This window comes from Mesocryomonas fontinalis, assembly GCF_055730125.2.
The window spans coordinates 1-54,870 of record NZ_JBUZWG020000004.1 but is presented as its reverse complement, the minus strand read 5'-3'; the positions used below and the strand labels follow the sequence as shown (position 1 = coordinate 54,870).

The 54,870-nt window shown below is 66.8% G+C and carries 54 protein-coding genes (1 of these 54 only partly in view); 35 read left to right on the top strand and 19 right to left on the bottom strand.

The features are described 5' to 3' along the window. Positions 1–436, top strand: partial view of a queuosine precursor transporter gene (locus tag ACZL02_RS11100; RefSeq protein WP_472939673.1) — the 3' portion only. 248 nt of this gene lie to the left of the window's left edge; 436 of the gene's 684 nt are visible here — the last part of the coding sequence; its start codon lies beyond the left edge, outside the window; the stop codon is at positions 434–436. A 307-nt stretch (positions 437–743) separates the two neighbouring features. On the opposite strand, the gene ACZL02_RS11095 is transcribed toward ACZL02_RS11100, so the two are convergent. The 4 genes from ACZL02_RS11095 to ACZL02_RS11080 form a co-directional block, all read right to left on the bottom strand. Then, on the bottom strand, positions 744–1,775 hold the full coding sequence (locus tag ACZL02_RS11095; protein ID WP_472939672.1) for an esterase-like activity of phytase family protein: 1,032 nt from the start codon (positions 1,773–1,775) through the stop codon (positions 744–746). After that, positions 1,772–3,682 carry a cobaltochelatase subunit CobT gene (cobT, locus tag ACZL02_RS11090; protein ID WP_472939671.1) on the bottom strand — a complete coding sequence of 637 codons (1,911 nt, stop codon included), beginning with the start codon at positions 3,680–3,682 and terminating at the stop codon, positions 1,772–1,774. Before cobT ends, ACZL02_RS11095 begins: the two co-directional genes overlap by 4 nt. A 372-nt stretch (positions 3,683–4,054) precedes the next feature. Continuing rightward, on the bottom strand, positions 4,055–5,041 hold the full coding sequence (cobS, locus tag ACZL02_RS11085) for a cobaltochelatase subunit CobS (protein WP_472939670.1): 987 nt from the start codon (positions 5,039–5,041) through the stop codon (positions 4,055–4,057). Positions 5,042–5,245: 204 nt separating this feature from the next. Then, positions 5,246–5,860: a J domain-containing protein gene (locus ACZL02_RS11080; RefSeq protein WP_472935811.1), complete on the bottom strand. Its 615-nt coding sequence runs from the start codon at positions 5,858–5,860 to the stop codon at positions 5,246–5,248. A gap of 146 nt (positions 5,861–6,006) precedes the next feature. Here ACZL02_RS11080 and ACZL02_RS11075 point away from each other — a divergent pair, with 146 nt between their 5' ends. Together ACZL02_RS11075 and ACZL02_RS11070 are read left to right on the top strand one after the other, a co-directional pair. Next, on the top strand, positions 6,007–6,315 hold the full coding sequence (locus ACZL02_RS11075) for a BolA family protein (RefSeq protein ID WP_472935810.1): 309 nt from the start codon (positions 6,007–6,009) through the stop codon (positions 6,313–6,315). After that, entirely contained in the window at positions 6,312–7,013 is a 702-nt protein-coding gene (locus tag ACZL02_RS11070) for a YoaK family protein (protein WP_472939669.1), read from the top strand. The genes ACZL02_RS11075 and ACZL02_RS11070 overlap by 4 nt, the downstream gene beginning before the upstream one ends. A 104-nt stretch (positions 7,014–7,117) precedes the next feature. On the opposite strand, the gene ACZL02_RS11065 is transcribed toward ACZL02_RS11070, so the two are convergent. The 4 genes from ACZL02_RS11065 to ACZL02_RS11050 form a co-directional block, all read right to left on the bottom strand. Continuing rightward, positions 7,118–7,402 carry a PIN domain-containing protein gene (locus ACZL02_RS11065; protein ID WP_472939668.1) on the bottom strand — a complete coding sequence of 95 codons (285 nt, stop codon included), beginning with the start codon at positions 7,400–7,402 and terminating at the stop codon, positions 7,118–7,120. 99 nt (positions 7,403–7,501) lie between these two features. Further along, a complete protein-coding gene (locus ACZL02_RS11060) occupies positions 7,502–7,750 on the bottom strand; it encodes an AbrB/MazE/SpoVT family DNA-binding domain-containing protein (protein ID WP_472939667.1) in 249 nt (82 codons plus the stop codon). Positions 7,751–7,852: 102 nt separating this feature from the next. Beyond that, positions 7,853–8,977 (bottom strand): 3-dehydroquinate synthase, encoded by a 1,125-nt coding sequence (gene aroB, locus ACZL02_RS11055; protein WP_472939666.1) that lies wholly within the window; start codon positions 8,975–8,977, stop codon positions 7,853–7,855. Between the two features lies 1 nt (position 8,978). Next, entirely contained in the window at positions 8,979–9,548 is a 570-nt protein-coding gene (locus ACZL02_RS11050) for a shikimate kinase (protein ID WP_472935807.1), read from the bottom strand. A gap of 204 nt (positions 9,549–9,752) precedes the next feature. Here ACZL02_RS11050 and ACZL02_RS11045 point away from each other — a divergent pair, with 204 nt between their 5' ends. The 4 genes from ACZL02_RS11045 to ACZL02_RS11030 all read left to right on the top strand — a co-directional run bounded on the left by ACZL02_RS11045 (position 9,753) and on the right by ACZL02_RS11030 (position 13,372). After that, positions 9,753–9,932, top strand: coding sequence for a hypothetical protein (locus ACZL02_RS11045; protein ID WP_472939665.1), 180 nt, complete (start codon positions 9,753–9,755; stop codon positions 9,930–9,932). A 32-nt stretch (positions 9,933–9,964) separates the two neighbouring features. After that, on the top strand, positions 9,965–10,924 hold the full coding sequence (gene xerD, locus ACZL02_RS11040) for a site-specific tyrosine recombinase XerD (RefSeq protein ID WP_472940062.1): 960 nt from the start codon (positions 9,965–9,967) through the stop codon (positions 10,922–10,924). A gap of 180 nt (positions 10,925–11,104) precedes the next feature. Further along, complete coding sequence (locus ACZL02_RS11035; protein WP_472939664.1) at positions 11,105–12,058, top strand: acetyl-CoA carboxylase carboxyltransferase subunit alpha; 954 nt, start codon at positions 11,105–11,107, stop codon at positions 12,056–12,058. 303 nt (positions 12,059–12,361) lie between these two features. After that, complete coding sequence (locus tag ACZL02_RS11030) at positions 12,362–13,372, top strand: L,D-transpeptidase family protein (protein ID WP_472939663.1); 1,011 nt, start codon at positions 12,362–12,364, stop codon at positions 13,370–13,372. Positions 13,373–13,630: 258 nt separating this feature from the next. Here ACZL02_RS11030 and ACZL02_RS11025 read toward each other — a convergent pair whose 3' ends face one another. Further along, positions 13,631–14,152 carry a copper chaperone PCu(A)C gene (locus tag ACZL02_RS11025; RefSeq protein WP_472939662.1) on the bottom strand — a complete coding sequence of 174 codons (522 nt, stop codon included), beginning with the start codon at positions 14,150–14,152 and terminating at the stop codon, positions 13,631–13,633. Between the two features lie 146 nt (positions 14,153–14,298). Here ACZL02_RS11025 and arsC point away from each other — a divergent pair, with 146 nt between their 5' ends. Next, on the top strand, positions 14,299–14,646 hold the full coding sequence (gene arsC, locus ACZL02_RS11020) for an arsenate reductase (glutaredoxin) (protein ID WP_472939661.1): 348 nt from the start codon (positions 14,299–14,301) through the stop codon (positions 14,644–14,646). Between the two features lie 72 nt (positions 14,647–14,718). On the opposite strand, the gene secA is transcribed toward arsC, so the two are convergent. Further along, positions 14,719–17,421 carry a preprotein translocase subunit SecA gene (gene secA, locus ACZL02_RS11015; RefSeq protein WP_472939660.1) on the bottom strand — a complete coding sequence of 901 codons (2,703 nt, stop codon included), beginning with the start codon at positions 17,419–17,421 and terminating at the stop codon, positions 14,719–14,721. A 392-nt stretch (positions 17,422–17,813) separates the two neighbouring features. On the opposite strand from secA, the gene ACZL02_RS11010 reads away from it, so the two are divergent. From ACZL02_RS11010 to ACZL02_RS10985, 6 genes are all read left to right on the top strand, one after another. After that, positions 17,814–18,785 (top strand): peptidylprolyl isomerase, encoded by a 972-nt coding sequence (locus ACZL02_RS11010; RefSeq protein ID WP_472939659.1) that lies wholly within the window; start codon positions 17,814–17,816, stop codon positions 18,783–18,785. A gap of 132 nt (positions 18,786–18,917) precedes the next feature. Then, positions 18,918–20,159, top strand: a complete 1,242-nt coding sequence (gene argJ, locus ACZL02_RS11005; protein ID WP_472939658.1) for a bifunctional glutamate N-acetyltransferase/amino-acid acetyltransferase ArgJ — start codon at positions 18,918–18,920, stop codon at positions 20,157–20,159. Then, positions 20,140–20,916, top strand: coding sequence for a GNAT family N-acetyltransferase (locus ACZL02_RS11000; RefSeq protein WP_496258426.1), 777 nt, complete (start codon positions 20,140–20,142; stop codon positions 20,914–20,916). The genes argJ and ACZL02_RS11000 overlap by 20 nt, the downstream gene beginning before the upstream one ends. 83 nt (positions 20,917–20,999) lie before the next feature. Continuing rightward, a complete protein-coding gene (mutT, locus tag ACZL02_RS10995) occupies positions 21,000–21,407 on the top strand; it encodes an 8-oxo-dGTP diphosphatase MutT (RefSeq protein WP_472939656.1) in 408 nt (135 codons plus the stop codon). A 156-nt stretch (positions 21,408–21,563) separates the two neighbouring features. Then, the gene (locus tag ACZL02_RS10990) at positions 21,564–21,872 is read left to right on the top strand and encodes a hypothetical protein (RefSeq protein WP_472939655.1); all 309 of its coding nucleotides are present in this window, start codon (positions 21,564–21,566) and stop codon (positions 21,870–21,872) included. Between the two features lie 32 nt (positions 21,873–21,904). Continuing rightward, the gene (locus ACZL02_RS10985; RefSeq protein ID WP_472939654.1) at positions 21,905–22,069 is read left to right on the top strand and encodes a Flp family type IVb pilin; all 165 of its coding nucleotides are present in this window, start codon (positions 21,905–21,907) and stop codon (positions 22,067–22,069) included. Positions 22,070–22,229: 160 nt separating this feature from the next. Here the strand turns inward: ACZL02_RS10985 and ACZL02_RS10980 are convergent, their stop codons facing one another. After that, complete coding sequence (locus ACZL02_RS10980; RefSeq protein ID WP_472939653.1) at positions 22,230–23,114, bottom strand: methyltransferase domain-containing protein; 885 nt, start codon at positions 23,112–23,114, stop codon at positions 22,230–22,232. A gap of 172 nt (positions 23,115–23,286) precedes the next feature. On the opposite strand from ACZL02_RS10980, the gene ACZL02_RS10975 reads away from it, so the two are divergent. From ACZL02_RS10975 to ACZL02_RS10950, 6 genes are all read left to right on the top strand, one after another. Next, positions 23,287–24,075, top strand: coding sequence for a ComF family protein (locus tag ACZL02_RS10975; protein WP_472939652.1), 789 nt, complete (start codon positions 23,287–23,289; stop codon positions 24,073–24,075). 29 nt (positions 24,076–24,104) lie between these two features. Continuing rightward, positions 24,105–24,362 (top strand): glutaredoxin 3, encoded by a 258-nt coding sequence (gene grxC, locus ACZL02_RS10970; RefSeq protein WP_472939651.1) that lies wholly within the window; start codon positions 24,105–24,107, stop codon positions 24,360–24,362. Positions 24,363–24,446: 84 nt separating this feature from the next. Next, the gene (locus tag ACZL02_RS10965) at positions 24,447–25,322 is read left to right on the top strand and encodes a carbon-nitrogen hydrolase family protein (protein ID WP_472939650.1); all 876 of its coding nucleotides are present in this window, start codon (positions 24,447–24,449) and stop codon (positions 25,320–25,322) included. Continuing rightward, positions 25,319–25,729, top strand: coding sequence for a DUF1178 family protein (locus ACZL02_RS10960; protein WP_472939649.1), 411 nt, complete (start codon positions 25,319–25,321; stop codon positions 25,727–25,729). The genes ACZL02_RS10965 and ACZL02_RS10960 overlap by 4 nt, the downstream gene beginning before the upstream one ends. 58 nt (positions 25,730–25,787) lie before the next feature. Next, positions 25,788–26,060, top strand: coding sequence for a DUF1289 domain-containing protein (locus ACZL02_RS10955; protein WP_472939648.1), 273 nt, complete (start codon positions 25,788–25,790; stop codon positions 26,058–26,060). A gap of 24 nt (positions 26,061–26,084) precedes the next feature. Further along, complete coding sequence (locus ACZL02_RS10950; protein ID WP_472939647.1) at positions 26,085–26,378, top strand: DUF1289 domain-containing protein; 294 nt, start codon at positions 26,085–26,087, stop codon at positions 26,376–26,378. Between the two features lie 42 nt (positions 26,379–26,420). On the opposite strand, the gene ACZL02_RS10945 is transcribed toward ACZL02_RS10950, so the two are convergent. Next, the gene (locus ACZL02_RS10945; RefSeq protein WP_472939646.1) at positions 26,421–27,479 is read right to left on the bottom strand and encodes a helix-turn-helix domain-containing protein; all 1,059 of its coding nucleotides are present in this window, start codon (positions 27,477–27,479) and stop codon (positions 26,421–26,423) included. Between the two features lie 241 nt (positions 27,480–27,720). On the opposite strand from ACZL02_RS10945, the gene ACZL02_RS10940 reads away from it, so the two are divergent. Further along, a complete protein-coding gene (locus ACZL02_RS10940; RefSeq protein ID WP_472939645.1) occupies positions 27,721–28,365 on the top strand; it encodes a hypothetical protein in 645 nt (214 codons plus the stop codon). A 164-nt stretch (positions 28,366–28,529) separates the two neighbouring features. Here the strand turns inward: ACZL02_RS10940 and ACZL02_RS10935 are convergent, their stop codons facing one another. The 4 genes from ACZL02_RS10935 to ACZL02_RS10920 all read right to left on the bottom strand — a co-directional run bounded on the left by ACZL02_RS10935 (position 28,530) and on the right by ACZL02_RS10920 (position 31,136). Continuing rightward, on the bottom strand, positions 28,530–29,000 hold the full coding sequence (locus ACZL02_RS10935; RefSeq protein WP_472939644.1) for a Dps family protein: 471 nt from the start codon (positions 28,998–29,000) through the stop codon (positions 28,530–28,532). A gap of 224 nt (positions 29,001–29,224) precedes the next feature. Then, complete coding sequence (locus tag ACZL02_RS10930; RefSeq protein WP_472939643.1) at positions 29,225–29,698, bottom strand: hypothetical protein; 474 nt, start codon at positions 29,696–29,698, stop codon at positions 29,225–29,227. 192 nt (positions 29,699–29,890) lie between these two features. Beyond that, entirely contained in the window at positions 29,891–30,634 is a 744-nt protein-coding gene (gene ubiG / locus ACZL02_RS10925) for a bifunctional 2-polyprenyl-6-hydroxyphenol methylase/3-demethylubiquinol 3-O-methyltransferase UbiG (RefSeq protein ID WP_472939642.1), read from the bottom strand. Positions 30,635–30,728: 94 nt separating this feature from the next. Further along, entirely contained in the window at positions 30,729–31,136 is a 408-nt protein-coding gene (locus ACZL02_RS10920) for a helix-turn-helix domain-containing protein (RefSeq protein ID WP_472939641.1), read from the bottom strand. A gap of 319 nt (positions 31,137–31,455) precedes the next feature. Here ACZL02_RS10920 and ACZL02_RS10915 point away from each other — a divergent pair, with 319 nt between their 5' ends. The 6 genes from ACZL02_RS10915 to clpB all read left to right on the top strand — a co-directional run bounded on the left by ACZL02_RS10915 (position 31,456) and on the right by clpB (position 41,661). After that, complete coding sequence (locus ACZL02_RS10915) at positions 31,456–32,709, top strand: aspartate kinase (RefSeq protein WP_472939640.1); 1,254 nt, start codon at positions 31,456–31,458, stop codon at positions 32,707–32,709. A 115-nt stretch (positions 32,710–32,824) separates the two neighbouring features. Continuing rightward, a complete protein-coding gene (gene ptsP / locus ACZL02_RS10910; RefSeq protein ID WP_472940061.1) occupies positions 32,825–35,092 on the top strand; it encodes a phosphoenolpyruvate--protein phosphotransferase in 2,268 nt (755 codons plus the stop codon). Positions 35,093–35,167: 75 nt separating this feature from the next. Next, positions 35,168–36,247 (top strand): peptide chain release factor 1, encoded by a 1,080-nt coding sequence (gene prfA / locus ACZL02_RS10905; protein WP_472939639.1) that lies wholly within the window; start codon positions 35,168–35,170, stop codon positions 36,245–36,247. A gap of 6 nt (positions 36,248–36,253) precedes the next feature. Beyond that, positions 36,254–37,120: a peptide chain release factor N(5)-glutamine methyltransferase gene (gene prmC / locus ACZL02_RS10900; RefSeq protein WP_472939638.1), complete on the top strand. Its 867-nt coding sequence runs from the start codon at positions 36,254–36,256 to the stop codon at positions 37,118–37,120. Between the two features lie 416 nt (positions 37,121–37,536). Then, positions 37,537–38,835 carry a DUF4167 domain-containing protein gene (locus tag ACZL02_RS10895; protein WP_472939637.1) on the top strand — a complete coding sequence of 433 codons (1,299 nt, stop codon included), beginning with the start codon at positions 37,537–37,539 and terminating at the stop codon, positions 38,833–38,835. Positions 38,836–39,039: 204 nt separating this feature from the next. Next, the gene (gene clpB, locus ACZL02_RS10890) at positions 39,040–41,661 is read left to right on the top strand and encodes an ATP-dependent chaperone ClpB (protein WP_472939636.1); all 2,622 of its coding nucleotides are present in this window, start codon (positions 39,040–39,042) and stop codon (positions 41,659–41,661) included. 74 nt (positions 41,662–41,735) lie between these two features. On the opposite strand, the gene ACZL02_RS10885 is transcribed toward clpB, so the two are convergent. After that, positions 41,736–43,154: an APC family permease gene (locus ACZL02_RS10885; RefSeq protein ID WP_472939635.1), complete on the bottom strand. Its 1,419-nt coding sequence runs from the start codon at positions 43,152–43,154 to the stop codon at positions 41,736–41,738. 212 nt (positions 43,155–43,366) lie between these two features. Here ACZL02_RS10885 and ACZL02_RS10880 point away from each other — a divergent pair, with 212 nt between their 5' ends. The 3 genes from ACZL02_RS10880 to ACZL02_RS10870 all read left to right on the top strand — a co-directional run bounded on the left by ACZL02_RS10880 (position 43,367) and on the right by ACZL02_RS10870 (position 45,645). Next, positions 43,367–44,122: an amino acid ABC transporter substrate-binding protein gene (locus ACZL02_RS10880; RefSeq protein ID WP_472939634.1), complete on the top strand. Its 756-nt coding sequence runs from the start codon at positions 43,367–43,369 to the stop codon at positions 44,120–44,122. 93 nt (positions 44,123–44,215) lie between these two features. Continuing rightward, a complete protein-coding gene (locus tag ACZL02_RS10875) occupies positions 44,216–44,896 on the top strand; it encodes an ABC transporter permease subunit (RefSeq protein WP_472939633.1) in 681 nt (226 codons plus the stop codon). Beyond that, positions 44,893–45,645 (top strand): amino acid ABC transporter ATP-binding protein, encoded by a 753-nt coding sequence (locus ACZL02_RS10870; RefSeq protein ID WP_472939632.1) that lies wholly within the window; start codon positions 44,893–44,895, stop codon positions 45,643–45,645. Before ACZL02_RS10875 ends, ACZL02_RS10870 begins: the two co-directional genes overlap by 4 nt. A 19-nt stretch (positions 45,646–45,664) precedes the next feature. Here the strand turns inward: ACZL02_RS10870 and ACZL02_RS10865 are convergent, their stop codons facing one another. Then, complete coding sequence (locus ACZL02_RS10865) at positions 45,665–45,937, bottom strand: type II toxin-antitoxin system RelE/ParE family toxin (protein ID WP_472939631.1); 273 nt, start codon at positions 45,935–45,937, stop codon at positions 45,665–45,667. A gap of 243 nt (positions 45,938–46,180) precedes the next feature. On the opposite strand from ACZL02_RS10865, the gene ACZL02_RS10860 reads away from it, so the two are divergent. The 5 genes from ACZL02_RS10860 (at position 46,181) to ACZL02_RS10840 (ending at position 52,084) form a co-directional block, all read left to right on the top strand. Further along, on the top strand, positions 46,181–46,444 hold the full coding sequence (locus ACZL02_RS10860) for a type II toxin-antitoxin system RelB/DinJ family antitoxin (protein ID WP_472939630.1): 264 nt from the start codon (positions 46,181–46,183) through the stop codon (positions 46,442–46,444). Between the two features lie 129 nt (positions 46,445–46,573). Beyond that, a complete protein-coding gene (locus ACZL02_RS10855) occupies positions 46,574–47,722 on the top strand; it encodes a BaiN/RdsA family NAD(P)/FAD-dependent oxidoreductase (protein ID WP_472940060.1) in 1,149 nt (382 codons plus the stop codon). 223 nt (positions 47,723–47,945) lie between these two features. Continuing rightward, entirely contained in the window at positions 47,946–49,439 is a 1,494-nt protein-coding gene (locus ACZL02_RS10850; protein ID WP_472939629.1) for a L,D-transpeptidase family protein, read from the top strand. Between the two features lie 117 nt (positions 49,440–49,556). Continuing rightward, on the top strand, positions 49,557–50,723 hold the full coding sequence (locus ACZL02_RS10845; RefSeq protein WP_472939628.1) for a L,D-transpeptidase family protein: 1,167 nt from the start codon (positions 49,557–49,559) through the stop codon (positions 50,721–50,723). Next, on the top strand, positions 50,720–52,084 hold the full coding sequence (locus tag ACZL02_RS10840; protein ID WP_472939627.1) for an extensin-like domain-containing protein: 1,365 nt from the start codon (positions 50,720–50,722) through the stop codon (positions 52,082–52,084). Before ACZL02_RS10845 ends, ACZL02_RS10840 begins: the two co-directional genes overlap by 4 nt. Before the next feature lie 124 nt (positions 52,085–52,208). On the opposite strand, the gene ACZL02_RS10835 is transcribed toward ACZL02_RS10840, so the two are convergent. Next, positions 52,209–54,131, bottom strand: a complete 1,923-nt coding sequence (locus ACZL02_RS10835) for a M23 family metallopeptidase (RefSeq protein ID WP_472939626.1) — start codon at positions 54,129–54,131, stop codon at positions 52,209–52,211. Positions 54,132–54,870: the final 739 nt, after the last annotated feature.

Genomic DNA, 54,870 nt, shown 5'->3' with positions numbered 1-54,870 from the left:
CCTGGCACCGCCTTTGCTGTTCCGCTTCGGCCTCCTGTCGTTTCCGACCGCCGGCGACCGGCTGGTGCGAATCGCGCTGGCCTCCGGCACCGCCTTCCTGATGGCGCAGCTGCTCGACATCGCCGTCTTCAACCGCTGGCGGGGCGCCAGCTGGTGGCGGGCGCCAGCCTTCGCATCGGTGGCGGGTTCGGTGGTCGATACGCTGACCTTCTTCACGCTGGCCTTCGCGCCGTTCTGGCTGCTGGGCCCGACCGACGAGTTCTCGCTGCAGGCCGCGCCGCTACTTGGCGCTTTCGCCACGCAGGCACCGCGCTGGATCTCCTGGGCGATCGGTGATTTCAGCGTGAAGCTTGCCATCGCGATCCTGGCGCTGATGCCCTACCGCATCATCATGCAGCGTTTCATGCCGTACCGGCCGGTCGCCGTCGCCGGCTGAAGGTTGGCGGACCGGGGGCGCGCGTTCGGCGACGACAGGCAGGCTGTTCCAGCCTTGAGCTGATATCGCTCGCGTCACCAGGTTCTGAAACTGCGGTAGACCCTATGAGGTCGTCATCCTCGGGGACTTGGCCCCGGGGACCCATGCCGTTGCGGCGACGCCGCATTCCGGTGCCGGATCAACGCGTGATCGCCTTGGCATGGGTCCCCGGCCTGCGGCCGAGGATGACGATGTTCGGGGGAGCGCTACGGGTTTAGGGACGGAGCCGTTGGTGCTTCGGCGCATGGCAACGCGTCTTGCACGTCCCTCAGCTCGCGCCAGCCTCCTCGAGGGCGAATTCCAGGTAGAGGTTGCGCTGGAAGAACGAGCCGTTGTCGTCGGAGACGAGGGAGATGACGGTGGTGCCGGTCGGCGTGACCCAGGCGTCGAGCCCTTCCATGTTGTCGATCTCCTCGCCGGGACCCGCCTCCATCAGCACCGGGCCATCGACGAGCGCGCCGGGCTTGATGTCGGCGCTCGAGATCCGCCGGATACGCATGCCGATGCGGCCGAAACCCTGGTAGCGCCGCTCCAGCAGCAGCAGGTCGCCGTCCGGCAGGAAGGCGCCGTCGGTGACGGACCACGGCTCCTCGCGCTTTACCGTGAACATCCCGCCTCTCGGACCAAGGATCGCCGCGAAGAGGTTGCCCTGGCGGTCGAGCGAGAGCTCGGAGACGATCACCGTCCGCGGGCCCCCGGCTGCGCCTTTCGGCGCCACGGCAATGGTCTCGATTCCCTGGTTGGTGCGCAGCTCGCGCGGGGGAATCGGCAGCTTGACGGCCTCCGCCTTGCTGTCGAACGGCGCAGCGGGGTCGGCGTAGGCGGCGATCCGGTGCCGCTGCTCGAACGAGACCAGCACCCTGTCGCCATCGATCGCCATGCCCTCGGCGTCGGCAAGGCCCTTGCGCTGCGTCTGCGGCTCGCCCGCGGCGTCGAGGATCGGCGCCATCTCGGCGTCGGCCAGTCCGACCGGGCGACCCTCGGCGTCGCGCCTTATCGCCGCCGCGAGCCAGTAGCCGGTATCGGTGATCGCGAGAAGGCGGGTGCCGCCCTCCCGTAGCCGGACGGCAGAGATCCCCTGCAGGCGCCGATCGGCAGAACTGTAGCGAAAGCCGCCGAGATAGCGCAGCGCCCCGGTGCGCCCGTCGGCCGACCGCTTGTCGAAGCGCTCGATGAGGGAGGACTGGATCGCCAGCGTCTTCGCCTCGGGCAGCGCTGGCCCACCCGTCGCGACCACCGACACGGCGATCGCTGCCAGCGCCCCGAGGCGCCGGCGGTGGCGTCCGGGCGCGCCTGTCACCCGCGGCTGCCGGCGCGGCGCGGGCTGCGGCGGGCGCCGCCGGCACTGTCGTCGGCGAAGAGGTCTGCCAGCTGCTCGGTCATGGCGCCCGCCAGTTCCTCGGCGTCGACGATGGTTACCGCCTTGCGGTAGTAGCGGGTGACGTCGTGGCCGATGCCGATCGCCAGGAGCTCGACCGGCGAGCGCGTCTCGATCTCCTCGATCACCGCCCGCAGGTGCCGTTCGAGGTAGTTGCCGGGATTGACCGAGAGCGTCGAATCGTCGACCGGCGCGCCGTCCGAGATCATCATCAGGATGCGCCGCTGCTCGGGGCGGGCGAGCAGGCGATTGTGCGCCCAGACCAGCGCCTCGCCGTCGATGTTCTCCTTCAGGAGCCCCTCGCGCATCATCAGGCCGAGATTGCGCCGGGCCCGCCGCCAGGGCGCATCCGCCGACTTGTAGACGATGTGGCGGAGGTCGTTGAGCCGGCCGGGCTTCTGCGGCTTGCCGGCCTTCAGCCAGGCCTCGCGCGACTGCCCGCCCTTCCAGGCGCGTGTCGTGAAGCCGAGCACCTCGACCTTGACGCCGCAGCGCTCCAGCGTGCGCGCCAGAATGTCGGCGCAGGTGGCGGCGACCGTGATCGGCCGCCCGCGCATCGAGCCGGAATTGTCGATCAGCAGCGTCACGACGGTATCGCGGAAGGCGGTGTCGCGCTCCTGCTTGAACGAGAGCGGCTGCATCGGGTCGAGCACCAGCCGGGTCAGCCGGGCGCTGTCGAGATAGCCCTCCTCGAGGTCGAAGTCCCAGGAGCGGTTCTGCTGCGCCATCAGCCGGCGCTGCAGCCGGTTGGCGAGGCGGCCGACGACGCTGTGCAGCGTGGTCAGCTGCTTGTCTAGGAAGGCCCTGAGACGGTCGAGCTCGGCCTCGTCGCAGAGTTCCTCGGCGCCGACCATCTCGTCGAAGGCTTGGGTATAAGGCTTGTAGTCGATCTCCGTGGAGATGTTCGACATGGCCTGGTTCGGACGGCGCGATTCGCCGGGCGTCTCGGTGTCCTGGCTGTCGTCGTCGACCGGATCGTCGGCCGTGACCTCGGACTCTTCGGCCTCGGCCGCGTCCTCGCTTTCGGACTGCGATTCGGAGTCCTCCGCGCGCGCCTCGTCCTCACCGGCATCCTTCTCGGCGCCGCCTTCGTCGCTGTCGCGCTCCTGGTTGTCGCCTTGCTCCTGGTCGTCGTCGCTGTCCTCGCCGTCGTGCTCCTGGCCGAGTTCCTCGGCCATTTCCATCACAGCCAGGAGATCGCGCATGGCGCGGGCGAAGGCCTTCTGGTCCTCGACCGCATTCGGCAGGCGCTCCAGCCGTTCGCCGGCCTTCTCCTCGATCCAGTCGCGCCAGACGTCGACGACGGCGCGGGCGCTCGGTGGGATCTCGCGGCCGGTCAGCCGCTCGCGCACCATCAGCGCCACGGCATCCTCCAGCGGCGCTTCGGCGCGGTCGGTGACGTCCTGCAGGTTGGAGCGGAAATACTTGTCCTCGAGCATCGCCGCGAGGTTGTCGCCGACGCCGAGCATGGCATTGGCGCCGATCGCCTCGACGCGCGCCTGCTCGACCGCGTCGAACACGGCACGCGCGCTCTTGCCCTCGGGCGCGAGGGTGGCATGGATCTTGTTGTCGTGCCGGGCCCGCCGCAGCGCCATGGCGTCGGCCATGCCGCGGGTGACAGCGATGTCGTTCTGGGTGACGCGCTTCGGCAGGTCGGGCAGGCGGGCGCGCGGCCCGTTCAGCCCCGGCCGCTCGCTGGCATAAGTGACTTCGAGCTCGGCATCCCCGGCGATCGCGCGCATGCAGCCAGCAACCGCCCGCCGGAACGGCTCGCGGTCGATGCCGCCCTTGGCATTGCCGGGTTTGGAATTGTCGCCGATGCGGGACATGCTATCCGGGCCTTGTTCTTTAGTGGGCGGCAAGCCACCGTTGTTACCGTTGCCGTGTCAGCCGTGCTCGCTTCTGCAGCGCATGTAACGAAGCGCCGACCCCTAAGGTTCGTCATCCTCGGCCGCAGGCCGGGGACCCATGCCGTGGCGTTGAACACCGCCAGCGGCGGTATTCGACGTGATGCCGAGGTCGCCAGACTTCCTGCGGCTACGTCTCGGCACGGATCCCCGGGGCCAAGGCCCCGAGGATGACGATGTTCGGAGGACTTGCCCCTCAGCGGTTGGAGGGCGTGGCCCTCTTCAGTGCTGGGAGAACGAGCCCTTCAGCCTGACGTTTCAAGCCGCCGATTGCCGGCGACGCGGTATCGAAGCCTAATCCAGCACCACGTTTGCCGACGACTCCGGCAGTTCTTCCCCGAACGCCCGCTGATAGAATTCCGCCACCAGCGCGCGCTCCAGGTCATCGCACTTGTTCAGGAATGTCAGCCGGAACGCGAAGCCGATATTGCCGAAGATCTCGGCGTTCTCGGCCCAGGTGATGACGGTGCGCGGGCTCATCACGGTCGACAGGTCGCCGTTGACGAAGGCCGAGCGGGTCATGTCGGCGACGCGAACCATCTTCGAGATCTGGACCTTGCCTTCCTTGGTCTGGAAGTGCTTGGCCTTGGCCAGGACGATGTCGACTTCCTTGTCGTGCGGCAGGTAGTTGAGGATGGTCACGATCGACCAGCGGTCCATCTGCGCTTGGTTGATCTGCTGCGTGCCATGGTAGAGGCCGGTGGTGTCGCCGAGGCCGACCGTGTTGGCGGTGGCGAACAGGCGGAAGGCCGGGTGCGGCGTCACGACGCGGCTCTGGTCGAGCAGCGTCAGGCGGCCGGAGGCCTCCAGCACGCGCTGGATCACGAACATCACGTCAGGGCGGCCGGCATCGTACTCGTCGAAGACGAGCGCGACGTTGTGCTGGTACGCCCAGGGCAGGATGCCGTCGCGGAATTCGGTGACCTGCATGCCGTCGCGGACGGTGATCGCGTCCTTGCCGATGAGGTCGATGCGGCTGACATGGCTGTCGAGGTTGATGCGCACGCAAGGCCAGTTGAGGCGCGCCGCGACCTGCTCGATGTGAGTCGACTTGCCGGTGCCGTGGAAGCCCGAGACCATCACGCGGCGGTTGCGCGCAAAGCCTGCGAGGATCGCCAGCGTCGTCTGCTTGTCGAAGAGATAGTCGGGGTCGAGGTCCGGGACATGGTTGTCCGCCTCGGCATAGGCCGGGACCGTCAAATTGCTGTCGAAACCGAAGGTTTCACGGACGGAGATCGTGGTATCCGGGAGCCGAGCCACGTCCTGAACCGCTGCAGTCATCACGCCTCCAAAGGCCCGCGCGGCCATGCTGGCGCGGTGCCGTCTCTGTTGCCTCGGCGACGCCGGGAGCCGTCGCGGGCAGTGTTGCCGGCACCGAAGGGGCTCGGCGCCAAGATACCGTGGCACCGGGATGCCGTTTCACTCATTCTGCAGCGCCGGAACGGCCGGGAAGCCGCGGCCCGCCCGCAGACCTCTGCTCAGCGATTAACAAAAACCGGATTGCTTCAAGAGCTTGTAGGCCTGGATGACCTCGCGCAGCCGGTCTTCATGTCCGCGATCGCCGCCGTTGGCATCGGGATGATATTGCTTCACCAGGCTTTTATAGCGCGTCCGAACGGTCTCGCCAGACGAATCTTCGGGGATGCCGAGCGTCGTGAAGGCTTTCGATTCCAGCGAGCGCACCTTCTTGACCTTGGCCGCCGCACGCGCAGCCGCCGCGTCGCCCTCGAACAGGTTGAACGGATCCTTGGCCTTGCCGGTCCAGCGCTTGGCGCGCGGCGGCGCCTGGTTGGTCGCGGTGTCGCCGGTGGCCGCGCCCATGGTCCAGGTCGGACGGTGCCCCGTCAGCGAATCCTTGAGATAGGTCTGGATGTCGGTGTCGTTCAACCCGGAGAAGTAGTTGTACGACTTGTTGTACTGGCGGACGTGGTCCACGCAGAAGTTGAGATACTGGCCCTCGTGGTCGCGGCCGCGCGGCGCCTTGTGGGTGCCGGGCTCCTTGCAACCATCCCACGAGCAGTCGGGCGCGCGCGCCTTCTCTGCAGCCTTGCGGCTGGGGCGGACACGAATGCCGTCGAAATATTTGGAATCGAGTTTCATCGGGATGGATTATGGTGCGCCGGCAGGAGCCGAACAAGAATTGACAGATGCGAAAAAGTCCGGGAAGCCGGGCCGAAGCGGCGATTGTCGGTTCCTGCGGACCGGCAATCTCGCCTCAACCAACCCTCTTTGCATCGGAACCCGGAATGACGCTGTATTCCCGCGACACGATCGAGGCCAAGCTGGCGGACGCTTTTGCCCCGGATAGTCTCAAGGTCATCGACGAAAGCCACCTGCATGCCGGTCACCACCATGGGGCGAGCGAGCATCATGCTGGCTTCGATGGGTCGGCGGGTACGCATTTTCGCGTCATGATCGTCTCTTCCCTGTTTGCCGGACTGAGCCGTATCGACCGGCATCGTGCCGTGAACAAGGCGCTGGCCGACGAATTGGTTTCCGGCGTGCACGCGCTGGCCATCGAGGCGAAGGCACCGGGCGAGCCGACGCGGCGTTGATCGCGCTGCCGTCGGCCCGCGCCGCCCAACGCCATGCCCACCGCCGGCGGCGGACCGCAGTCGGCCTCAGCTTTGCCGCGGCGCTGTCGTGCCTTGCGGGGATGACGGATGTGGTGGGGTTTCTCCTCGCCGGCGACTTCGTATCGTTCATGAGCGGCAATACGACGCGGCTCGCCGTCGCGATCGGCGGCCTGCGGCTTGTGGCGGTGCTGCATCTGGCGCTGCTCGTGCTGGTCTTCGTCCTCGGCAATGCCGCCGGCGTTCTGTTCGCCCATTTCACCGGGCGGCGGCACGGCGCCATCGTCGGGCTGGTGGCCGCCTTGCTCCTGGCGTCGGCGGGCCTCTCGGGACAGGGGCTGGAGCGGGTCTCGATCATTCTCCTCGTCTTCGCCATGGGCTCCGTCAACGTCGCGATGGAGAGGGTCGAGGGCCATTCGCTGGGGGTGACCTACGTCTCCGGCGCGCTGTCGCGTTTCGGTCGCGGCCTCGGACGGCGGATGCTCGGCCGCGCAGTGCCGAACTGGTGGTTCGAGATCGTGCCCTGGTGCGGCATGCTCACCGGCGCCGTCGTCGGCGCGGTCGCCTTCGGCCTCATCGGCGCGCTGGCGATCTGGCTGTCGGCGGGCTTCGCCACGCTGATCGCCGCCGCCTCCCTGCTCATCCCCGCCCGCTGGCGACGGCAGTATTTCGCCGGCTGATGGGGCGGGGCCGTTGGGCGTATTCGCGTCCGGTGGAGATGCTTTCGCGCTTTGGTCTCGCTGAGCCTTTTGGGGCGGGTGAGTCCACATGAGCGGTGGGCTCCTCAGCGGATCATTTCGACGGTGACGCCGATGGCTCTTCCGGCCTCGCTCCACGCCTTGTCCGCGGTGAGGGCGGGGCGTCTCCTGCGCTGTGCCAGCGCCAGGCAGGCGCGGTCGGCGAAGGACAGACCGAAACTCTTCGTCGCAAAGCGCAAGCTGCCAGCGGTGTAAGCGGCTTCGGTATCAAAAGCCTCGATCGTGAGATCGAGCGATGCCAGCAAACGCTCTGCCCCGCTCCGGTCGAGCCCAAGGTCAGAGAGTTTTGCGACGACTTCGGAGAGGTTCACGGCAGAAATCAGGTCCCCTGACAAAGCCGCCTCGACCCTTTGATCTCCCGGCTCCCGGTTAATCAGGAAAGGATTGCGGAAGCATCAAGGACGTAGCCTTCACTCATTCTCCGCTTCCCGGCGGCGGTCAGAGATCAGCTCCTCCGACAGGACGCGCGCCGTTGGATTCAATGCCTGAACCTCTGCCTGAACCTCCCGGAGCGCCACGGCGATCGAGCGAAGCCGCAATTCGCCCGCTTCCATGTCCATGATGAGCGTGTCGCAGGGGGAGATGCCGAGGGCCCGTTGGAACGATGCGGGGATGACGAGCCTGCCGCCCTCCGTCACCTTGACCTTCCGCGCGTCCATCGCTTTCGCCGCTCCTGCCTCGTACCCTCAGCTATAATTCATCCTCGACCGCTTGTCGCATCGTCGGGCGAAAATCGAGCCGCGGCTCGTCGTAGCTTCGGCTCAGGCCAGTTCGTCGGCCAGGAACGTCGATACTTCGGCAGGATCGACATCGTTCGCGATGAAGGCCTCGCCGATGCCGCGCGTGAGGATGAAGGTGAGGCGGCCGCGGCTGACCTTCTTGTCCTGGCCGATGGCGCGCATCAGGGTCTCGACGGAGAAACCTTCGCCGGGAATTTCGCCGATGGTGGTCGGCAGGCCGGCGGCCTGCAGGTGGCGCTCGGCGCGGACCGCATCCTGGCCGCTGCAGAGCCCAAGCCGGACCGAGAAGCGATGGGCCAGCGCCATGCCGATCGATACGGCCTCGCCATGCACCAGCCGCGCCGTGTCGTAGCTGCAGGCTGCCTCCAGCGCGTGGCCGAAAGTGTGGCCGAGGTTCAGGAGGGCGCGGCGGCCGTCTTCGCGCTCGTCGGCGGCGACGACTTCGGCCTTGGCGCGGCAGCTGGTGGCGATCGCCTCGGCGCGTTCCGGGCCACCGACGAAGACCGCCGTACGGTTCTGCTCCAGCCATTCGAAGAAGTCCGGCCGGTCGATCAGTCCGTATTTGACCACCTCGGCATAGCCGGCGGCGAATTCGCGCGGGCTGAGAGTATCGAGCACCGCAGTATCGGCGAGCACCAGCGCTGGCTGGTGGAATACGCCGACGAGGTTCTTGCCTTGCGGCGAATTGATGCCGGTCTTGCCGCCAACCGAACTGTCGACCTGCGCCAGCAGCGAGGTCGGGATCTGCACGAAGCGCATGCCGCGCCGAACAATCCCGGCGACGAAGCCGGAGAGGTCGCCGATGACGCCGCCGCCGAGCGCCACCACCGCGTCGCCGCGCTCGAGCCTTGCCGCGATCACCGCCTCGACGGCGACCTGCAGCTGGGCGAAGGATTTGGTCGTCTCGCCGGCCGGCAGGACCAGCGTCGCCGCCTCGATCCCGGCGTCGGCGAGCGAGCTCTGGAGCGGCGGCAGATGCAGCGCCGCAACGTTCTCGTCGGTGATGACGGCGACGCGGATGCCCGGCAGGCGCCCGGCGATCTCGACGCCGGCGCCGGCGATCAAGCCCTTGCCGATCAGGATGTCGTAGGAACGGTCGGCGAGGTCGACCCGCACGATGCGGGTCTCGGCGGGCGCAAGGCTCATGCTATCGGTCCAGGTGGCGGTCGAGGGCGTCGACGATCTCGTCGGCGATCACCTCTCGCCGGACGTTGCGGGACTGGATGGTGATGTCGGCCTCGGCATAGACGGGATAGCGCTGGGCCATCAGCCCCTCCATCACCGCCCGCGGGTCGGCGGCCAGGAGCAGCGGGCGCGTCGCGCGGCGCGACACTCGCTCCATCAGGACGTCGAGATCGGCTTTCAGCCAGATGGTGATGGCCTTCTCGCGCAGCATGGTCCGCGTTTCCTCGGCCATGTAGGCGCCGCCGCCGGTGGCCAGAACCAGCGGTCCCGTCTGCGCCAGGCGGGCGACGACGCGGGCCTCGAGGGCCCTGAACTCCGGCTCGCCATAGGCTTTGAAGATTTCCGACACCGACATGCGCGCGGCCGACTCGATCTCGGTGTCGGCATCGCGGAACGGCAGGTCCAGCACCTGCCCGAGCTTGCGCCCGACGGTCGACTTGCCGGCGCCCATCAGGCCGATCAGCGTGATGCAGCGTCCGCGCAGCCGCGCCGATATGTCGAGCCCCTGGTCCGGGCGAGGTGCACTCCTCATCGTCGGTCTCTGTCGTCCCTGATCTTGGATCTTGGAGACAGGAATTCCCTCTTCCCGTCAAGTTCCAGGCCCGGTCAAGTTCCGGACGGGGATCTGCGGGACGGGTTGGCGCTTGCGCCGAATACCGCAATCTTTAAACGAAAGCGCGGTAAGCTTCGCGAAACGATCACCATGCCCTGTCTCCGATAGAATGGCGTATCCGTCATGCCCACCCTCGTCCGACTGCTGACGGTGCTTCTGATCCTTGCCGGAACGGTGTTCGCGGTGATGGCGGCCCTCGTCTACCTCGTCGAGCCGACGCCCCGCGCCGTGGTCATCGATCTGCCGCTGAACCAGCTGAAGCCACCGCCGCCAACAGGTCAGCCGATGGTGCCCCGCCCGTGAAGACCGCGACCGCGCCGGCGGGGGAGCCGCCAATCCGCCGCGATGCCACCGACATCGAGACCTTCATCGAGATGATGGCGGTCGAGCGCGGCGCAGCCGAGAACACGCTCGACGCCTATCGCCGCGACCTCGAGGATGCCGCCGGCTTCCTGGCCGGGGAGGGCGGCAGTCTCGCCTCGGCCACGACCGACGACATCCGCGGCTTCGTCTCGGACCTGGCGGCGCGCGGTTTTGCTGCCTCCAGCCAGTCGCGCCGGATGTCCTCGCTGCGGCAGTTCTACAAGTTCCTCTACGCCGAGGGGATGCGCGGCGACGATCCGACGGGGCCGATCGAGACGGCGCGCAAGGCTCGGCCGCTGCCGAAGATCATGAGCGAGGCCGAGGTGGACCGGCTGATCGACGCGGCCGCCGCCGCCGCCGGTGCCGCGGACCTTTCCGGGCTGGCGCTGGTGCGGGCGATGCGGATGCACGCGCTGGTCGAGGTGCTCTATGCGACGGGCCTGCGCGTTTCCGAACTCGTCAGCCTGCCGCGCTCGGTGCTGCGGTCGAAGAACCGTCTGATCATTGTGCGCGGCAAGGGCGACAAGGAGCGGATGGTGCCGATCGGCGAGCGCGCCCGCGACGCCCTTCAGGGTTTTGGCGAGGCGATGCGGGCTGCCGCCACGCTGGCGCCCAGCGCAGGCAAGCAGGACCAGCCCTGGCTCTTCCCGGCGCTGTCGGAAAGCGGCCACATGACGCGCCAGGCCTTCGCCCGCGACCTGAAGGCGCTGGCGGGCCGCGCAGGCATCTCCGCCTCGCGGGTGTCGCCGCACGTGCTGCGGCATGCGTTTGCGAGCCATCTCCTGCAGAACGGCGCCGATCTCAGGGCCGTTCAGGAACTGCTCGGGCATGCTGATATCTCGACGACGCAGATCTATACCCATGTGCTCGAGGAACGCCTGATCCGCCTGGTTTCCGACCACCATCCGCTGTCGGAGATCAGCGGCGGCTGAGGCGAGGGCTGCCGGCGCGGCGGATTTCTTGACAAGCCGGGGCCATGTCGTCAGTTTGCGCCGCAACTCGAACCCTCTGTCCCTGGCCCCCGGCCGACGACGCCGGCCACCGGCGAGCGCTCGGTCCTTGCGACGGAAAGAGGCTGTTCCCCGCGAGAAAAAGGACGGCCTCGGTCGCTCATGCACAACTATCTCGACTTCGAAAAGCCGGTCGCCGACCTGGAAACGCAGATCCTGTCGCTGAAGGAGATCGGCGCCGACAAGGATGGCGTCGATGTCACCGAGGAGATCGGCCGCCTGGAGAAGCGCTCGCGCGATGCGCTGGTCGATCTCTACAAGAAGCTGACGCCTTGGCAGAAGACGCAAGTCGCGCGCCATCCCGACCGGCCGCACTGCCTCGACTACATCGGGCGGATGATCACCGACTTCACGCCGCTCGCCGGTGACCGGTTCTACGCCGAGGATCTCGCGATCGTCGCCGGCTTCGGCCGCTTCGACGGCCAGTCGGTCGCGGTGATCGGGCAGGAGAAGGGTTCGGACACCCAGACACGGCTGAAGCACAATTTTGGCATGGCGCGGCCCGAAGGCTACCGCAAGGCGGTTCGCATCATGGAGATGGCCGAGCGCTTCGGCATCCCGGTGCTGACGCTGGTCGACACCGCCGGCGCCTATCCCGGCATCGGCGCGGAGGAGCGCGGCCAGGCCGAGGCGATCGCCCGCTCGACCGAGGCCTGCCTCAACCTCAAGGTGCCGATCGTCTCGCTGGTGATCGGCGAGGGCGGCTCGGGCGGCGCCATCGCCATCGCCGCCGCCAACCGGGTGCTGATGCTGGAGCACGCGATCTACAGCGTGATCTCGCCGGAAGCCGGTGCCTCGATCCTCTGGCGCGACGCGACGCGGGCGCAGGATGTCGCCCAGGCGATGAAGATCACCGCGCAGGACCTGAAGGGTTTCGGCGTCATCGACGAGATCGTGCCGGAGCCGCTCGGCGGCGCTCATCGCCAGAACGAGGAGGCGATCGACCTCGCGGCCGACCGGGTGCGGGCAGCGCTGGCGGAACTGACGGCGCTCGACGGCGAGACCGTCCGGCGGCAGCGGCGCGAAAAGTTCCTGTCGATCGGTCGCAATCTGTAGCTTTTTTCCGCGTTCTGCGGCATGGCATTCACTATCGAGGGCGGTCGTGGCTTTTTCGCCACGGCCGCCCTCGCGGTTTTATGGTGAACTCCCCAGGAAATCCGAGCGCCGCAGCACTTTTCGCGCCTGCACGCGACGGGGCGCCAAGGTCTTAACCGCCTGTTAAGGCGGCAGGGCCAAAAAGACATAACTTGTCCTTAACCCGAGCGCTGGCCGGGGCGGGGACGCGAGATGCCGATCAGGGGCCGGTTCGCCGGAAGATCGGGCGCAGGGAGTGGGTCCTTGCTCAACGAGGGTACGGGGATGCTCGTCAGACGCCTGGTGACCGCAGCGGTTCTTGCGGCCAGCATGATGGTGATGTCGGCCTGCCAGCCGGGCGCCGATCTCGGCGACCTGATGGGCGCGGACGCGCCGGTTCCGGCTGCCCTCGTCAAGGAGATGAAGCTCAAGGACATGGGCGTTAAATCGCCGATCCTGGTGCGTCTCTACAAGGAAGAGTCGCAGCTCGAGGTCTGGAAGCAGAAGACCAGCGGCCAGTACGAACTCCTGAAGACCTATGCGATCTGCGCCTGGTCCGGCAAGCTCGGGCCGAAGCGTGTTGAGGGCGACCGCCAGGCGCCCGAGGGCTTCTACACCGTCACCCAGGGCAGCCTGAATCCCGGCTCGCAGCACCATCTCGCGGTCAATATCGGCTATCCCAACCAGTATGACCGCGCCAATGGCAGCACCGGCCAGAACCTGATGATCCATGGCTCCTGCAATTCGTCCGGCTGCTATGCCATGGACGACTGGCAGGTCGAGGAGCTCTACGCGCTTGCCCGCGACAGCTTCGCCGGCGGCCAGCGCTCGTTCCAGATCCAGGCCTATCCGTTCCGGATGACGCCGAAGAACATGGCCCGTCACCGGCAGTCCGAGCACTACGCCTTCTGGAAGATGCTGAAGGAAGGCTCGGACCGTTTCGAGCTGACCAAGAAGGTGCCGGACGTCGGCGTGTGCGAGAAGCGCTATGTCTTCGACCCCAAGCTCGAGGACGGGCAGAAGCTCGACGCCGCCGGCAAGTGCCCGGTGGTGACGGAAACTGCCGAAGTCGCCGCCAAGCAGATCGCCGACCAGGCCGAGGAAGACAAGCTCGTCGCCTTGATGAAGCCGACCGACTTCGCGCCGGTCTCGACCTTCAGCTACAAGACCGGTTCGCCGATCACCGCCGACGCCTATGCCACCGAGCAGCATCGCCGCGAAGGCTACGACCGGCTGGGCAAGCCGATCGAGGTGCGCAAGGCGACAGTCTTCGACGGCATGCTCGGCCGGAAGTAATCAGCGATATTGCCGGCGGCAGTGCGCAGGCTGGACGTGCTGCCGGCGGATCTTCGGGTAATTCGTTCACACCACCAAGCCAGCTCGCCCGGATGAGCGGCAAGATACGCCCGGGATCGTGATCTCCGCGCCGCGCGCGGGCAAGACGACGCTTTTGGAAGCGTCGACAAGAGCCGTCGACACCTCCCGCCGGAATTTCCAGCTCTCAATTCAGAGCGATGGAGAGTCCTTTGTACGTCCTTCCGGACGTACGGCGTTCTAGTGGTTCATGCCCGGCATGTGGCCCATGCCCGGCATCGCGTCCCCTTCCGCGTCGCCGGCCTCTGGCGACTGGCCGACGCCGAGCACCGGCAGGGCGACCTCGACCGTCCCCGCCTTCTCGAAGCTCAGCGTCACCGGCACCGTGTCGCCGGTCTTGAACGGCTTGGTGACGCCGGTGAACATCATGTGGAGGCCGCCCGGCATCAGCGCGACGGTGCCGCCCGCGGGCACTGCGACGCCGTCCGGCAAGGGGCGCATCGACATCACCTCGCCGTTCATCGACATCTCGTGCAGTTCGCCCTTCCGGGCGAGCGGTGTCGCGACGCCGAGCAGGCGGTCGGCTCCGCCGGCGTTGCGGATGGTGAGATAGCCGCCGCCGACCGGCTGGTTCGGCAGCATGGCGCGGGTGAAGCCGCCGGAAATGGTGATGTCGCCCTGCACTGCCTGGCCGGCGCCGGGCTCGGCGAGAGCCGCGACCGGCAGCAGGAGGGCGAAGGCTGCGAGAGCAAGGCGTTTCATGCGATCTCTTTCGTCCGCCCGGCGGCGGGGCCGTCAGGCATGCTGGTCAGGGTGCCGCACCAAGCGATTTCGACTGGCCTGCCCCGATAATTCCTGAAACTCTGTCGCATAAGCGCGGCACCCGCCGCAATCATTCGGAGACATCCATGGCCGTGACGATCTATCACAATCCCGATTGCCAGACCTCGCAGGCGGCGCTGCAGGCGATCGAGGCGACCGGAGAGGCGCCGGAAATCATTGAGTACCTGAAGACCCCGCCGAGCCGCGAGACGCTGATCGAACTGCTCGACGTGATGGGCATGAAGCCGCGCGACCTGCTGCGCAAAAAGGGCACGCCCTACGCCGAGCTCGGCCTCGACGATCCCGCGCTCGACGACGAGGAAATCCTCGACCAGATGATCGAGCATCCGATCCTGATCAACCGGCCGATCGTCGTGACGGACAAGGGCGTGCGGCTGTGCCGGTCGCCGGGGGACGTCGAGGCGATCCTGTAGTCAGGCTAACGTCAGGGCGTAGCGCTTGCTCTAATTGATTGAGGCGGTCGCCGAGCGACCGCCTCAATGCTGTCAGGCGTAGGCGCCGTGGCAGTGCTTGAACTTCTTGCCGGAGCCGCATGGGCAAGGCTCGTTGCGGCCGACGGTGCCCCAGAGGCTCGCATCCTCGGTGCCGGGTTCGCCGGCGCTAAGGCTGTCGGTTGGCGGGGCGAACTCGTCGATGCCGGTGTCGGCGTCGATGTGATGGCCCTCGGCGAGCTGCAGGATATCGTCCTGCGGCTGCTCATCCTGGCGAACGATCTCGACGCGCATCAGCTGCGAGGTCGTGCGCTCGCGCAGGTGCCCGAGCATGGTCTCGAACAGCTCGAAGCCTTCCGACTTGTACTCGTTCAGCGGATCGCGCTGCGCATAGCCGCGGAAGCCGACGACCGAACGCAGGTGGTCGAGGTTGACGAGATGCTCGCGCCACAGCGCGTCGATGGTCTGCAGGACCACGGAGCGCTCGACATAGGTCATCATCTCCGGGCCGAAGCGCTCGCCCTTCTCGGCATAGGCGGCATCGGCGGCGGCGATGATGCGCTCGCGGATGACTTCCTCGTCGATGCCCTCCTCGTCGGCCCAGGCCTGGATGGGCAGGTCTAGGTTCAACAGGTCGAGCGCGTCCTCGCGCAGTTCGGCGGTCTGCCACTGCTCGGCATAAGCGCGCTCAGGGATCCGGCGGCTGACGATCATGTCGATGGTCGCCAGGCGCATGTCCGAAATGGTCTCGGACAGGTCGTTCGAATCCATCAGCTCCAGCCGCTGGTCGAAGATGACCCGGCGCTGGTCGTTCATTACGTCGTCGTACTTCAGGAGGTTCTTGCGGATGTCGAAGTTGCGGGCCTCGACCTTCTTCTGCGCCTTCTCCAGAGCTTTGTTGATCCAGGGGTGGACGATCGCCTCGTCCTCCTTCAGGCCGAGGCGCGTCAGCATGGTGTCCATGCGCTCGGAGCCGAAGATCCGCATCAGGTCGTCCTGCAGCGACAGGAAGAACTTCGAGCGGCCGGGATCGCCCTGGCGGCCGGAACGGCCACGCAGCTGGTTGTCTATACGCCGGCTCTCGTGCCGTTCGGTGGCGAGGACGTAGAGACCGCCGGCCTTCAGCGCGATTTCCTTCAGCCGCTTGATGTCGGTCTTGATCGCGGCCTCGGCGGCATCGCGCTCGGGACCTTCCGGCATGTCCTTCAGCTCGTGCTCGATGCGCATGTCGGCATTGCCGCCGAGCTGGATGTCGGTGCCGCGGCCGGCCATGTTGGTGGCGATCGTCACCGCGCCGGGCACGCCGGCCTGGCTGACGATGTAGGCTTCCTGCTCGTGGTAACGCGCGTTCAGCACCTGGAAGTTCTTGAGGCCACTCTCGCGTAGCCGCTCGGCGAGCAGCTCCGACTTCTCGATCGAGGTGGTGCCGACGAGGGTCGGCTGGCCGCGGCTGGAAGCCTCGGCGACCTCCTTGGCGATCGCCCGGAACTTCTCCTCGGCGGTCCGATAGACCTCGTCGTCCTCGTCGATGCGGCTGACCGGCAGGTTGGTCGGGATCTCCAGCACGTCGAGGCCGTAGATGTCGCCGAACTCGGCAGCTTCCGTCGACGCCGTGCCGGTCATGCCGGCGAGCTTGCCGTACATGCGGAAGTAGTTCTGGAAGGTGATCGAGGCGAGCGTCTGGTTCTCGGGCTGGACGGTGACGCCTTCCTTGGCCTCGAGTGCCTGGTGCAGGCCTTCCGAGAACCGACGGCCCGGCATCATGCGGCCGGTGAACTCGTCGATGATGACGATCTCGTCGTTGCGGACGATGTAATCCTTGTCGCGCTGGAACAGCGTGTGCGCCTTCAGCGCGTTGTTGACGTGGTGGACGATCGCCACGTTCTCGATGTCGTAGAGCGAGGTGCCGACCAGCTGGCCGGCGGACTCCAGCAGACGCTCCAGCTTCTCGGTGCCGTCCTCGGTGAAGGCGACCTGGCGCTGCTTCTCGTCGAGCTCGTAGTCTTCCTTGCCGAGCTGCGGGATGAAGGTATCGATGGTCTTGTAGAGGTCCGAGCGGTCGTCGAGCGGGCCGGAGATGATCAGCGGCGTGCGCGCCTCGTCGATCAGGATCGAATCCACCTCATCGACGATGGCGAAGTGGTGGCCGCGCTGCACCATCTGGCCGCGGTCATACTTCATGTTGTCGCGGAGATAGTCGAAGCCGAGCTCGTTATTGGTGGCGTAGGTGATGTCGCAGGCATAGGCCGCGCGGCGCTGGTCGTCGCTGAGGCCGTGGGTGATGATGCCGACCGAGAGGCCGAGGAAGCGATAGACCTTGGCCATCCACTCGGCGTCGCGCGTGGCGAGGTAGTCGTTGACGGTGACGACGTGCGCGCCCTTGCCGGCGAGCGCATTGAGGTAGACCGGAAGCGTCGCGACCAGCGTCTTGCCCTCGCCGGTGCGCATTTCGGCGATCGACTTGCGGTTCAGCACCATGCCGCCGATCATCTGCACGTCAAAATGCCGCATGCCGAGGGCGCGCTTTGCCGCCTCGCGCACGGTCGCGAACGCGGGCACCAGAAGGTCGTCGACCGGCTTGCCGGCGGCGATCTCGGCCTTAAAGGTCGCGGTGCGGCCGCGCAGCTCGTCGTCGCTGAGGGCGACCAGCGAAGGCTCTAGGGCACTGATCTCGCGCACGAAGGAATCGAACTTGCGCACGACGCGGTCGTTCGACGAACCAAGCAACTTGCGGGCTAAGCCGCCGAAACTGACCATGATCAGGACTTTCCAAAGATTAAGCGGTGCGGCCTGACGTCTTCATTGTCTGCCGACGGGTCCAGGGCGATCCGGTCTCGGCCGAAGAGGCCGTGCGCCGCTATCACGATCCCAGCCGATCCGAGCGGATTAAACGTTAGGGATCAAAGAGTTAAACATCGCGTCAGCATGCTGCCGTTTCCCGTCATCGGCGTCGCGTGTCGGGACCTGCGGCTGGACTTTGATGACGCGAGAGAGATAAGAGGGGGGCTAAGCGATGTCAACGCCGCCCACCGGCGCCGTGCGGCCTTCAAAAGACCGCAAAGCAAGGACTTCCAACCACGCGTTCAAAGAGCGGCCCGCACCGAGAGGCCGGCATCCGTGTCGCCCGAGAAATCCGAGGAACTGACTTTATGACCCGTATCATCACGCTTCTTCTTGCCGCGACCAGCCTGTCGCTGGCGGGCATGGCCCTCCCGGCCAGCGCCGCCGACACCGACGTCGTTGCCAAGGTGGGCACCCAGTCGATCACCGAAGGCGACCTGACGCTCGCCGCCGGCGACCTCGGCGAGCAGTTCGAGAAGCTGCCGCCCGAGCAGCGCAAGCTGGCCGTGCTGTCCGCGCTGATCGACATCAAGTCGCTCGCCCAGGAAGCCGAGAAGACCGACATCGAGAAGGACCCGGTGGTGCAGGCACGCATCGCCTTCCTGCGCGAGCGGGCGCTGCACAACGCCTACTTCCAGAAGCAAGGCGTCGACGGCATCAAGGACGAGGAATTGAAGGCGCGCTACGACGCCGAACTCGCTAAGCTGAAGCCGGTCGAGGAAGTCCATGCCCGCCACATCCTGGTGAAGACCAAGGAAGAGGCCGAGGCGGTGATCAAGGAACTCGACGGCGGTGCCGACTTCATGACGCTGGCCGCGTCGAAATCCGCCGGCCCGTCCGGTCCCGAAGGCGGCGATCTCGGCTTCTTCGGTCCCGGCCAGATGGTGCCGCCTTTCGAGAAGGCCGCCTATGCGCTCGAGGTCGGGAAGTATACCGAGGCACCGATCGAGACCCAGTTCGGCTGGCATGTCATCCAGGTGACGGAGAAGCGGCCGCAGCCGCAGCCGAGCTTCGACGACGTCAAGGACCAGGTTCGCCAGGTGCTGATGCGCGAGAAGTACATGGCCATCGTCCAGAAGGCCCGCGACGACCTGAAGGTCGAGTATGTCGACCCGAAGGTGAAGACGCAGGTCGAGGCGATGGAAAAGTCGATCGCCAACGGCGCACCGGCCGACGGCGAGGCAGCGCCCGCCGAGGGTGCTCCGGCCGAGACTGCACCTGCGGAGACTGCCCCGGCCGAGGGCGATGCCCCCGCCACGGCGCCTGCACCCGCCCAGTAAGACGTAACGACGACTGCCGGCGGAGGAGGGCGATGCCCGCTTTCTTCCGCCGGTCCGCAGGCCGGACGGCCGGCGACAGCGCGATCCCCAGAAGGCTTCCCGAGCCAGACGGCTTCCCGAGAAGGAACGACCATGAGCGTGAGCGTCTCCCCGCTGGCCCCCGTGGCCATGCCCGACATGCCGGCCATCGAGGGCCTGCGCATCGCGACGGGTGCGGCCGGCATTAAGTACAAGGGCCGCACCGACGTGCTGCTGATGGTGCTCGATGCGCCCGGCGGCATTGCCGGCGTGTTCACCAAGTCGAAATGCCCGTCGGCGCCGGTCGACTTCTGCCGCGACAGCCTGAAGGGCGGGAGCGTCCGCGCCGTCGTCGTCAATTCCGGCAATGCGAACGCCTTCACCGGCCGCAAGGGCCGCGAGACCACGGCAATGACAGCGGTCGCCGCCGCTGAGGCTGTCGGCTGCAAGACCGGCGAGGTTTTCCTCGCCTCGACCGGCGTCATCGGCGAGCCGCTCGATGCCGGCAAGTTCGCGCACCTTCTGGAAGGCCTTGCCGCCGAGGCGACCGGCGACCGCTGGCGCGATGCCGCCGACGCGATCATGACCACCGACACCTATGCCAAGGTCGCCACCCGCACGGTCGAGATCGACGGCGTGGCGGTCACCTTGAACGGCATCGCCAAGGGCGCCGGCATGATCGCGCCGGACATGGCGACCATGCTGTCCTTCCTCGCCACCGATGCGGCGATCTCCTCCGCGGCGCTGCAGGCGATGCTGTCGGCCGCCGTCGAGCCGAGCTTCAACTCCGTCACGGTCGACAGCGACACCTCGACCTCCGACACGCTGCTGCTGCTGTCAACCGGCGCGGCCGCCGCCCGCGGCTGCCCTGAGATCACCGACGGCGCCGACCCGCGCCTTGCCGACTTCAAGCTGGCGCTCGCCGACATGCTGCTCGACCTCGCCCGCCAGGTGGCGCGCGACGGCGAAGGCGCCCGGCACGAGATCCAGGTGACGGTCGAGGGCGCGGTCAGCGACGCCTCCGCCAAGCGCATCGCCCTGTCGATCGCCAACTCGCCGCTGGTGAAGACGGCGGTCGCCGGCGAGGACGCCAACTGGGGCCGCGTCGTCATGGCCGTCGGCAAGGCCGGCGAGCCGGCCGACCGCGACCTCCTCACCATCTCCTTCGGCGAGGTGCGCGTCGCGGTGAAGGGCGAGCGCGATCCGGACTACAGCGAGGCGGCGGCGGCGGCGGTGATGAAGCGGCCGGAAGTTCCGATCCGGGTCGAACTCGGTCTCGGCGCCGGGCGCTGGACGGTCTATACCTGCGATCTCACGAAGGAATATGTCGAGATCAATGGCGACTATCGAAGCTGAGTTCATGAAGCGTCTCGCCGTCGTCCGCCGGCTGGAGGCTGCCGGCTTCCGGGCCTGGCCTGCCACCTCCACCGTCTATGACGGCACGTGGGCCGTGCGGCTGACCAAGAGCTTTCCCGCCAAGCGGCTGAACTCGGTCAATCCGCTCGACCCGTCCGACCATTCCGACATCGAGGGTCGGATCGAACGGGCGGCCGAGCGCTTCGCCGCAGCGGGGCGGCCGCTGGTGTTCCGCCAGTCGCCGCTGGCGCCAACGCCGCTGATCGAGCATCTCGACCGCGCCGGCTGGTCGCGCTTTGCCGAATCCATCGTCTTCACCGCCGACCTCGCCACGCTCGACCTGTCGAGCGCCATCGACCGGATCCCGACCAAGGACCTCGGGCGCTACATCAATGCGAGCCTTGTCGTGCACGATCGCTCCGACGACATGCGCCAGGGCCTGACCGAGATCCTCGAATCGATCCGTCCACCCGCTGGCCTGTTCGTGCAGGAGGAAGCGGGGAAGGCGATCGCCGTGGCGCTGGCGATTCACGACAACGACCTGGCCGGCGTGCTCGACGTCGCCGTGGCCGAAGGCAGCCGCCAGAAAGGCATCGGGCGCGACATCGTGGCGTCGGCGCTGCGCCACACCTTGCACAAGGGTGCGCGCACCGGCTGGCTGCAGGTCGAGGCGGAGAACACCGCGGGCCTCGCCCTCTACCGCAATCTCGGTTTCGTCGAGGCCTATCGTTACATCTACCGCTCGCCGCCGGCCTGACGACGCGGAGTGCTGGTGACCCGCCCGGACGGCCCGTCCGCGGCTTTCCCGCATCTGACGGGGCAAACGTCGAGGAAATCACCATGCCTGCGAAAACCATCCTCCTCGTCGCGGCCTGTGCGCTGATCGATGCCGATCGCCGGGTGCTCATCGCCGAGCGCCCGGAAGGCAAGTCGCTGGCGGGGCTCTGGGAGTTTCCGGGCGGCAAGGTGGAGGCCGGCGAGACGCCCGAGGAGACGCTGATCCGCGAGCTCCAGGAGGAGATCGGCGTCACGACGCAGGCCGCGTGCCTCGCGCCGTTGACCTTCGCCAGCCATCTCTACCCCGACTTCCATCTGCTGATGCCGCTTTACGTCTGCCGCCGCTATGAGGGCATTGCCCGGCCGCGCGAGGGGCAGCGGCTGAAATGGGTGCGGCCGAAGGACCTTCGCGACTATCCCATGCCCCCGGCCGACGCGCCGCTGATCCCGTTCCTCGTCGACCTCATCTGAAAAAACTGTCGCTCGGGAAGCCTGCCCCAGACCCTAACCTTTGCTGAAGGACCGGTGGCGACCTTAAGCGATTTTTCACGGCTTTCCGTCACAATCCCAGGGTGTTGCAAAAGCGCCGCGTCCTTGTAGGGCGCCGCCGACATCCGGGGGGTGACCATGAAAGACAGCGGCCAGCCAAAAACGGGAAATGCCGGCGCCCTTGCCGAGGCCCGCACCGGCCTCTTCCGAGCCACCTTGCTGTTCGGCTCGATCGCCGCGGCGCTGGCGTTGATCGTCGTTCCCGCCGCCGACCGTCACGCCAAGATCAGCGTCGCCGAGCGCGGCCAGACGCTGGATCCGACGGTGACCGGCTCGGTGGGACGCCCCGGCAAGAACACCTATGTCGAGAGCCGCAGCGTGCTGTGGGACGGCAAGGCCGGTCCTTGCCTATTGTTCCCCGATGGCACGCAGCGCGGCGCATGCTAACCGGCGGATCCCCTTCGCTGAGGGCGCGGCTGATGTCGCGCTGGCGCAGCTTCGTCGATGATCGGGCAGGGGCGACGGCGATCGAGTACGCGCTGATCGCCGGGTTCATCGGCCTCGCGATCGTCGGCCTCCTCTCGCAGATCGGCACCAACCTTCAGACCATATTTCAGAACGTCGCGAACGGCTTGGCGAAATAGAGCTGGCAGGATCGGCTGCTCGTCCGGTCCAAGCGATCCGGATAGCCTCGGCCTGTTCACGTTTGTCCCTATGGGACCAACAGTCTGACTGAACACGTTTCCGGTTACCCTCTGGCGATCGGACGAGAGGGACGTTCGTGCGCTTCCGCCGGCCGGCACTTCAGAGCTTGCCCGACCGATCGTTCAGGACCGCGCTGAGGCTTGCCTTCGCGCTGCCCGGCTTCAGGGGCTTCTGCTGGCTGTCATGCGGTTTCCAGCCGGAGAGGTAGACGATGTCGAAGGTCGCCCGCACCCGTCCGTCCGGATCCGAATAGCGGTCGGCGTAGATTTCCGCGGCGCGCAGGAACAGGCGGCGCCGGCTCGGTACACGGCTGCGCTCCGTCAGCATGTTCGCCATGCCCATGGCCCTGAGATCCCGCATCAGCTCGAACATCGAAGCGTAGCGCACCGTCAGCCGGTCCTGGTCGGTGACCGGCAGCGCCAGGCCCGCTCGCTGCAGGAGCGCGCCGGCGTCGCGGATGTCGACGAAGGGGGCGACGCGCGGCGAGACGCCGCCGACGATCTCCGCCTCGGCCGCGAGCAAGGCGGCGCGCAGTTCGCTCAGCGTCTCGCCGCCGAGGAGCGCCGCGAGGAACAGCCCATCCGGCTTCAGGCAGCGTTTGATCTGGACGAGGGTGCCCGGCGTATCGTTGGTGAGGTGCAGCGACAGCGCGGAAACGACGAGGTCGACGGCATTCTCGGCGAGCGGCAGCGCCTCCTCGTCGGCGACGACCGACAGGCCCGTGCCGCCGAGCAGCGCCGCATCTCGCTCGACCCGCACGACGGTGTCGACCTGGCCGCCGGCAGCGAGGAGGCCCGCCATTTCGCCGGAATGGCCGGCAAGGTCGACGGCGAGCGGAAACCGGCGCTCGACCAGCGACAGCCGTTCTGCGAGTTCCTCGGCGACTGCCTTTAACAGGAAGCGGGCCCCGGCAGCCTTCGGGTCGAGCGCCACGCGGCGCCGGCGGCGGTCGAGCAGGGCACGGTCGAAAAGAGCGTTGTTCATCCAGCTTCCAATTTCGAGGTCGACGCCGGCTTGTAGCTGATGACGCGCGGCGTATCGTCAAGCGTTTAGAGCGCCGCGCGTCCTGCAGACGCAGGATGCCTAGCATCGACATCGACGTCGAGAAAAGGACGTCCGGCAAAGGGCGCGTCCCAACCGGAGGGCAAGCATCGGCATGCGTCAAGGCGGGGCCCGCTGGCTGGCGGCGGCAATGGGCCAGCTGCTGTTTCCGCCGGTCTGTGCCGGCTGCCAGACGGCCGTCGGGCAAGCGCATGCCCTGTGCGCCGGCTGCTGGGCGGGCGTCGCCTTCATCGAGCCGCCTTTCTGCGCGGTGCTCGGCACGCCCTTCGCCTATGAGGCGGGGTTTGGTGGCGATATCGGCGCCAGCCTCCTGTCGTCGGCGGCGATCGCCGAACCGCCGCCGTTCGCCCGGCTGCGGGCGGCCGCGCTCTATGACGGGCTGGCGGCACGGCTGGTGGCGTCGCTGAAATACGGTGATCGTATCGATCTCACGCTGCTGATGGCCACCTGGATGGCGCGGGCCGGCCGGGAGCTGCTCGACGCGGCCGACCTCGTGGTCCCCGTACCGCTGCATGCGGCGCGGCTGTGGCGACGCCGCTTCAACCAGGCGGCCGAGCTGGCGCGCCAACTGGTGCGGCTGGAGGGAAAGCGCGGCCACGTCCTCCTCTATCAGCCGAGGGTGCTCGTGCGCGTCAAGGCGACGCGCAGCCAGGTCGGGCTCGGGCGCGCCCAGCGGGAGGCGAACGTGCGCGCCGCCTTTGCCGTACCCGAGCGCTGCAAGCCGGCCGTGGCCGGGCGGCGCGTGCTGCTGATCGACGACGTCTTCACCACTGGCGCCACTGTCGCCAGCGCGACGCGGGCGCTGAAGCGCGCCGGGGCGCGGGATGTCGACGTGTTGACGTTTGCAAGGGTTGCGGTCGGAGAAGGTGCCGTCCATATCTGAACCCTCAACCTTTTCAGCAGGACGCAGCCATGCCCGACGTCACCATCTACACGCGCCAGTTCTGCGGCTACTGTGCCCGCGCCAAGCAGCTGCTGACCGAGAAGGGCGTCGCCTTCGACGAGAAGGATGCGACGCACGAGCCCGAAATCCGCAAGGAGATGCTGGCCCGGGCGAACGGCGGCACGACCTTCCCGCAGATCTTCATCGGCGACCGCCATGTCGGCGGCTGCGACGACCTGTTCGCGCTCGACCGCGCCGGCAAGCTCGACCCGATGCTGGCGGCCTGATCGGCACCATCCTCGTTTTTGCGGCCTTGCGCCGCGCCGGCATTCCACCGGCCGTCTTGCCCTCCGCCATCTGCAGGATTTCCCATGACCAAGTTTACCGCCGCCGTCCTGCAGATGCGCTCAGGCGTCGACCCGAAGGCCAATGCCGAGGTGATGGCCGCGATGGTGGCCGACGCCGTCGCCAAGGGGGCGAGCTATCTGCAGACGCCGGAGATGACCGGCATGGTGCAGCGCGACCGCGCCGGGCTCAATGCTGAGTTGAAAAGCGAGGCCGACGACGTGATCGTGCGGGCCGCCGCCGAGCTTGCGCGCCAGCACGGCGTGTTCATTCATGTCGGCTCGGTCGCCGTCGCGGTCGAGGACGGGATGATCGCCAACCGAGCCTTCCTGTTCGGGCCGGACGGTCAGCGCCTCACCACCTATGACAAGATCCACATGTTCGACGTCGACCTCGACAATGGCGAGAGCTGGCGGGAGTCGGCGACCTACAGGCCGGGTGCGGCTGCAGGGATCGCCGATCTGGCGCTGGAGGGAGGCCCGGTGCGGATCGGCTTCGGCGTCTGCTACGACATGCGCTTCCCCCAGCTGTTCCGCGCCGAAGCCCTGGCCGGCGCCGAAGTGCTGACGGCGCCCGCCGCCTTTACCCGGCAGACCGGCGAGGCGCACTGGCACGTTCTCCTGCGCGCCCGGGCGATCGAGAACGGCGCCTTCATGGTCGCCGCCGCGCAGGGCGGGGTGCACGAGGACGGCCGCGAGACCTATGGCCATTCCATCATCATCGACCCCTGGGGCAAGGTGATCGCCGAGGTCGATGGCGCCGAGCCGGGCATCGCGCTGGCCGAAATCGACACAGACATGGTCGCCGCCACCCGCCGCAAGGTGCCGAACCTCAAGAACGCCCGCGACTTCGCCGCGCCATCCACGGCGGGTGCCGGCGGGGCAGCAAGGACCGCCGAGTGATCAAGTTCGCGCTCCGGTGCGAGCCGGAGGGCCATGGGTTCGACGGCTGGTTCCGCTCGAGCGACGACTTCGAGCGGCAGACGGAGGCGGGGCTCGTCTCCTGCCCGAGCTGCGGCTCGGCTGCGGTGGGCAAGAGCCTGATGCGGCCGGCGGTCGCCACCCGCCAGGGGCCGAGCGAGGCCGAGGCGGCGGGCATGATGGCAAGGCTCCAGGAGCTCAGCCGCGCGGTGCGCGCCAAGGGCGAGGATGTCGGCCCGGCCTTCGCAGAGGAGGCGCGGAAGATCCACTATGGCGAGAGCGAAGCGCGGCAGATCTTTGGCGAGGCGAGTCTGCCCGACGTGAAGGGGCTGGTAGAGGAGGGCATCGCGGTGATGCCGCTGCCGCCTCTGCCGGAAGACAAGAACTAGCGGCTTTGCCCGGAGCATCGTCTCCTCTGCACAGCGTGAACTTTTTCGGAGACCTCGATTGACCAAGACCTGGGCGGACGCGCCTTCCCCCTGCATCGACGTGTGCAAGTTTCGCGATGGAGGGCGCTGCATCGGTTGCGCGATGACCAAGCCGGAGAAGAAGGCGTTCAAGCGCCTCGACAAGAAGTCGAAGAAGAAGGACTTCTTCCGCACGCTCGCCGAACGGCTGGAGACCGCGGGGCGGCTGCCCTACTGGACGCGGATGTACCGGCGCAAATGCGATCGCAAGGACGCGCCCTGTCCGCTCGACAAGCTCGACCGCGCCGCCTGATCCCACGCGCCCCAGGAAACCGTGATGCCCGACACTTCCGATCTCGCCCTCTGGGCCGACGCGCCCAGCCCCTGCGTCGACGTCTGCAAGTACAAGCGGCAGGGCCGCTGCGTCGGCTGCGCCATGACCAAGGAAGAGAAGCAGGCGTTTCCGCGCAATGGCAGCGGCGAGGCCAAGCGGGAATTCATCGAGACGCTGATGGGCCGACTTGCCGAGGCGACACGCAACCCCGCCTTCTGGGTGATGTCGTACCGCCGCAAGTGCGTGCTGGAAGGGGTGGAATGCCCGATCCGCGAGGATGAGCAGGACGCTGGCTGACGCCTGACCAGAGCAGAAGCCTCCGTCTGTAGACAGACATGGCTACCTGGCTATCCCATGCTGAATCGTTCTTGCGTTCCGCCAGGCTGTCGGGCTGACGCCGGTGACGCGCAAGAACTCGCGGTTGAAGTTCGACTTTGTGAGGAAGCCCGCTTCGAACATGATCGCCGTCACCGGATCCTTCGTCTCGCTGAGAAGGTGGCAGGCACGTTCCACCCGGAAGGTGTTGACGTACTGCGAAACGCTCATGCCGTGGGAGCGGTTGATGGCGTTCGAGACGTCGCGTGGCGGCATGCGGAGCTTTCGGGCGATCTTGGAAAGGTTGAGTTCGAGGTCCCGGTAGAGCTCGTCCTCGCGCATTAGGGCTTCGATCCGCACGGTCACGGCGAGGTTGTCGTCTGTCGGCTCGCGCGGGGCGGTGATGGGCCGTCCGCCTTCCAGGGGCTCATCTTCCGTCGCGCTGTTCGTCGCGCTGGTCGTCGCGATGGCAGCGGCCTTGCCGAGGATCAGCAGCGCCAGAACGTTGGCGATCCCGATCACTGCACCGGAATAGGCGCCGCCGCTCCAGGCGAGGTCGATGCTGGTGAAGACATCGGTCGCAGCGGAGGCGAGGAGGGCAAGGCCGGTGATCTGCAGCGCCCGATAGGAGCGCACCACGCCGTCGAGGCGTGATGCGACGAGCGCATCCGGCCCTAGCCGCGCCTGCCACAGGAGGGCGGCGCCATAGGCGAGGAACGTCACCACGATAACGGCGCCGATCGGATCGGGCCACGCGAACTCGAGAACGACCACGAGGGCTGCCGGCAATGCGTGCGCCCAGGCGAGACGCAGGCCTCTCGCCGACGTCTCGTCGGCAAGGCTCCTGAAGCTCGCCCATGCGAGCGGTGCAATCAGCGCCGCCAGGGGCGACATCAGCGGCAGCACACCGCGCATGCCGTAGCCCCAGCGCAGGCCGATCAGGATGGATTGGACGGCATAGGCTGAGATGAGAGCTGCGAACAACGGGTTGGAGCGCCAGCCCGCCTCGTCGTGCCGGAGGGCGCGCAGCAGCATTCCGACCAGCACGAAGGATACGAAGAAGGGAAGCGGTATCAGGATCATCCGGAAATCGTCAGCTGCGTCGAGGCTCCGACGGGGAGCGGGTTGAACGACCGGCACCTTGTCCTAGATCGCGATTCGGATCGACCTTCATTGCGATCGAGGTCGCCGGGCACCAGTCTGTCGGCCACTCCCATCACGCCACAGCCATGATGGGAACCGAACGATGAATAGCCGGATGATCGCCTTTCTTTTCTTTTGCGCCGCATCGCCCGCGGCGTTGTCTGCCTCGGCAGGCGAAGCGTTGCCGACCGAACAGTTCTTGAACCTCTCGGCCGTCACCGCCATCCATATCACCGGCGAGGCGAGCGCGATCGACCTGACCACCCGCGAGGACGAGCCGTTTACCGCCACCCTCGGCGGCAAGCGCACTGGGTGGTTCGCGCATTGGACCTCGATCTGGTCCGATACGGACTGCCGAACCGAAGGCCGCATGTCCGTGAGGGACGCAACGCTCTTCGTCGATGCCAGCACATCCTCCTGGCTGGATACCGCCGCCTGTACCGTCGAGTTGAAGGCGAATGTCCGCAAGGAGGTGTCGGTCTCGATCGAGCAGGCCGCTTCGCAGGTGAAGCTCGTCGGCGATTTCGCGGCGATCGCACTCGACAACAAGGCTGCCGACGTGACGCTCGAGGGGCATGCCGGCTCTGTCCTGCTGAAGACCGCAGCGCTGCGTGCACATCTGAACTTCGAGCGGACGGAGGGGAACGAAACGCTGCTGATCGCCGCCGTCAGTCAGGATAGCTATCTGAGCTTCGCCGCCGATACCGCGATCAGCTACACGGTGGAAGCAAAGGCCGCGATGGTCGACAGCGCGCTGCCCAACGCCGCGGGCGCCAAGCCATCGGTCGTCTTGCGCGGCGACTACGTCCGGGCGACCATTCGTTAAGGCGCGATCTTGGCAAGATGGGCGCTGGCGTAGAGGCGCGACCACTGCCTCGCGTGGCCGATGCCCACAAGAGTGAGCCTGGCGGACAGGCAGGCCGTACACGCGAAAACGGCCCCGCCATCGCTGGCAGGGCCGTTGGTATTTCCAGGTGTAATCGCTGCGGCCTACTTCAGGTGGGCGCGGAGCATCCAGGCGAACTTGTCGTGCGCCTCGATGCGGGCTGTGGAGAGGTCGTTGGTCGCCCAATCGCCGTGCTGGTCGGCGATCTCGCAGAGGGCCGAGAGCGTCGAGGAGATCTGCTCCTGGTCGGCGAGGAGGGCGGCGATCATTTCCTTGGCGTCGGCGTGGCCGTCATGCTCCTTCACCGCGCTGCGGGCGAGATAGACGGAGTAGCGGCCTTCCGCGTGCACATCGAACTGCTTGATGCGCTCGGCAAGGAGATCCTGGCCCTCGAAGTGGTCCTCGTAGATCTTCTGGAACAGCTCGTGCAGCGGGCCGAACGACATGCCGGTGACGTTCCAATGGAAGTTCTGCGCCTTCATCGTCTCGATGGAGGTCTCAGCCAGCGCCTGCGTCAGGCCCTGGACGATCTCTTCCTTGGCATTCGGCTCGATCTTGGCGGCGGTCAGTCCCATGGGTGTCTCCTTGTGACCGGGCGTGCCGGTCCTTGTCGTGGAATAATTCTAAACTAGGCTGCCGATCCCGCTTTGGCAATCCTTTTTTGAATCATTCTAAACTGGGCGGCGAGCCGCTGCGTGCCGGAGTTGCGACGCTGCAGCAGCGGCGCGCGTCGGCAACCGTGGCGAAGTCGATCGCCGATATCCGGGAAGCAGAGGGTCGCAAGGTAGAGTGCGGCAGCCTATTCGGCGCTGTCGAGCATCCGCACGAGGCCCGCCGAGAGAAAGCGCATCCAGCGCTGCGCCTCGGGCTGCACGCGCCAGGCGATCAGCGCGCGGGCGCCGGGCTCGTCGCCCCGGCGGGTCGCGGCGACCAGCCGCAGCAGCCAGGTCTCGTCCTCGCCGACGGACTTTGCGCCGGGGCGATAGAAGCTCATCTGGCGGCGGCCCTTGTTGGCGAGGCCGTGAAAGAAGGCGTTGGCATAGCGGGAGAGCGATACGTCGGTCTCGCCGGAAAGAAGCAGGCAAGCCCGCTCGAGATCGGGCTGCGGCGCGATGACGCTGCGCAGTGCCAGCCAGCGCAGCCGGTCGAGGTCGATGCGCTCTGCGGCGCTTGGCTCGAACGACGGGATGATGCGGGCAGCCGTCGCGCACGGGAAAGCGAGAACCGTCTCGCTGCCCGCGTTGGTTTCTGCCTGCTTGAGTGCTGCTGCCATTGCCAAGAGATCCTCGGACTCAACCGGAGTGCCGTCTGCGCCTTGCATATAAACTTGAGCGTCAGGCGAAGCAATCGGCGGGCATGGTCGGCGGAGGGTATGGCCGCACACATCCACGTGCAGTGAGGTCGGGAAAGCGAGGCCGGTGACAGTCGAGATTACAGGCGAGGGCCGTGACCGGCTCAGGTGCTTTCAGTCACGGCGGGCGAGGACCATGTAGTTGACGTCCATGTCCTTCGACGGGCGCCAGGCGTCGGCGAGCGGGTGATAGACGATGCCCGTCTCGTCGATCATCGAGAGGCCCGCCGCCTCGACCGGGGAGCGGATCTCCTCCGGGCGGACGAGCTTGGAATATTGGTGCGTGCCTTTCGGCAGCCAGCCCAGCACGTATTCCGCACCGATGATGGCAAAGCCCATGGCCTTGAGGGTCCGGTTGATGGTGGCGACGAAGAGCAGCCCGCCCGGCTTCACCATGTCGGCGCAGGAGGTCAGGAAGTAGGGAACGTCGGAGACGTGCTCGACCACTTCGAGCGCCAGCACGACGTCGAACTTCTCGCCGGCTTCGGCGATCGCCTCGGCGGTGGTGGCGCGGTAGTCGATGTCGAGCCCGCTCTGGGCGGCGTGGAGGCGCGCCACCTCGATGTTGGTCGCCGAGGCGTCGGCGCCGACGACCTTGGCGCCAAGACGCGCCACCGGCTCGGAGATCAGGCCGCCGCCGCAACCGATGTCGAGAACGCTGAGTCCCTCGAACGGCCGGGACGCAGCGAGGTCGACGCCAAAATTCAAACCGAGCTGTTCGCGGATATAGGCGAGGCGCACGGGGTTGAACTTGTGCAGCGGCTTGAACTTGCCCGCCGGGTTCCACCATTCAGCGGCGAGCCTCGAAAAGCGCTCGACTTCGCCGTCGTCGATCGTCGTCTGCCGCGCGTCGCTCATCGTCCTGGTCCCGTCATCTTGTCGTCCCTCCGCATGTTCGCCCCCAGCGGCGAAAGTCAAGCGCCGGCGGTCGGCGGGCACCCGATGACGACCATCAGACGAGGTCGTCGACGGCAAGTTTCAGCGCGATGGCGATGGCGTGGATCTCGGCGGGGCTGCCGGTCACGCTGCCCGTTTCCAGGTCGAGGAGGCGGGGCGCGGGGACCGCGGTGGTCTCGGCGAGGTCGATGATCGACAGGCCGCGATATTCCCGCCAGACCTTGATCGGGTTGGCGCCGGACAGCAGCCGGTCGAGGAAGCCCGATGGCACGACTTCCTCCATCTCGCTCGCCAGTGCCGCGGTGAAGTCGTCTCCGGCCGGCCCGTCCGCTGGCCCATCCGCCGGCCCCCCCGCTGGAACGTCGACGAGGGCAAGGAGCGCGTCCAGATCCGCCTCTGGCAGAATGGCCATGCGCTCGCCGCCGGGCGTGACGATGATCTGCACTTTAAGCGGGCGTTTCATGGGCAAGGCGTCCGTGTTGTCGGCGGTCAGTCTAGCCGCCTTGACGAAAGATCAAGTTGCCGTCGATCCGCTGCCAGCGAGAAAAGCCGGGAATGGCTTCCAGTTCGTTTACGCGCAAGGCGGTGCGGGCGCTGCGCATGCCCGACGGGGCGCCCTCCGGCGTGGCCGGCACAGGGGGCCGCGACGCCTATTCTTGCAGTCGCCGCGCATATCCGCTAACTCCCGGCCGCTGCAGGGAGGGCTCGAAAGGCGTTCCCGGAAGCGTCCTATCGACACACCGCGGACATCTCTGCCGTCCGCCGTCCAGGCTAGCATCTCCATGGCGCGTCTCGTCCTCAAGTTCGGCGGCACTTCGGTCGCCGACATTCCCCGCATCCGCAACGTCGCGGAACACGTGAAACGTGAGGTGGATGCCGGGCATCAGGTCGCCGTCGTGGTCTCGGCCATGTCCGGCAAGACCAACGAACTCGTCGCCTGGTGCCGCGAGGCCTCACCGATGCACGATGCCCGCGAATACGATGCCGTGGTGGCGTCGGGCGAGCAGGTGACGGCCGGGCTTCTCGCTATCGCGCTGCAGGCAATGGGCGTCAACGCCCGCTCCTGGATGGGCTGGCAGGTGCCGATCAAGACCGACGGCCAGCACGGCGCGGCGCGTATTCTCGACATCGACGGCTCGGAACTCGTCCGACGCTTCGACGAGGGCCAGGTCGCCGTCATCGCCGGCTTCCAGGGCATCGCGCCGGACAACCGGATCGCGACGCTTGGCCGCGGCGGCTCCGACACCTCGGCTGTGGCGATCGCCGCGGCGATCAAGGCGGACCGCTGCGACATCTATACCGACGTCGACGGCGTCTACACCACCGATCCGCGCATCGAGCCCAAGGCGCGGCGAATGGCGAAGATCTCGTTTGAAGAAATGCTGGAAATGGCGTCGCTCGGCGCCAAGGTCCTGCAGGTGCGCTCGGTCGAGCTCGCCATGGTGCACAAGGTCCGGCTGTTCGTGCGATCGTCCTTCGACGACCCGCATGCGCCGGGAATGGGCGACGTCTTGAACCCGCCTGGAACGCTCATTTGCGACGAGGATGAAATCGTGGAACAGCAGGTTGTGACCGGCATCGCCTATGCCAAGGACGAAGCGCAGATCTCGCTGCGGCGGGTCGAGGACCAGCCGGGCGTCGCCGCGGCGATCTTCGGACCGCTGGCCGACGCCGGCGTCAACGTCGACATGATCGTCCAGAACATCTCCGAGGACGGCACCCGCACCGACATGACCTTCACGGTCCCGGCGAGCGATCTCGCCAAGGCGACGGCGATCCTCGAGAAGGCGAAGCCGGAAATGCGCTTCGACGTGATCCAGAGCGAACTCGGCCTGACCAAGGTATCGGTGATCGGCGTCGGCATGCGCAGCCACACCGGCGTCGCCGCCACCGCCTTCAAGGCACTGGCGGGCCGCGGCATCAACATTCGCGCGATCACGACGTCGGAGATCAAGATCTCCATCCTGATCGATGGCGAGTTCTCCGAACTTGCCGTTCGGAGCTTGCATTCGGTGTACGGTCTCGACAAAGCTTGAGCCGGGCGATGCACCCCTGAGAAAGGGTGTCGCCCGCTGAAATTGCGCGCGTCGGTGGCGGGCGGACGGACCGGAAGGCGGTTTCCTCGGGACCGGCAGTTGGAAGACGGCGTTGATCAGAAGCGATTCGTCAGGACCACGCGTGCTCATGCGCAAGATCCGGGAGCTCATGGCCGAGCCCCTGGAGCCGCAGGCGCGTCTTGACGAGATCGTCCGCCAGATCGCCCAGAACATGGTCGCCGAGGTCTGCTCGCTCTACGTGCTGCGGGCCGACGCGGTGCTCGAGCTCTACGCCACCGAGGGTCTGAACCCGGGCTCCGTCCATCTGGCGCAACTGCGGCTGGGCGAAGGCCTGGTCGGCACGATCGCTGCCACCGCGCGTTCGCTGAACCTTCCCGAGGCACAGAAGCACCCGGCCTTCACCTACCTGCCCGAGACCGGCGAGGAGCCGTTCAACGCCTTCCTCGGCGTGCCGATCCTGCGCGCCGGCCGGACGCTGGGCGTGCTCGACGTGCAGAACCGCGCCAAGCGGGTCTACCGCGAGGAGGAGGTCGAGGCGCTCGAGACCGTCGCCATGGTCGTCGCCGAAATGATCGCCGCGGGCAGCCTTGCCGGCCTGTCGCGCCCGGGTGTCGTCCTCGATCTGTCGCGCCCGGTCTCGTTCAACGGCGTCGCGCTGTCGGAGGGCATCGGGCTCGGCCATGTCGTGCTGCACGAGCCGCGCGTGGTGGTGACCAACCTCTTCAACGAGGATGCCGACGCCGAGATCACCCGCCTCGAAAAGGCGCTGCAGTTCCTGCGGATTTCGATCGAGGACATGTTGTCGCGTCGCGACATCGCGGCCGAGGGCGAACACCGCGCGGTGCTCGAGGCCTACCGCATGTTCGCGCACGACCGCGGCTGGGTGCGGCGGCTGGAAGAGGCGGTGCGCAACGGCCTGACAGCGGAAGCTGCGGTCGAGAAGGTACAGAGCGACATGCGCGCGCGCATGATGCACATGACCGACCCGTTCATTCGCGAGCGGCTGCACGATTTCGACGACCTCGCCAACCGTCTGCTGCGCCAGCTGATGGGCCGGGCGGAGGGCGCCGGCGGCGAGGACGGGCCGAAGGACGCAATCATCGTCGCGCGCTCGATGGGCGCGGCCGAGCTGCTCGACTATCGACGCGACCAGCTGCGCGGGTTGATCCTGGAAGAGGGCACGGCGACCAGCCATGTCGTCATCGTCGCCCGCGCGCTCGGCCTTCCGGTGGTCGGCCAGGCCAAGGGCGTCGTCTCGATGTCCGAGAACGGCGACGCCATCATCATCGACGGCGACGACGGCGGCGTGCACCTGCGCCCGACCGCCGAGGTCGAGGGCGTGTTCGTGGAGAAGGTGCAGTTCCGCGCCAAGCGCCAGGAGCAGTACCGGGCGCTGCGCGACGTCGCCGCCGAGAGCAAGGACGGGGTGGAGATCCACCTCCTGATGAATGCCGGCCTGCTGGTCGACCTGCCGCAGCTCAGCGCCTCGGGCGCGACGGGCATCGGCCTGTTCCGCACCGAACTGCAGTTCATGGTGTCGTCGTCGATGCCGAAGGCGAGCGAGCAGGAGCGGCTCTACGCGGCCGTCCTCGATGCGGCCGGCGCGATGCCGGTGACCTTCCGCACGCTCGACATCGGTGGCGACAAGATACTGCCCTACCTCCACCAGTCGGCCGAGGAGAACCCGGCGCTCGGCTACCGCGCCATTCGCCTCGCGCTCGATCGGCCGGGCCTGATGCGCACCCAGCTGCGTGGCCTCCTGAAGGCTGCGGCCGGGCGCGAGCTGCGCGTGATGTTCCCGATGATCACCGAGCTTGCCGAGCTGCGGCAGGCCCGCGACCTGATTTCGCGCGAGTTCAAGCACCTCACCAAGTTCGGCCATGTCATGCCGCGCCGGCTGAAGATCGGCGCGATGATCGAGGTGCCGTCGCTCTTGTTCCAGCTGGACGAGCTGATGCAGCTGGTCGACTTCGTTTCGATCGGCTCGAACGACCTCTTCCAGTTCTTCTCGGCCGTCGACCGCGGAAATGCGAGGATGGCGGGGCGGTTCGACGACCTGTCGCCGCCGTTCCTGACGGCGCTGAAGAGCATTCTCGACGCTGGCAAGCGAAATTCGGTGCAGGTTACCCTCTGCGGCGAGATGGCGGGCAAGCCGCTGTCGGCGATGGCGCTGATCGGCCTCGGCTTCCGCTCGATCTCGATGACGCCCTCGGCGATCGGGCCGGTCAAGGCGATGCTGCTGGAGCTTCCGGTGGCCAAGCTGCAGGCGGTGATGGACGCCCATATCGCCGATCGCTACCGCAGCGGCTCGATGCGGCAATTGCTGACGAGCTTTGCCGAAGCGCACGCGATCCCCTATTAGCGGGCCTTCGCACGGACGCTGAGCGCGCGGCCGACCGGCACGCGTGCCCCCTTTCTTACCGACGCTTGGGACGACATGGCAGTTCTGCCTTCTGACACGATGAACGAGATCGTTCGCCGCTTTTCCTATCTCGAGGCCGAGATGGCCAAGGGCGGCGACCGCGAGAGCTTTGCCGCCCTTGCCAGCGAATATGCGGGCATGGAGGGCATCGTCGCGGCGATCGGCCGTTACCGGCGGATCGAGGAAGAACTTGCCGACATGCGCGCGATGATGGAGGACCCGGCCTCCGACCGGGAGATGCGTGACCTCGCTTCGGCGGAGATTTCCGCCCTTCGCGACCAAGAGGCGGCGCTGTCGGAGGAGATCCAGCTGCTGCTGCTGCCGAAGGATGCGGCCGACGAAAAGAGCGCCATCCTCGAAATCCGGGCCGGCACCGGCGGCTCCGAGGCCGGCCTCTTCGCCGGCGACCTGTTCCGCATGTACCAGCGCTATGCCGAGACCCACGGCTGGAAGGTCGACGTGCTGTCGGCCAGCGAGGGCGAGGTCGGCGGCTACAAGGAAGTCATCGCCTCGATCAACGGGCGTGGCGTGTTCTCCCGGTTGAAGTTCGAGTCCGGCGTCCACCGCGTCCAGCGCGTCCCGGCAACAGAGTCGGGCGGGCGCATCCATACCTCGGCGGCGACCGTCGCGGTGCTGCCCGAGGCCGAGGACATCGACATCGACATCAAGGCCGAGGATATCCGCATCGACACCATGCGGGCCTCCGGCTCCGGCGGCCAGCATGTCAATACGACAGACTCGGCCGTACGCATCACGCATTTGCCGACCGGCATCATGGTCGTCTCGGCCGAGAAGTCGCAGCACCAGAACCGCGCGCGGGCGATGCAGGTGCTGCGGGCGCGGCTGTTCGACATGGAGCGGCAGCGGGCCGACGACGAACGCTCCGAAAACCGGCGCAGCCAGGTCGGCTCGGGCGACCGCTCGGAGCGCATCCGCACCTATAATTTTCCGCAGGGCCGCGTCACCGACCACCGCATCAACCTGACGCTCTACAAGCTGGACAAGGTGATGGAGGGGGAGCTCGGCGAACTCGTCGACGCCCTTACCGCCGATCACCAGGCCAGCCTCCTCGCCTCGGTCGGCAACGAAAGCTAGGCCGGCGTGTCGCCCCCCGAGACGATCGCCGCGCTGCTCGTCCGCACCCGCAAGCAGTTGGCGCCGGTGACGGCGGAAGCCGAGTTGGACAGCCGGCTGCTGCTGGCGTTCGCTTTCGGCCTGGACGCTGCAGGGCTGATCCTGCGCGGTCATGATCCCGCTTCTCCCGATCAAAAAACGCTTCTCGAGGGTCTCGTCGCGCGCCGCCTCGCAGGCGAGCCGGTTCACCGCATCATCGGCCGGCGGGCGTTCTACGCGCATGATTTCGTGCTGTCGCCGGATACGCTGGAGCCACGCCCGGACACCGAAATCCTCGTCGATCTCTGCCGCCAGCCGATCGAGCGGGTGCTGGCTGCGCGGGGCAGCTGCCGCCTGGTCGACGTTGGCACCGGCAGCGGCGCGATCGCGGTGTCGCTGCTGGCGCTCTATCCCGATCTCGCGGTCGTGGCGCTGGACCTTTCCCAAGGTGCCGTCGAGACGGCGCGGCGGAACGCCGAGGCAGCTGGCGTCGCGGCCCGGTTCTATCCCGTCGTCGGCAACTATCTGGCAGCGCTTCGGACGCCCATCGACATCATCGTCTCCAACCCGCCCTACATCCGCAGCGCCGACATTCTCAGCCTGTCGCGCGAGGTGCGAGCGCACGACCCGATGCGCGCGCTGGATGGCGGGGCGGACGGCCTCGACGCCTACCGTGCCATCGCCGCACAGGCCGCATCGCTTCTCGCGCCGGACGGCGATGCGCTGATGGAGATCGGTCAGGGTCAGGCAAGCGATGTCTGCCAGATCTTCAAGCGAAGCGGCCTTGATCTCGCCGCATCGGCGGATGATCTCAGCGGCACGACGCGAGCGCTGTGGTTCCGCCGACACCCGTGATCGATGATTCGGGGAAGGCGCTGCGGCGGACCGGGGACCGTGCTCTCTTGGCGTCAATATCGGGCGGAAAACCGTTGGAGACGCTAAGCTTTAAGTCGGACGCCAGTAAATAAGGCTTGTGGCTGCGCAGCGAAGCCACTAGATTTGCAGGCGTTACGGAATATTCGAGGGGGAACGCCCCGCGCATCTCGGTCCGCTGGACCGGTCGGGATGCCAGGCGCTCGAAGAATGGCATGGCTGCCGTCCGTGATACCGTCGATTTGGAATCGATCGGCTTAACCGAAACATCAATCTCGATACTGGCAGCGACTGAACGCAGCCGATCGTGTGCCGCGACGCTTCCTCCAGCGTGACGAAGCACCCCGCGGCAAGGGGCTCACTGGCCTGAAGGCCGGATATCCAAAGACAGGAAGAGCATGAGGCCAGGACAGCAGCAGCAGCAGAACAAGCAGCGCATGCGCGGACGCGGTCGTAAGGGACCTAACCCGCTCTCGCGCAGCTACGAGTCGAATGGCCCCGACGTGAAGATCCGCGGCACAGCGCAGCACATCGCCGAGAAGTACTCGACGCTGGCGCGCGACGCTTCCGCTTCCGGCGACCGCGTGATGGCCGAGAACTATCTCCAGCACGCCGAGCACTACGGCCGCATCGTTGCGGCAGCGCAGGGCACGTTCCAGCTGCAGCAGGACGAGGCCGAGTACGACGGGGATGACGAGGAGGGCGGCGAGGACAGCTTCGACGCGCAGGATCGCAACCAGCAGCCCGTCCAGGACCGCCAGCCGCCGCAGGGCCAGCAGGACCGTCCGCAGGGCAACGGCCAGCAGAACGCCCGCGACCAGAACCAGCCGCGTGACGGCAACCGCGAGTTCGCCCGCGACCGGAACCGCGACGGCAACCGGGATGCCAACGGCAACCGGGACGGCAACCGCGAGGCCCGCGACCGCGACAACAACGGCAACCGCGAGAACAATGTTGCCCGCGACAACAACGGAAGCCGCGACAACGCAAACCGCGACAACGCTGGCCGCGATAACAATGCGGGCCGCGGCAATCGCGACGGCAACCGCGAGAACCGCGACGGCAACCGGGAATTTGCCCGCGACCAGCAGGGCCGAGATGGCCAGAACCGTGATAGCCAGAATGGCCAGAACCGGGAGGTTCGGGGCGAAAACCGTCCGGCACCGAGCGGCCTCGGTCCTCAGCCTTTCGTCGAGCCCCGTCTCCAGAACGAGCAGCCCGCTGTCGCTTCCGGCGAGAACTCAGCCCGCGCCGATGCGCCGGCCGAGGAGTTTCGTCCGCGCAATGACGGCGAGAACGCCGAGCGCGAGCCGCGCCGCCGCGGTCGTCCGCGCCGTGCGCGTCTCGGCGAGAGCGAGGCCGGTGTTGCCGGCGCGTTCGATGCCGGCCAGCCCGAAACCTCCCAGCCGATAGCGGCCGAGCCATCGCCGGCTGCCGCCGCGCCGCCGCAGGCCGAGGCGCCCGTAACGCCGCCGGCCGCACCGGTCGCGACCCCTGCCGAGGCGCCAGCCGCCGCAGCGCCAGCTTCGGCGACGGTCGATGCACCGGCGTCCGATGCAGCGCCCGTCGAGGGCGAGGCCAAGGTAAAGCGCAAGCCGGGCCGGCCGAAGAAGAAGAAGCCGGATGATGATTCGTCCGGCGGGGGCGACGACGGCGGTGATCATCTGCCGGCCTTCCTGATGGCCTCGAACGGCTGATCGGGATACCCACTCACTGCAAGATACAGAACGGCGCCGGGTTACTCCCGGCGCCGTTTTTGTTTCCGGTCCACCTGCCGCATCCTCTTCCGGCCGCGCCGAACGGCCCCCATATTCCAGAGCGGACGGCTTGCCGATGACGGGAGCCAGCCTCCACTTGCGCGCCATGCCGGACGGGTGCCGCGCCAACAGGAGAATTTGTCGATGGACATGGAAAAATATACCGAGCGGGTGCGCGGCTTTATCCAGGCTGCCCAGACCGCCGCAACGACGCGTGATCATCAGCAGTTCACGCCCGAGCATCTCCTGAAGGTGCTGGTCGACGACAGCGAGGGCATGGCTGCAGGCCTGATCGAGAAGGCCGGCGGACGGGCGGCGGATGTGCGGCTGGCGGTGGATGCGGCGCTGGCAGCCATGCCGAAAGTCTCGGGTGGCAACGGGCAGATGTACCTGTCGCAGCCGCTGGCGAAGATTTTCGCCACCGCCGAGGAGATCGCCAAGAAATCGGGCGACAGCTACGTCACCGTCGAACGGCTGCTTCTCGCGCTCGCCGTCGAGAAGTCGGCGAAGACCGCGGCGATCCTCGAAAAGGCCGGCGTCACTGCGGCGGGCCTGAACGAGGCGATCAACGATCTGCGCAAGGGGCGTACGGCTGACTCCGCTTCGGCGGAACAAGGCTATGACGCGCTGAAGAAATATGCCCGCGACCTGACCAAGGATGCGCGCGAGGGCAAGCTCGACCCGGTGATTGGCCGCGACGACGAAATCCGCCGCACCATCCAGGTTCTGTCGCGCCGCACCAAGAACAATCCCGTGCTGATCGGCGAACCCGGTGTCGGCAAGACCGCCATCGCCGAAGGCTTGGCCCTGCGCATCGTCAACGGCGACGTGCCGGAATCCTTGCGCGACAAGCAGTTGATGGCGCTCGACATGGGCTCGCTGATCGCCGGTGCGAAGTATCGCGGCGAGTTCGAGGAGCGGTTGAAGGCGGTTCTGTCCGAGGTAACCTCGGCGGCCGGCGGCATTATCCTGTTCATCGACGAAATGCACACCCTCGTGGGCGCGGGCAAGGGCGACGGCGCGATGGACGCCTCCAACCTCCTGAAGCCGGCGCTGGCCCGCGGCGAGCTGCACTGCGTCGGCGCGACGACGCTCGACGAGTATCGCAAGCATGTCGAGAAAGACCCGGCGCTCGCCCGGCGATTCCAGCCGGTGTTCGTCTCTGAGCCGACGGTCGAGGACACGATCTCGATCCTGCGCGGCCTGAAGGAGAAGTACGAGCAGCATCACAAGGTGCGGATTTCGGACTCGGCGCTGGTCGCGGCGGCACAGCTGTCGAACCGCTACATTACCGACCGCTTCCTGCCGGACAAGGCGATCGACCTGATCGACGAAGGCGCGGCGCGCCTGCGCATGCAGGTGGATTCCAAACCCGAGGTGCTCGACGAAATCGACCGCCGCGTGATGCAGCTGAAGATCGAGCGCGAAGCCTTGCGGCGCGAGGATGATGACGCCTCGCGCAACCGGCTGGAGCGGCTGGAGGGAGAGCTCGCCAACCTCGAGGAAGAGTCCGACCGGATCACCCAGACCTGGCAGGCCGAGAAGTCGAAGCTCGGCCTCGCCGCGGACCTCAAGAAGCGCCTCGACGAGGCCCGCAACGACCTTGCCATCGCCCAGCGCAAGGGCGAGTACCAGCGCGCCGGCGAGCTTGCCTATGGCGAGATCCCGCAGCTCGAGCGCGAGGTCGCGGAGGCTGAGGCGCATGAAGTCGGCGGTGCCGCCTCGATGGTTGAGGAGACCGTGACGCCCGACCATATCGCGCAGGTCGTCTCCCGCTGGACCGGCATTCCGGTCGACCGGATGCTCGAGGGCGAGCGCGACAAGCTGCTGCGGATGGAGGACGCGATCGGGATGCGCGTCGTCGGCCAGGGCGAAGCGGTGCAGGCGGTGTCGCGGGCGGTACGCAGGGCGCGGGCCGGCCTGCAGGATCCGAACCGGCCGATCGGCTCGTTCATCTTCCTCGGGCCCACCGGCGTCGGCAAGACCGAGCTCACCAAGGCGCTGGCGCAGTTCATGTTCGACGACGAGACCGCGATGGTGCGGCTCGACATGTCGGAGTTCATGGAGAAGCATTCGGTCGCCCGGTTGATCGGCGCCCCTCCCGGCTATGTCGGCTACGAGGAGGGCGGCTCGCTGACCGAGGCGGTGCGGCGCCGGCCGTATCAGGTCGTCCTGTTCGACGAGATCGAGAAGGCGCATCCCGACGTCTTCAACGTGCTGCTGCAGGTGCTCGACGACGGGCGCCTCACGGACGGGCAAGGGCGGACGGTCGACTTCCGCAACACGCTGATCATCATGACCTCGAACCTCGGGGCGGAATACCTCACGAGCCTGCCGGACGACGTCGACACCGACAGCGTGCGCGAGCAGGTGATGCAGGTGGTGCGCTCGGCCTTCCGGCCGGAGTTTCTCAACCGCGTTGACGAGACCATCCTGTTCCACCGCCTGAAGCGGGCGGAAATGGGCGCGATCGTCGACATCCAGCTGAAGCGGCTGGAGAAGCTGCTCGTCGACCGCAAGATCGTCATCGACCTCGACGATGGCGCCCGCGCCTGGCTTGCCGAGCGCGGCTACGACCCGGCCTATGGCGCGCGGCCGCTGAAGCGGGTGATCCAGCGCGAGGTGCAGGACCCGCTGGCCGAGAAGATCCTGCTCGGCGAAATCCGGGACGAGTCGGTGGTCAAGATCACCGCCGGCGCCGACCGGCTGGGCTTCTACGTCGTCGGCTCGAAAGCCGGCGTCGCCGGGGACCGGGTCGCTGCGTAAGCGGCTGCTTTGTCAAAGTGATTAGAAAAGGGCGGCCGAAGGGTCGCCCTTTTTGTGTTTTCCGGCAGATGCCGTCAGCCGTTCGGGCCGCGCATGGCCGCCGCTTCAGCCTGCTCCGGTGCCGGGCCGGTACCGACGGCACGGTTGACGAGGACGGTGACGACCCAGAGGCCGACGCCGATGGCGAGGAGAATGCCGGCGATCGAGTATTGCACCGGGTCGCGGCCGGTCCAGGGGCCGGCGAAGAAGGCGCAGGCGATGGCGCCGAGGATCGGCAGGACGGTCGGCGTGCGGAAATGCGCGTGCTCGACGGGGTCCTTGCGCAGCACCAGGACAGCGATGTTGACCACGGTGAAGACGCAGAGGAGCAGCAGCGCCGTCGTGCCACCGAGCGCCGGCACCTCGCCGACGAAGGTGATGAGGCCGAAAGCCAGCAGCGTGGTGAAGCCGATGGCGATGTAGGGCGAGCGGCGCGTGGCGTGCACCTTGCCGAGCGCTGCCGGCAGGACATGCTCCCGGCTCATGCCGTAGACGAGACGGCTCGCCATCAGCATGTTGATGAGGGCCGAGTTTGCGACCGCGAACATGGTGATGAAGCCGAAGATCCAGAGCGGAAAGCTCGGCGCGCCGGCCGAGACGACCTTCAGCAGCGGCGTCTCGCCCTCGCCGAGATCCTCCGGCGAGACCAGGGTGATCGCCGAGATCGAGACGAGCACATAGATGACGCCGGTGATGACGAGGCCGGCGAGGAGAACTTTCGGGAAGATTTTCGAGGGATCCTTGCATTCCTCGGCCATGTTCACCGAGTCCTCGAAGCCGACCATGGCGAAGAAGGCGAGCGTGGTGGCGGAGATGACCGACCAGAAGACAGTCGAATCCGCGGCGCCACCGAACTGCATGACCCGCGAGACGTCGCCCTGGCCAAGGCCGATCGCCCAGAGACCGATGAAGATGATGATGAGGAGGCCGGTCAACTCGACGACGGTGAGGACGACGTTCGCCTTCACGCTCTCGCCGACGCCGCGAAAGTTGACGACGGCGACGATCGCCATGAAGGCGAGACCGATCAGCGTGATGCCGATACCGCCCTCGAGGCCAAGCCCCAGCGCGGTCGACATGTTGGCCGCGAAGGCCCGCGAGGCGGTGGCCGCCGAGGTGATGCCGGAGCACATCACGGCAAAGGCGACGATGAAGGTGACGAAATGGATGCCGAAAGCCTTGTGCGCATAGAGCGCAGCCCCGGCGGCTTTCGGGTATTTCGTCACCAGTTCGAGATAGCTGAAGGCGGTGATGAGGGCGACGACGAAGGCGATGAGGAAGGGCAGCCAGACGACGCCGCCGACCTGCTTGGCGACCTGGCCGGTGAGCGCGTAGATGCCGGTGCCGAGAATGTCGCCGACGATGAAGAGGAGGAGGAGCCAGGGCCCCATCACCCGGTGCAGCGCCGGCTCGACCGCGGTCTCGCCCCCGGCCGGCTGTGTGATGTCGGTCATCTCGGCGTCTCCCCTGGTCAACTATTCCTCAGCTAGGATTAGTGTCGGGCTCCAGGCCATGTCAAACGGTCAGGCCAGTGGTGACCGGGACCGAGGCGGACGGAAAAGCTACGGATCGGCGGGGGAACGCCAATCCATTCCTTGAGGAACCCTGACGCATTTCCGATCTTCTGCCTATCGTTGCACCCCTTCCCTGCCTAAGGACTCACCAGATGAAATTCGCCGCCACCCTTGCCGCCCTTCTCGCGAGCGCGGCACTCGCCAGCGCCGGAAGCCTCGAGGACGTCAAATCCAGCGGCGCCCTGCGCATCGGCACCGAAGGCACCTATGCGCCTTTCACCTTTCACGACACCAGCGGCAAGCTGGTCGGCTTCGACGTGGAGATCGGCGAGGCCGTCGCCGAGAAGCTCGGCGTCAAGGCGTCGTTCGTCGAGGGCAAATGGGACGGCCTGATCGCCGGCCTTGCCTCCGACCGCTATGATGCGGTGATCAACCAGGTCGGCATCACGGAGGAGCGCAAGGCGCGGTTCGACTTCTCCGACCCGTACATCGTCTCCAAGGCGGTCCTGATCGTCAAGGACGGCAGCCCGATCAAGGATTTCCCGGACCTCAAGGGCAAGCGTGCGGCGCAGTCGCTGACCTCGAACTATGGCAAGATCGCCGAGAGCGCCGGCGCCGAGCTCGTCGGGACCGACGGCTTCGACCAGTCCGTGCAGCTGGTGCTGACCGGCCGGGCGGACGCCACGATCAACGACAACCTGTCCTATCTGGACTTCAAGAAGAAGCAGCCACAGGCGGGCGTCGCCGTGGTCGCCACGCAGGATGATGCGGCTGCCTCCGGCATCATCGTGCAGAAGGACAACGCGCCGCTGGTCGCCGAGATCAACAAGGCGCTCGCGGCGATCAAGGCCGATGGCACCTACGGCAAGATCTCGCAGAAGTACTTCGGCGCCGACGTCTCGCAGTAACGGCTGGCGTCGCCGCCCGCCTGGCGGCACACTGGGCTCAACCACGCGGCCGACCGGCTTCCGGTCGGCCGTCTTTTCGTTTGGGGAACACGCTTGCCGCCCTTTCTGCAGCTCATGCTGGATTCGCTCTGGCCACTCGTCCGCGCCGGACTGGTTTTCTCGGTGCCGCTGGCGGTGCTGTCCTTCGTGCTGGGCATCGCACTTGGCTTCGTCACCGCGCTGACCCGGCTGTTCGCGCCGAAGCCGCTAGCCTTGCTCGCGCGGTTCTATGTCTGGTTCATCCGCGGCACGCCGTTGTTGGTGCAGCTCTTCGTCATCTTCTACGGCCTGCCGAGCGTCGGCATCCTGATCGACGCCTTTCCGGCGGCGCTGATCGGCTTCACGCTGAGCGTCGGGGCCTATACGTCGGAAGTCATCCGCGCGGCACTGACCTCGGTCTCGCGCGGGCAGTGGGAGGCATCCTACGCCATCGGCATGACCGGAAGGCAGACGCTGATGCGCACCATCGTGCCGCAGGCGACGCGGGTCGCGGTGCCGCCGCTGTCGAACTCGTTCATCTCGCTGGTCAAGGACACCTCGCTCGCCGCCGCCATCACCGTGCCCGAACTGTTCCAGCAGGCGCAGCGGATCGTCGCGACCACGTACGAGCCGCTGATCCTCTATATCGAGGCGGCGCTGCTCTATCTCGTGGTCTCCTCGGTGCTCTCGGCTCTTCAGGCGCGCCTTGAGAAGCACTACGGCCGGTATGGCGGCTTTCTGGAGACCGGCCGATGATCCGCCTTTCCGGCATCCGCAAGCGATTCGGCGAGAATGTCGTCTTGGGCGGCGTCGATCTCGACATCGCCGAGGGGAGCGTCACCGCACTGATCGGTCCCTCCGGCAGCGGCAAGAGCACGCTGCTGCGCTGCGTCAACCTTCTGGAAATGCCGGAGGCGGGAACGCTCGAGCTCGGCACCCTCCGTCTGGGTTTCGACGCCGCACACAAACCTTCGAAGGCCGATATCCTGGCGGTCCGGCGGCAGACCGGCATGGTGTTCCAGAATTTCCAGCTGTTTCCGCATCGCACGGTGATCGGTAATGTGTTGGAGGGGCTGGTCGTCGTCTCGCAATGGCCCCAGGACAAGGCCCGGGCACGGGCGATGGAGCTCTTGGAGAAGGTCGGCATGGCTGATAAGGCCGAGGCCTGGCCGGCGACGCTGTCGGGCGGCCAGCAGCAGCGCGTCGCCATCGCGCGGGCGCTGGCGGCATCGCCGAAACTGCTGCTCTGCGACGAGCCGACATCGGCGCTCGATCCGGAACTGGCGGGAGAGGTCGTCGAGGTCCTCCGCACGCTTGCCGGAGAAGGCATGACCATGCTGATGGCGACGCACGACCTGCGCCTCGCCCGGCAGATCGCCAACCGCGTCGCCTTCCTGGAGGGCGGCGGCATCGTCGAGGAAGGGCCGCCCGCTGTGCTGTTCCAGACCCCGCGGGATCCGCGCACCATGCGCTTCGTCAAGACGCTGACGGGGGCGGTGGACTGAGAATTGCGCGGAGGCCACTTCAACCGAAAAGTTCGCTATGCGACCCTATCCGTACGAGACTCAGGGTGTGCGCAGGTTTTGCGTAGATCAGAACAAGGTCGGGTTTGAGGTGGCAGTCGCGGTACCCGGACCAGTTGCCGCCGAGAGCGTGATCGTGCAGGCGTTCTGGCAATGGTGCATCGGCGACCAGTAATGCCAGGACGTCCTGCAGGATCAGGTCCAGTTTGGGATCAGCCATTCGCTGACGCTTGTAGTCACGCTTAAATCTGGCCGTTCGCTCTATCGCGCGCATTGTTTACTCGCTTGCGGGAAACGGCAGGCCGCCGATCGGCGGCGAAGAGACTGCATTTTCGGCTTGGCTCATGGAACGCGGCGAGATGTTCCAGCGCAAGACGGGTTGCCGGGAGATTTCGTAGCCATGGGGAACGTGCTCCCTGTCGGAGCGACATATTCCTTGACCATCGGCAAACGGTGGGCCATCTGGAAATCGCTACAAGGTGTAGCTACACTGTAGCCTCTTCCGGAGTGTTGGGTCATGGCGGTATCGGAAGTTGTGCGGGCGCGGATCAATGCAGATCTAAAACGGGAAGCCAGCGACATTCTTGCGCAGATGGGCCTTTCGGTGTCTGACGCCATTCGCATGATGCTGGTGCGGGTCGTAGCGGAGCGTTCGCTGCCTTTCGAGGTGCGGGTTCCGAATGACGCGACCGAGCAGGCGATGGTAGCCTCCCAGCGCGGCGAGGTCGCGCGCTTCGACAGCCTCGCGGCATTGATGGCCGATCTGAACGACGAGAAATGAACAGCTGCTAAACGACAAGGCCCCCTGCGTCGATCTGAAGTCATGCCTGCGCTATCGGCTCTCGCTACATCTCGGAGTATCACCCACGTGAAAATCGACGTTTTGGTCATCGGTGCTGGTGCCGCCGGCATGATGGCGGCCGCCGAGGCGGGCAGAAGGGGGCGGAGCGTCCTGGTGGTCGACCATGCGGCGACGCCGGGCGAGAAGATCCGCATCTCCGGTGGCGGGCGGTGCAATTTTACCAATGTGCACACCAGCCCGAAGAACTTCCTCTCCGCCAATCCGAGCTTCTGCATCTCCGCGCTGAAGCGCTATCCGGCGAGCGCCTTCATCGCCCTCGTCGAGCGCTACGGCATCGCCTATCACGAGAAGGCGCTGGGGCAACTGTTCTGCGACGGCTCGGCGGCCCAGATCGTGGCGATGCTGATGACCGAGCTGCGCGAGGCCGGCGCCGAACTGCGGCTCGGCACCTCGGCCGGTCGCATTCGCAAGACGGAAGACGGCTTCTCCGCGGTGCTGAGCCATGACAGCCGTGGCTCCGAGCCAGTCGAGTGCAGCTCGCTGATCATCGCCACCGGCGGCAAGTCGATCCCGAAGATGGGCGCCACCGGCTTCGGCTACGACGTCGCGCGGGAGTTCGGCCTGAAGGTCACGGATGTCCGGCCGGCGCTGGTGCCGCTGACGCTCGACCCGCCGACGCTGGAGCGGCTGAAGCCGCTGTCGGGCACCGCCATCGACGCGACGGTGTCGCACGGCAAGACGACGTTCGCGGAGGCGCTGCTGTTCACCCACCGCGGCCTGTCGGGACCGGCCATGCTGCAGATCTCCTCGTTCTGGCGTGAGGGCGACGAGATTTCGGTCGCGATGCTGCCGGACCGCGACGTGCTGGCGGACCTGCGCGCCGCGCGAGCGGAAAATGGCCGTCAGGCGCTGCAGACGGCGCTCGGCGCCTTCCTGCCGAAGAGCCTTGCCCAGCGCATTGCCGAGGCGCATCCCGGGCCGAAGAATCTGGCCGACTGGTCGGACAAGCTGCTGCGCGGCGTGGTCCTCGCGGTCAACCAGTGGCGGTTCAAGCCGGCTGGATCCGAGGGATATCGCACGGCCGAGGTGACGCTCGGCGGCGTCGACACCAACGAACTGGACTCGCGCACCCTCGAGGCACGCAGCGTGCCCGGGCTCTATTTCGTCGGCGAGGTTGTCGACGTCACCGGCTGGCTCGGCGGCTATAATTTCCAGTGGGCCTGGGCCTCCGGCTGGAGCGCCGGGCAGGTCGCCTGAGCAAGCTTGACGACCAGACCTGCTGGCCCGCAACGCGCGCGAACGCCGGGCAACCGGCCTTTCGCTTCGCTTGAACGAGGGGCCCACCGAGCCGCCGGGCCTCTCGCGAACGCCTTCTTCATGCCGGGTTCATTTGCGATCTGGTAACCCCCGGGACAGCTTGGGGTGCTACGGCAGCCGTTGGTGTTGGGGCGGGCCGCCTTGCTCTGCGTGGAGAGTTCAGATGAAGTCAGTCACTGTGCCGTCCGCCGTGCTCGTGGCGCTGGCGTTGTCGGCGCTCTCGTCCACGCCGTCGCTGGCACAGTATTACGAGCCGAACGATCTGCCGATCTACGACGGGAATGGCGACGATGCCGCTCCCCCGCGCCGGGCAGAGAGCTTTATCGACGAGTATGGCCGGCGGGTGACCGTCGACGCGCGCGGCCGCATCATCGGCGTCGAGCAGCCGGACCGTGGCGGCTTCCGCCCGCGCCGGAACGGCTCGGCAGGGCTGGGTGCGCCGCCCGCCGGCGATCCGAACCTCGTGCTGGAAGGCCCGGCGGACGACGTTCCCGGCATCGATCCCGGCTTCAGATCCCGCCGTGCCGATCAACGGTCCGATCCGCGCTACGACGCGCCGGTCGAGCGGGGGGCCTTGCCGGACCCGACCTATGATTCAGCCTTTCCCGAGCCAGGCGATGATGGCCTTTCCGGCGGTCAGCGCAATGCCGGCTTGCCCAGCGACTCGCAGTTGCCCGGCGACTCCCAGTTGCCCGGCGATGCCGGCGGCGCGATCGACATGCCCGAGGGCAACCCTTCGATCGTTGCTCCCAACGAGACGACGGCGCCTGAATCCCGGCCCGCACCGTCCGTTGCCGGCCCCAAGGGCAAGAACGCCTCTGTGCAGATCGCCGCACTGCAGGTGCTGCTCGACCGCGCCGGCATCTCGCCGGGCGTGATCGACGGCCGCATGGGCGGCAATGTCGACAAGGCCGTCGCCGCCTATGAGGAGAAGTTCGGCACGCGGCTCGACGCCACCAATTCGCAGTCACTTGCCGAAGAGCTGGATTCCACCGGCGGTCCCGCCATCGTCAGCTACACCATTACCGAGAAGGACATCGCCGGCCCCTACGTCGCCTCCATCCCGGACGACTATGCCGAGAAGGCGCTGCTCCCGGCGATGGCCTATACCCGCGTGAGCGAGATGCTCGGCGAGCGTTTCCACATGGACGAGAACTATCTGAAGGCGATCAACCCCGGCGCCGACTTCAACCGGCCGGGCACCATTTTGAAGGTGACCGCGGTCGGGGCGAACATCACCGAGCCGGTCGCCCGGATCATCGCCGACAAGGGCCGCGAACAGGTGCGCGCCTACGACGCGACCGGCCGGCTCGTGGCCGCCTATCCCTCGACCATCGGATCGTCCGACACGCCGTCGCCGAGCGGCACGGTCGAGGTCAGCCGCATCGCCTTCGACCCGAACTACACCTACAATCCGAAGATCAATTTCACCCAAGGGTCGAACAAGTCGATCCTGACCATCCCTCCGGGCCCGAACGGACCGGTCGGCTCGGTGTGGATTGCGCTGTCGAAGCCGACCTATGGCATCCACGGCACGCCGGAGCCCTCGAAGATCGGCAAGACCAACAGCCATGGCTGCGTGCGCCTGGCGAATTTTGACGCGCAGGAACTGGCAAAGCTGGTCAAGCCGGGCGTCACGGTCGAGTTCATCGAGTAGAGCGCGGCTGCATTTGCAGCGACAGGGATGCCGGCACCCCTTGATAAGATAAGCTGAAGACCCCGGAGCGGAGTACGCTTCTGCACGTTACTCCCTGCAAAACAGGCGGAGACAGACATGCGGCCACAGTTCATCCACTCGGCATTGATCAGCCTCCTTCTCTCCTCGGTGGCGCAGGCGCAGGCCCCTGACCCCGCTGCCGCACCGGCGCCGACAGCCATCAGCGCACCGGACCTCTCGCCGGCCGCGATCGATGCGGCGACGTTCGAGGAATGGCAGGCGCGCGTCAAAACCGCCGCCGAGGCCAAGGACGTGATCGAGGGTGAAGCGGATTCGACCGTCGACGCAATGGCCCGCGAACAGGCAGCGAAGGCTCCCGCCGCCGATCAGCAGGCGGTGGCCGTCGATCCCGGCATCGCCGAAAAGCCCGAGGATGTTCCCGATCCCTTCCTGATCCGGATGCAGGTGCTGCTCGACCGCGCGCACGCCTCGCCGGGCGTCATCGACGGCATGCCGGGCGGCAACACCGAAAAAGCGATCAAGGCCTTCGAGAAGATGCATGACCTGAAGGCGGACGGCAAAGCCGATCCTGAGTTCTGGGCCGCGCTCTCTGCCGATACCGCCAAGGCCACGCAGGTCTACCGCCTGACCCAGGCCGATCTCGATGAACGTTTCGTGCCGGACTTGCCGACCGATTACGCCAAGCTCGCCAAGCTGGAATGGCTCGGCTACCGGAATGTCGCCGAAATGCTGGGCGAGCGTTTCCACATGGACGAGAAGCTGCTGCGGCGGCTCAATCCCAGCATCGACCAGCCGACCGTCGGCCAGGAAGTGCTGGTGGTCAACCCCGGCGCCGCACCGGAGGGCAAGGTTGCCAAGATCGTCGTCGACAAAAGCCTCGGCGAACTCATCGCCTATGACGAGGACGGCAAGATTCTCCTGATGGATCCCGCGACCATCGGTTCGGAAGGCACGCCGTCGCCATCGGGCACGATGAAGGTGAACGGCAGCGCGCAGGAGCCGACCTACGAGTACAATCCCGACAAGAATTTCAAGCAAGGCAAGAACGACAAGAAGCTGACGCTGCCCGGCGGCCCGAACGGACCCGTGGGCATCGTCTGGATCGACCTGTCGAAGCCGACCTACGGCATCCACGGCACGCCGGATCCCTCGAAGATCGACAAGACGGCGAGCCATGGCTGCGTGCGGCTGACCAACTGGGACGCGCAGGCACTCTCGAAGATGGTGCAGCCGGCGAAGACCGTGGTGGAGTTCAGCGAATGAGGTCGGCGTTGCGCCGCAGCGCCGCGGTTCTCGCGATCCTCAGCATTGCCGGTCTGACGGATGCGGCGCCGGCGACAGCGCAGAAACTGCCTTGGTCCGATGCCAATCCGCTGGAGCGCCTGTTCGGCAAGCCGGCACCGCGCAAGGCGACGGCCCGCCGTCACCAGTCGAAACGCTCGGCGCCCAAGGCGTCGGCGACCGGCGCCGTGCCGGTTCCCAACCAGCGCCCGGCTACGCCGTCAAATGCAGCGGTTCCCGCCGCGGCGGCAGCGACCGCTGCAGCCATTATTGCCGAGGATGCTGATGCAAAGGCGCCGGGTGCAGATGCGGCCGATACGAAGCCGCAGTCCGAGATAGTGGCCGAACAGCCGGCAACCGCTGAGGCGACGCCCGCCGTGCCGCGCGCCGAAGACGTGCCAAAGCCCGAGGCCTCCCCGGCACCTCCGGTCGAAGCGAAAGCAGTACAGGCACCGGCCGAGCCGGCAACGCCTGTCGAGCCGGAAGCAAAGTCGGAGCAGAAGCCTGCGATCGACTCCGATGCCGGCCTCGCTGAGGAAGCCGGTGCCGCTGTGACGACGACCGTCGACCCCGCGGCGACGGCGGCAAAGCCCGTGGATGAGATTCCTGTGCCTGACCAGCGGCCGGCCGCGCCTGGCGAGAAAAAGCCAGCAGTCGAGGCCGAACCGCAGAAGCCTGCCAGCCCGACGCCTTCCGAAATGAAGGCCGCGGAAAAGGATGCGGCGCCGAACTCGACGGAGAAGCTGAAGGCGCGCACGACAGCGGTCAGCCCTGCCGCCGCGGTTCTTGCGGCCGCTGCCGTGGAGGACGCCGAGGCCTGTGAGGCCGAGTTGAAGAAGCGCGGCGTCGACTTCACCGTCGACGACAGCATTTCCGAAGGCGAATGCGGGGTGCTTCGGCCGGTCGCCATTACCCGTCTGTCGTCCGGCATCACGGTATCGCCGAAGACGCAGATGCTCTGTCGCACGGCGCTGGCGCTCGACGATTGGATGACCAAGGGTGTCGTACCGGCGGCGAAGGCCGACCTCCCGGACCGCAAGCTCACCGAATTCAGGCACGCCTCGACCTATGTCTGCCGACCGCGCGCCAGCGAGAAGGGCATTTCCGAGCATGCGCGCGGCAGCGCCATCGACATCGCGTCCTTCGTTTTCGACAAGGGCGAGGAGATCGGCGTAGCGGCGAAGCCAGCGGGGAGCCCGGAGGCGAAGTTCCAGGATTCCATCCGCGCCGCGGCCTGCGGCCCGTTCAAGACGGTGCTCGGACCGGGCACCGATTCAGACCACGATACCCACTTCCACCTCGACATCGCCGCCCGCACCAACGGCGCAACGTACTGCAAGTAAGCGTCGATCGGGGCTAGCTTGCAGTGCGAGCAGGGGACTGGCTCCGCTATAACGCAGCGAACACTCTGGTGGAGAGGATGATGTCCTCTTTCAATTTGGCGTTCCGTGCTGACCTCGGAAAATTCTACCGGGCGGCAACCTTGGCGGGGTCGTCGCGGTCCATCAGCAGGTTGTCGATCCGGTCGCGTTCGCGCTTGAACACTTCGAGCTCTTCTCCCTGCAGCACGCGGCCGGAGGGCAGCTTGATGCGCATCGGGTCGAGTTTCGTGGTGTTGACCATCACCTCGTAGTGCAGATGGTTGCCGGTGGAGAGGCCGGTCGAGCCGATATAGCCGATGATCTGGCCTTGCCGGACCCGGGCGCCCGGGACAACGCCCTTGGCGATGCCGCTCTGGTGCGAATAGGACGTCTCGTAGCCGTTGGCGTGCTTCAGGATGGTCTGGCGGCCGTAGCCATTGGTCCAGCCGGCGGTCTCGACCACGCCCGATCCGGCCGCGAGGATCGGCGTTCCCTGCGGGGCCGCCCAGTCGACTCCCCAGTGCGGCCGGGTATAGCCGAGCACAGGATGCTTGCGGCCGGTGCTGAAGGGCGAGCTCATCCGCGCATTGGGGACGGGCTTCCGCAGCAGGAACTGGCGGGAGCTGCGGCCCTCTTCGTCGTAATAGTCGCTGTGATCGTCGCCCTCCGCCCGGAAGCGGTAGTATTTCTTCGCGACATCGCCGAAACCGGCTTCGACGAAGAGGATTTCCGATGCGTCGGTCGCCGACTCCTGGCCTTCTTCGAGCGAATAGAAAACGGTGAGGTGGTCCTTTGGACCAAGCCTTGCCTGGAAATCGACTTCCGAGGCGAGCATGCGGATGAGCTGCTGGCACAGGCGCTCGTTCAGGCCATAGGACAGGGCGGCCTGGTAGATGCCGTCGTAGACGCTCGGCATGTCGGCACGCTGGCCTTCGCTGGTGTTCTCATCGAAGGCGTCGGCGACGGAATGGCTGACATCCGGGGCTGCCGCCGGCTCGAAGCGCCCCGCATCGTTTTCCGCAACGGTGACGATATGGGTGTCGCCCCGATAGACCGAGAGACGGACGATCCGCCGGACGCCGCCCTCGGTCTCGGCGCCGACCCGGATGACGTTGTCGGCGTTCAATACCTTGGTCGAGAGGACGTCGGCCAGCCGCTCGGCCGGATAGCTCGCCTCGTTCTCCTCGTAGCCGGCCTCGGTGAGCGCCGACAGGATGGTCTTCTGTGTGGAGAAGGGGATGATCTCCTCGTTATAGAGCGGGATCTCCGCCGGTGCATTCGGCGCGGCGACCGAGACATTCTCCTCGATGACGCGGAAGGCCGAGCCGGGCTCGTAGTCCTGGGCGTCGCTCTCGAGCGCAAAGCGCAGCGGGTCGACCGGCTCGAGCGAAGCGACCTTGACGGGGTCGTATGACAAAGTCGGCGCGATGCCGCGCACCTGCGCCTCAGCCTGCTGGTCGTCGATCTCGCCGCTCTCGTCGAGGTCGGTAAAGTCGAACGGCTCCATCTTCAGGCTCATCTCGCTCTCGGTCTTGCCACCATAGATCTGAGCGGCATCCGCCTCGACTTCCGGCGCGGCATCGCCATCCTCGGCGAAGACCTTCATCGCGTCGAAGGCGGGGTAGTCGACATTGGTCGTGTGGCGTGCGGCGAGCGACATGTTGACGTAGGCGAAGGGGAGGGTCCGGATCACCTCGCGGTCGCCCTCGCGCGTGACGGTCGAGAGTTCGAGGGTCTGCCGGCTCTTGGTCATCGGGATGGCGGTGGCAAAGACGCGCTCGCCCTTTTCCGAGGTGGCGTCGAGCGAGGCGGCAGCAGTTGCCGCCGCGGCGGGGCTTGCCATCGTATGGCGCCCGTCGAGCGCGGCCGACAGCGCGATGCCCATGAGTGCACTCGAGGTGAGACCGGTCAGCAAGGTACCCGCCAGCCAGCGCACCGAGACCTGGCGACGGTCCGGACGCCGTCGCCGATCGGCGAGAAGCGGCGGCTCGTTTCCGAACTCGGGTCGACGGGGCGAATCCTGGCTCATTCACTTCCTTGGTTGGGTGTCATCCCGGCCATCGGCGATCATGGTGGCGAAATCGCGACCGGCGGCCGGGGCATCGCGCCGCGCCGCTGAACGAATGGGGCGATTAACCCGGCGCAGCGCGGGACTGTCAATGCTGCAGGCGGTGCGGACGGTGCTTCCCACAATGGATGCGGTCAGGAAGGGGCGACAGGATGGGAAGAGAGGAGAGGAGAGGAGAGGAGAGGGTAGAGTAGAGGGTAGAGGGTAGAGGGGTCCTCCTTCCAGTCTCGGTCCTCCAGCTGTGAGGCAATCGTCTCTGCGCGCAAAACGTCACGCGAACGGTCCCAGCGCCGATCGGGAGGGCCACCCTACGATAATGGCTGTGTTGCCTTGGAAACTTTAGCGCTTTGGTTGGACTGGCCGAAGGTCCGTTCAGAATGTTCCGCCGGCGGCAGCGCGGGTCTTTGAAAAAGCGACAGCCCGGAGGCCCTGCAGAATATGGAGTTTTCGGCTCTCTGCGACGATTTTGCGAAAAGGTCGTTGACAGAAACGAGGGCCGGGGCCTATACAGCGGACATCGAGACGGCGCGGCGCCGGGGCCAACCAGACGGGTTGGCGCAGAACTGGATCGGCCAAGTTGGTCGGTGCGGTTCCAATTGGCGCCTCTGCTGCTTGAAGATTTTACGAGGTTTGCCGAGTAGGCGGCTTCACCTGGAAGATAGCAATTACTTGCTGGATGCCAAAACGTCACCGTCAGGGT

Excerpts from the sequence above, each read along its gene's own strand:
- cobT (WP_472939671.1), bottom strand. The coding sequence starts at position 3,682 with ATGTCCCGCATCGGCGACAATTCCAAACCCGGCAATGCCAAGGGCGGC.
- cobS (WP_472939670.1), bottom strand. The coding sequence starts at position 5,041 with ATGACTGCAGCGGTTCAGGACGTGGCTCGGCTCCCGGATACCACGATC.
- ACZL02_RS11080 (WP_472935811.1), bottom strand. The coding sequence starts at position 5,860 with ATGAAACTCGATTCCAAATATTTCGACGGCATTCGTGTCCGCCCCAGC.
- ACZL02_RS11075 (WP_472935810.1), top strand. The coding sequence starts at position 6,007 with ATGACGCTGTATTCCCGCGACACGATCGAGGCCAAGCTGGCGGACGCT.
- ACZL02_RS11060 (WP_472939667.1), bottom strand. The coding sequence starts at position 7,750 with ATGGACGCGCGGAAGGTCAAGGTGACGGAGGGCGGCAGGCTCGTCATC.
- aroB (WP_472939666.1), bottom strand. The coding sequence starts at position 8,977 with ATGAGCCTTGCGCCCGCCGAGACCCGCATCGTGCGGGTCGACCTCGCC.
- ACZL02_RS11050 (WP_472935807.1), bottom strand. The coding sequence starts at position 9,548 with ATGAGGAGTGCACCTCGCCCGGACCAGGGGCTCGACATATCGGCGCGG.
- ACZL02_RS11045 (WP_472939665.1), top strand. The coding sequence starts at position 9,753 with ATGCCCACCCTCGTCCGACTGCTGACGGTGCTTCTGATCCTTGCCGGA.
- ACZL02_RS11035 (WP_472939664.1), top strand. The coding sequence starts at position 11,105 with ATGCACAACTATCTCGACTTCGAAAAGCCGGTCGCCGACCTGGAAACG.
- ACZL02_RS11030 (WP_472939663.1), top strand. The coding sequence starts at position 12,362 with ATGCTCGTCAGACGCCTGGTGACCGCAGCGGTTCTTGCGGCCAGCATG.
- ACZL02_RS11025 (WP_472939662.1), bottom strand. The coding sequence starts at position 14,152 with ATGAAACGCCTTGCTCTCGCAGCCTTCGCCCTCCTGCTGCCGGTCGCG.
- arsC (WP_472939661.1), top strand. The coding sequence starts at position 14,299 with ATGGCCGTGACGATCTATCACAATCCCGATTGCCAGACCTCGCAGGCG.
- secA (WP_472939660.1), bottom strand. The coding sequence starts at position 17,421 with ATGGTCAGTTTCGGCGGCTTAGCCCGCAAGTTGCTTGGTTCGTCGAAC.
- ACZL02_RS11010 (WP_472939659.1), top strand. The coding sequence starts at position 17,814 with ATGACCCGTATCATCACGCTTCTTCTTGCCGCGACCAGCCTGTCGCTG.
- argJ (WP_472939658.1), top strand. The coding sequence starts at position 18,918 with ATGAGCGTGAGCGTCTCCCCGCTGGCCCCCGTGGCCATGCCCGACATG.
- ACZL02_RS11000 (WP_496258426.1), top strand. The coding sequence starts at position 20,140 with ATGGCGACTATCGAAGCTGAGTTCATGAAGCGTCTCGCCGTCGTCCGC.
- mutT (WP_472939656.1), top strand. The coding sequence starts at position 21,000 with ATGCCTGCGAAAACCATCCTCCTCGTCGCGGCCTGTGCGCTGATCGAT.
- ACZL02_RS10990 (WP_472939655.1), top strand. The coding sequence starts at position 21,564 with ATGAAAGACAGCGGCCAGCCAAAAACGGGAAATGCCGGCGCCCTTGCC.
- ACZL02_RS10985 (WP_472939654.1), top strand. The coding sequence starts at position 21,905 with ATGTCGCGCTGGCGCAGCTTCGTCGATGATCGGGCAGGGGCGACGGCG.
- ACZL02_RS10980 (WP_472939653.1), bottom strand. The coding sequence starts at position 23,114 with ATGAACAACGCTCTTTTCGACCGTGCCCTGCTCGACCGCCGCCGGCGC.
- ACZL02_RS10975 (WP_472939652.1), top strand. The coding sequence starts at position 23,287 with ATGCGTCAAGGCGGGGCCCGCTGGCTGGCGGCGGCAATGGGCCAGCTG.
- grxC (WP_472939651.1), top strand. The coding sequence starts at position 24,105 with ATGCCCGACGTCACCATCTACACGCGCCAGTTCTGCGGCTACTGTGCC.
- ACZL02_RS10965 (WP_472939650.1), top strand. The coding sequence starts at position 24,447 with ATGACCAAGTTTACCGCCGCCGTCCTGCAGATGCGCTCAGGCGTCGAC.
- ACZL02_RS10950 (WP_472939647.1), top strand. The coding sequence starts at position 26,085 with ATGCCCGACACTTCCGATCTCGCCCTCTGGGCCGACGCGCCCAGCCCC.
- ACZL02_RS10945 (WP_472939646.1), bottom strand. The coding sequence starts at position 27,479 with ATGATCCTGATACCGCTTCCCTTCTTCGTATCCTTCGTGCTGGTCGGA.
- ACZL02_RS10935 (WP_472939644.1), bottom strand. The coding sequence starts at position 29,000 with ATGGGACTGACCGCCGCCAAGATCGAGCCGAATGCCAAGGAAGAGATC.
- ACZL02_RS10930 (WP_472939643.1), bottom strand. The coding sequence starts at position 29,698 with ATGGCAGCAGCACTCAAGCAGGCAGAAACCAACGCGGGCAGCGAGACG.
- ubiG (WP_472939642.1), bottom strand. The coding sequence starts at position 30,634 with ATGAGCGACGCGCGGCAGACGACGATCGACGACGGCGAAGTCGAGCGC.
- ACZL02_RS10920 (WP_472939641.1), bottom strand. The coding sequence starts at position 31,136 with ATGAAACGCCCGCTTAAAGTGCAGATCATCGTCACGCCCGGCGGCGAG.
- ACZL02_RS10915 (WP_472939640.1), top strand. The coding sequence starts at position 31,456 with ATGGCGCGTCTCGTCCTCAAGTTCGGCGGCACTTCGGTCGCCGACATT.
- prfA (WP_472939639.1), top strand. The coding sequence starts at position 35,168 with ATGGCAGTTCTGCCTTCTGACACGATGAACGAGATCGTTCGCCGCTTT.
- ACZL02_RS10895 (WP_472939637.1), top strand. The coding sequence starts at position 37,537 with ATGAGGCCAGGACAGCAGCAGCAGCAGAACAAGCAGCGCATGCGCGGA.
- clpB (WP_472939636.1), top strand. The coding sequence starts at position 39,040 with ATGGACATGGAAAAATATACCGAGCGGGTGCGCGGCTTTATCCAGGCT.
- ACZL02_RS10885 (WP_472939635.1), bottom strand. The coding sequence starts at position 43,154 with ATGACCGACATCACACAGCCGGCCGGGGGCGAGACCGCGGTCGAGCCG.
- ACZL02_RS10880 (WP_472939634.1), top strand. The coding sequence starts at position 43,367 with ATGAAATTCGCCGCCACCCTTGCCGCCCTTCTCGCGAGCGCGGCACTC.
- ACZL02_RS10870 (WP_472939632.1), top strand. The coding sequence starts at position 44,893 with ATGATCCGCCTTTCCGGCATCCGCAAGCGATTCGGCGAGAATGTCGTC.
- ACZL02_RS10865 (WP_472939631.1), bottom strand. The coding sequence starts at position 45,937 with ATGCGCGCGATAGAGCGAACGGCCAGATTTAAGCGTGACTACAAGCGT.
- ACZL02_RS10860 (WP_472939630.1), top strand. The coding sequence starts at position 46,181 with ATGGCGGTATCGGAAGTTGTGCGGGCGCGGATCAATGCAGATCTAAAA.
- ACZL02_RS10855 (WP_472940060.1), top strand. The coding sequence starts at position 46,574 with ATGATGGCGGCCGCCGAGGCGGGCAGAAGGGGGCGGAGCGTCCTGGTG.
- ACZL02_RS10850 (WP_472939629.1), top strand. The coding sequence starts at position 47,946 with ATGAAGTCAGTCACTGTGCCGTCCGCCGTGCTCGTGGCGCTGGCGTTG.
- ACZL02_RS10845 (WP_472939628.1), top strand. The coding sequence starts at position 49,557 with ATGCGGCCACAGTTCATCCACTCGGCATTGATCAGCCTCCTTCTCTCC.
- ACZL02_RS10840 (WP_472939627.1), top strand. The coding sequence starts at position 50,720 with ATGAGGTCGGCGTTGCGCCGCAGCGCCGCGGTTCTCGCGATCCTCAGC.
- ACZL02_RS10835 (WP_472939626.1), bottom strand. The coding sequence starts at position 54,131 with ATGAGCCAGGATTCGCCCCGTCGACCCGAGTTCGGAAACGAGCCGCCG.